We start from the raw sequence: 41,159 nt of genomic DNA on the forward strand, positions 1-41,159 counted from the left end.
GCACCCCTGAACGCCTTCCAGATCGCCTTCGAAGGCCGGCTCACCCCGGCCAACAACTGAACCCCAACAACCAAGATCAGCCGTTAACTGGACACACCCTTCGCCCCGTCTCGCGGGGTGGCGGCTGCAGGCGCCTCTCGAATGCATCCCGCGTAGTCTCGCGGGGTGCATTCTCATCTGAACTTCGAAAACCCTCCTGCGCTGCCTCACGCGGTGGTGGTTGAGACGTTGGAGCGGGCTCTTCGTGACCGCTCCGCAGAGGGCGAGGCGGCGGGAGTTCTGGTCGGCACCGCGTTGAACGACGACGACGCGAACTTCGTCGAGTTCTGGTGCGTGCAGGTCGGGACGCAGGCAGTGCCGGGGAGTCCGCTGCTGGGACTGGCCGGCCTGTGCCTGGGACACACCGCTCGACGCTTCGGCCGTCTCAGCGATGAAGCCCTGGCCCTGGCGGAGTCGCTGGCCGCGCGGGCTGAGGCGGAGCCGACGGACGTAGACGGCCGCGCTGTCGACGGCTATGACGACGTGCGGAGCTTCCTGCACCTGTGGTGATGCCGCCTTCCGTATCGGGTTAGGCGGCGTTCGCCCTGCTCACGAGGGCTTTGAGGTGCTTGTCGGCGGCGTTCTTGTTCCGCCAGATGATGTAGCGGCGGATCATGCTGCCCTGGGCCTTGTGGCTGGGGTGGTCGGTGCCGTCGAGGGCGAAATAGCGAAGGGCGGTGAACTGGGCCTCGATCCGGTTGAGCCAGGAACTGTTGGTCGGGGTGTAAGCGATCTCCACGTTGTTCGCCGCAGCCCAGGTCCCGACCCGCTGGCAGCGTTTGGTGGTCAGGTGCGGGGAGTAGTTGTCGCAGATGATCGCGATGCGTGTGCCGGCCGGGTGGAGGGAGCGCAGGTAGCGGCAGAATTCCAGGAACTTGGAGCGGTTCTTGGTCTTCTTGATGTGACCGTAGAGCTGGTCTTTGCCCAGGTCGTAGGCGGCGAACAGGTGCCGGACGCCGTGGGGGCGGCTGTAGGTCGCGCGGCGACGCCGTCGGGGTCCTTGTGCTTGCCGCTGCGTTCGGCCCACTGACGGCCAGGATGGGGCTGGAGGTTGAGCGGCCCGAACTCGTCGAGGCAGAACACGACATCGGGTTCGCCGGGCTCGGGCAGGACTTCGCCGTCGGCGATGGCGTAGAGGTGCTCGACGCGGGCTTTCTTGACGGCGTAGTCCGGATCCTTCGAGGTCTTCCAGGTCTTCAGGCGTTGAAAGGTGACGCCTTCCTCGCGGAGCAGGATGCGCAGGCCCTCGTGGCTGATGTCGTCGACCACCCCCTCGGCGACCAGGAAGTCGGCCAGCTTGACCAGGCTCCAGGTGGAGAACGGCAGGCCGTGCTCGACCGGCCTGGACTTGGCGATTTTCTTGATCTCCCGCCGCTCGGGCAGGGTGAAGGTCCTGGGCCGGCCGCCCTTGTACTTCGGGTAGAGCGAGGCGAAGCCGTCGGCGTTGAAGTTGTGGATCACGTCTCGGACCCGGTCGGGGCTGGTGAACGTCACCTCGGCGATCTTGGCAACGTCCATTCCCTGGGCTGATAACAGCACCATCTGGGCCCGCCGCCAGGTCACCACCGATCCGGTACCGCGTCGGACGATCCGCAGCAGTCGCTGCCCCTCGTCGTCATCGATCTCGCGGACCCGTACACGCTCAGCCACCCGCACAGCATGCCGCACAACGAGCCGCCCGAATTACCATCCGGACGGCTCGTCACAACAGGGCGAACGTTGCCTGATGCGGCACTAGTGGTCGCGCCTGTTAATTCGTCGGGGATGGCGGGTCGATCCAGGCTGTGGTGTCGCCGAGGTAGAGGCCGCAGGCGCAGTCGAGGGCTTCTTGGGGGCTTCCGGCCGGGTTGCCGCTGGGCAGGATCGATTTCTCGTAGTCGTCGTGGCTGGCGCGGTAGATGGCAAAGCCCCAGGTGATAGCCGATCCGGTGTAGCGCAGGCGCATCAGGGGCAGGGAGGTGCCGCCGGGGAACTGCCCGGCGACGTAGGCGAACTCGCCGTGGTAGCGCACGGTGATGCCCCCGAGCTGGGGCCAGCGCTCGCGTGCCCTGGCAGCCAGCCGCTGACGCAACGAGGTCTTGGTCGACTCCGGTGGCTTGGCCATATGGCCATCGTGCCCTACCCGGCTGCCAGCGACGCGATCCACGTGAAGATCCGCGATGGCGCGGTCGCCAACCGGCCGATCCATGTGGCCCTGGCCGTCACCACCGACGGCCGTCGCGAGATCCTCGGCCTGTGGGCCGGCGACGGCGGCGAGGGCGCCAAGCACTGGCTCCACATCCTCACCGAGATCAAGAACCGTGGCGTGGGCGATATCCTCATGCTGGTCTGCGACGGTCTGAAGGGTCTGCCCGATGCGGTTGAAGCAGTGTGGCCACAAACGATCGTCCAGACCTGCGTGGTCCACCTGCTGCGGAACTCCTTCCGCTATGCCGCCCGCCAGGACTGGGACAAAATCGCCCGTGTGCTGAAGCCTGTCTGCACCGCCGCAACCGAAGAGGCCGCACCGGAACGGTTCGCCGAGTTCGCCGATACCTGGGGCAGGAAGTACCCGGCGATCGTCCGGCTCTGGGAGAACGCGTGGGAGGAGTTCACCCCCTTCCTCCGCTTCGACACCGAGATCCGCCGCATCATCTGCACCACGAACGCGATCGAGTCCGTGAACGCCAGGATCCGCCGGGCGGTCAAGGCGCGTGGCCGCTTCCCCAACGAGCAGGCCGCCCTGAAGTGCGTCTACATGGCCGTCATGTCGCTCGACCCCACCGGCAAGGGCCAGGCCCGCTGGACCATGCGCTGGAAGACCGCGCTGAACGCCTTCGACATCACCTTCGACGGCCGCCTCTCAGAGCGCGTTTGAGATCGGCTCAGAGAGTCCGTCGTAGCGGTTTGGGGCCGGGTCGGGCGGCGGGTCCTCCGCGGGTGAGCCGGCGGAGTATCACGTCGGTCATGGCCCAGCGGATCATGGTCTCGGAGTGTGCCGGGTCTCGTTCGTAGTCGCTGGCGAGGCGGCGGCGCATGGTGATCCAGGCGAAGGTGCGCTCGACCGCCCACCGCTTGGGCTGGACATGGAAGCCGCGTTGTCCGGGCTGTTTGCGGACGATGTCCACCTCGCGGCGCAGGGTGTCGGCGGCCCACTGGACGAGGCGGCCGGCGAAGCCCTGGTCCGCCCAGACCTTCAGTACGGTGGGATGGTCCAAGCGGGTCCACAACAGTGGCCGCCTCCCGCCGTCGCGGTCCTGGACACTGGCCGCGACGACGTGCACGGCCAGGAGCAGGCCGAGGGTGTCGGTAACGATGAACCGCTTGCGGCCCTTGGTCTTCTTGCCCGCGTCGAACCCGCTGGTGGCCTTCGGCACAGTGTCGGCCGCGCGGACGGACTGCGAGTCGATCAGGCCGGCGGACGGTTCCGGGTTGCGGCCGTCGGCCTGGCGGACCTTGCCCCGCAGGGCGTCGTGGACCTTCTCCACCGTGCCGTCGTCGTGCCACCAGGTGATACCAGTACACCGTCGGCCAGGGCGGAAAGTCCTTGGGCAGGTACCGCCACTGGCACCCGGTCCGCGCCAGGTACAAGATCGCGTCCACGATCCGCCGACGCGGATGCTTCTCCCGCCGCCCGCCCTTCCGGCCCGTCCTCGGCGCAGGAAGCAGCGGCTCGATCAACGCCCACTGCTCATCGGTCAGATCAGACGGATAGCCGCCCCTGCCAGCACTCACACACCACCCAACGAGCCACCCGGACGGCCGATACGGCAGATCTCAGACACGCTCTCAGAACTACTCATTTGTGAGAGTCGCGGAGGGCGGTGGTGTACAGCGAGCGCGGGTATCGGCGAAGCGACCCGCCTGGGCGTGGTGACCTGGTAGAAGGACTGGCTTCTACCGCAGGCGGGCCGGACCGCCCGTCGCCTCCCGAGTCTGAGCGCGGGTTGCTTTCAAGCGCGCTCGAAGCTTTAGCGTCGGGGCCATGACCACGACGAACGAGACGAAGACATGGATCATCACGGGCGCGAGTTCGGGCCTCGGCCTGGCGCTCGCCGAGGCGGCACTCGCGGCCGGCGAGCATGTGATCGGGACCGCGCGACGGGCCGACCGGTTCGACGGGCTCAAGGCGCGGTACGGGGATCGGCTCCTCGCCATCGAGCACGATGTGCGCGTCACGGCGGGAGCGGCCGCGGTCGTGCAGCGGGCGCTGGAGGTGTTCGGGCGCGTCGACGTGCTCGTCAACAATGCCGGTGCCGGACAGGTCGGCGCCGCCGAAGAGATCACGGATGCCGCGCTGCGGGCCATGCTCGAGCAGCACCTGTTCGGCCCGGCCGCCTATGTGCGTGCCGTGCTGCCCCACCTGCGGGAGCGTCGCTCGGGTGCGATCGTGCAGATGAGCAGCCAGGGCGGGCGGATGTCGTTCCCCGCCGTCGGCAGCTACTCAGCCGGCAAGTTCGCGCTCGAGGGCTGGTCGGAGGCGCTCGCGGGCGAGGTCGCACCGTTCGGCATCCGCGTCCTCATCGTCGAGCCCAGCCGCTTCCGCACCGCGTTCAACGCCGCCGACGTGCTCAACACAGCGCAGCAGAGCTCGATCTACGACGAGGCCATCGGTGCCGTGCGCGCGAACATAGCCGAGGCCGACGGCATCCAGGAGGGCGACCCGGCACGCGCCGCCCGGGTGATCCGCGACATGCTCGACACCCCCGACGCGCCGCTCCGGCTCCCGCTCGGTGCCGAGGCGGTTCGCAATCTCACCCGCGTCTACCGTGGTGCGCTCGACGACGTCGAGAAATGGGCGTCTGTGAGCGAGTCGGCAGACTTCCCAGGCATGCCGCCCGCGGTGCGCGCGTTCTGATCGCCGTACGCTGTGGGCCATGGCTACTGAAGCGCTGATCGAACGCATCCTCGCTGCCAGCGACGGGCCATCCTCGTCGGCGATCGATGCGCTGCACGAGCTGCTCGACGATGCCACGATCGAGGCCTCGGCGATGCCCAAGAGTGTCGCCGAGGCCGCCCGGCTTGTCGGCCTGTCGACGCACACCCTCCGGTACTACGAGCAGGAGGGACTCGTGCGGCCCGCTCGCAACGCCTCCGGGTACCGCGAATACTCGGCGTTCGACCTGCGCCGCCTCGTCTTCCTCACCCGGATGCGCCTGTCCGGCATGACCATGACCGACCTCAAGCGCTACATCCTGCTCGTCGAGCAGGGCCCGAGCACCATCCCGGAACGCCGCCGCATCATGCTCGACCAGCAAGACCGAATCACGCGGCAGATCCGTGAGCTCGGCCTGGCGCTGGAGACCACCGAGTACAAAATCCGCGTCTACGACGGACACCCGGAAGGCTGACGCCCGCCCGCTGTCCAACGGGCTGATGTGAGCGTGTTTCATAGGTGTCCACCTGCGCGAGCAGGAGAGGAGCCTGCGCGACATCGCCGCCAGGCCCGTCATCGCCACCGACAAGAAGAAGGGCCGGCACTGCGGGTGCCGGTAAATCGTCCGGCCTGGTGGTACTGGTGGAGTGTCCCGCCGAGTCGGTCTCGTCGATGGACTTCGAGACGTCTGATCTGTGCTGGTTCGTTGAGTGGATGGGGGAGTGGTCGGAGTGGAGCGGCTTGGTCCAGTGCCCGGTGGGGTCTGTGCCCGTTGTAGAAGGTCTAGAACTTCCTGAGTGCGTGGAGGAGGTGGCTCTGGTTCCAGATCAGGGTTCTGTCGAGGAGTTCGTGCCGACGGGTTTGTATCCAGCGCTCCATGACGGAGTTCATACGCGGCATCCGGACGCCGGTGGTGACGACCTTCAGTCCGGCGTCCGTCAGTAGCGCGGCGAAGGCGGTCGTGAATTTGGAGTCGCGGTCGCGGATCAGGAAGCTGGCCTTGCTACCTGCCTCTTCGAGGTCCTTGAGGAGGTTGCGCCCGAGCTGTACGACCCATTGTGCGGTGGGGTGTGCGGTGGCGCCCAGGATCCGGATGCGTCGGGTGGAGTGCTCGATGCCGGCGAAGACGTAGAGTCGCGCCCCGGTGAGGGTGCGGGTCTCGGAGAAGTCGCAGGCGAGCAGGGCGCTGGCCTGGCCGCGCAGGAAGTCGGCCCACGTGGTGTTCTGGCGTTCCGGAGCCGGTGGGATGCCGTGGTCCTTGAGGATCTCCCAGACGGTGGACGCGGCGACGCTGATAACCAGGGCGGCGAGCTCGCCGTGGATGCGCCGATACCCCATGAGGAGTTCTCGCGAGCCAGACGGAGGATGAGGGCGCGAATGGAGCGGACGGTGGGTGGTCGTCCGCGCCGCTTGGGTGCGCAGGTCGCGGCGTGGCGCCGTTTGAGTAGGTCGCGGTGCCATCGCATGATCGTGTCGGGACGTACCAGCAGCAAGAAGTTCCTCAGCTTGTCCGTCGGGAGGTGATGGAGCAGGCCGGAGAGGATCACCCGGTCGGTGTCGGTGAAGGTGGGCTTGCCGACCTGACTTGGAGAACCAGCAGTTGGTGCCGGAGGGCGAGGATCTCGATGTCCTTGTCGCGATCGCACACCGGTAGCAGATGAAGGAAGGCGAAGGCGTTGGTCGCGGCGGGACAGGCCAGGCGCAGGAGCACGACAGATCATGATGCCTCGATGCCGTGCGCAGGCGCAGACGTCGAGGGCTGGAAGCAGGTCACCAGCAGACCAGCGATCAAGGCCGTGACCTGGGCGGATGATTTATCGGCACGCGCAGGGCTGACCACCAAAGTCCACCTGGCCGTCGACGGCCGCGGCCTGCCCCTTTCGATCGTGCTCACCCCGGGCAACGCCAACGACGCCGCTACGTTCGGCCAGGTCCTTGACGCCATCCGGATCCCGCGCCCCGGCGCCGGCCGTCCGCGCACGACACCGGACCGAGTGAGGGGCGACAAGGCCTACTCCAGCAAGGCGATCCGCCACCTGCTCCGACGCCGGGGTATCGCCGCAACCATCCCCGAGCGCCGCGACCAAGAGGCCAACCGCCGACGACGTGGAGCCCTTGGCGGCCGACCACCCACCGTCCACAAGGAGACATACCGCGCCCGCAACATGGTCGAACGATGCTTCGCTCGCCTCAAGCAGTTCCGCGCGATCGCCACCCGCTTTGACAAGCCGGCCGACCGCTACCGCGCCGGAGTCGTCCTGGCCTCCCTGATCCTCTGGCTTCGCGAACCAGCCCGATGGTCACTGAGCGTCTCCTGGCTGCCGTTGCTCGGCCGCTCGGCGAACGGCAACGCGGAGTCCTTCGTCGGGCTCATTCCGCCTGAGTACAGCTTCGAGAGAAACCTGCGCTGCCTCCCGCACATCCGGATCCTGGTCGGAGAGCCCGCTGGCGATGATCGGCGCGTGCGCCACGGCGTCGGGGCCGAAGATGGCGAGACCCTCGATCCCTGCGCGCCTGAGCATCGGATCCTGTGCCGCCGTAGCTGCGACAAGTAGTTCCATGGCCTCAACAGGTGCCTCCGCGCACAGCAGTGCCAGGCCAAACAGCGCCTGATCGAACTCTGCGGTGTCGTGGCGCGCGACCGCGGCGAGGCGCTTCAGCGCCTCGCTCAACGACGACGGACAGGCCGCACGAGGGCTGACCTCGTCGGTCCGGGCGGGGGCGGTGTCGTCGTCCATTCGGCCATCCTGCCAGCAGCGGAAACCCGACCAAACCTGGAGGGCACTGGCCCGGCCGCAGCAAGCGATCCCCTGGGTCTGGGCAGCCGACACCGTCTCCCCGCGAGCACGCCAGATGATCATTTATCAGACACGCCCTAGGCTAGGCGCAGCCGCCGTCGGCCAGCACCGTGCGGACGGCGTCGGTGAAGTCGCGGAGGAGCGGGACGCGGGCGCCGGAGAGGCGGACGAGGGCCCACCGCACGGGCAGGGCGTCACGGACGGGCAGGAAGGCGACGCCGGGGAACTGGTTGTACCGGGCCATGTGGGCGCCGAAGCAGAATCCGCCCTTGCCCGCGGCGATGAGCGCCAGCCCCTCGGACACCGAGGAGATGTGCGGGCCGCGCGGGATCGGCCGCCCCTTCGGGGTGAGGGACGGCGAGCGGTCCTCGTTCCAGTACGCGGACATGTAAGGGGCGACCAGCAACGGGGTCCGCGCCAGGTCCTCCAGGCTGACGCCGTCCTGCCGGGCCAGCGGGTGCCGGGTGGAGATCGCCAGTACGCGCGGCTCCTCCAGCAGCACCGGGCCGGCGGTGATCCCCTGCTCCTGGGCCGGCAGGCTCGCGTTCATCACGTCGACTTCGCCGCGGAGCAAGGGCTCGAAGGCGTCACCGGCCGATATCTCGTGGACGAGCAGCTCGATCGGAGACCGGCGGGCCCGCAGCACGTCCGCGACCTCGACGATCACCTTCGCCCACAGCGTGCTGAAGACCCCGATCCGAAGATGGCAGGTGACGCCGTGCGCGGTCGCGGTGGCGCAGGCCAGGGCGTCCTGGATGCCCTGGAAGTGGGGCTGGAGGCGGTCCCGGAACTGGCGGCCGAGATCGGTGAGGGCCACATGCCGGCTGGTGCGCTCGAACAGCGCGTCACCGATGCGCCGTTCCAGTGCCTGAATCAGCTGGCTGACGCGCTGCGGGGACACCTGGCGGCGCTGGGCGGTCCGCCCGAAGTGCAGCTCCTCGGCGAGCACCAGGAACGTCTCGAGCTCGCCGGGTTCGACAACTGCCACTTGATGATCATACAGCAGACGGCGATTGATCCATCTGTGCCTGGTTGAAACCCTTCGAGGCAGATCGCCACGGGCGATCGGAACGGGGACTCGCATGGAAGACGTGGAAACCGCTGCTCACCCTCCCCGCCGGCTGGTGGTCGGCATCAGCGGCGCCACCGGGATCGCCTACGCCGTACGGGCGCTGGAACTGGCCCGCAAGGCGGGGGTGGAGACGCATCTCGTGGTGACGCCCGCGGGGCAGCAGACCCGGGCGTACGAGACGGATCTGGACGCCCGCGACCTGGCCGCGATGGCCGACGTGACGTACCGGCCGTCCGATGTCGGGGCGGCGATCGCCTCCGGCTCGTTCCGTACCGCCGGGATGCTCGTCGCCCCCTGCTCGATGCGGACCCTCTCGGCGATCGCGTACGCCGGCAACGACAACCTGCTCACGCGGGCTGCCGACGTGACGCTCAAGGAGCGACGGCGCCTGGTGCTGCTGGTCCGCGAGACACCGCTGACCCTCGGCCACCTGCGTGCCATGCAGGCCGCCACCGAGTCCGGCGCCGTCGTGATGCCCCCGGTGCCCGCCTTCTACCTGCGCCCCCGGAGCGTGGCCGACATCGTCGACCACACCGTCGGCCGGGCCCTGGACCTGCTGGGTATCGACGTCCCGGAACTGCCGCGCTGGGGCGAGTAGTCCCCAGCGGCCCCGATTCCGCGCGGACCTTCGTACCCGCGCGCATCCCCCCTTCGTACCGCATTTTCACCTCCCCGCTCTTCGAGAGGAACCCCGTTGAAGCACCTACGCAGCCTGCGCGCATTCATCGACGAACTGGAAAAACTCGGCGACGTCCAACGGATCGACGCCGAGGTGGACTGGAATCTGGAGGCCGGCGCGATCATCCGCCGCTGCTACGACCTGCAGGCGCCGGCCCCGCTGTTCACCAGCCTCACCGGCTACACCGGCACGGGATTCCGCCTGTTCGGAGCTCCCGGAGCGCTCAGCTCCTCCCGGCACCGCTTCGCACGGATCGCCCTCGCCGTGGGGCTGGACGCTGACGCCACCGGTCAGCAGATCGTGGAGCACCTCGCGGCGGCCCGCGCCAGGCCGGGCATACCGCCGGTGGAGGTCGCCCGGGAACAGGCCCCCTGCAAGGAGAACGTCATGCTGGGCGACGACGTCGACCTGCTGGCGTTCCCCACGCCGCTGATCCACGCCGGCGACGGTGGCCGCTACATCCAGACCTACGGTATGAACATCGTCAAAACCCCGGACGGGTCGTGGACCAACTGGTCGATCAACCGCATGATGATCCACGACCGGAACACCCTCGCCTGCCTCATCCCCGCCCCGCAGCACCTCGGCGTCATCCGCTCCCAGTGGACCGCGCTCGGCCGACCCATGCCGATCGCGCTCGCCATCGGCGTCGAACCGGCCCTGCCCTGGGTCGGCGGGATGCCGCTGCCGGAGGGCGCCGACGAGAGCCACTACCTGGGAGCACTGTTCGGCGAGGGGATCGAGCTGGTCAGGGCCGAAACAGTGGACCTGCTCGTCCCGGCCACCGCGGAAATCGTCATCGAGGGGCACATCTCCCTCGACGAGACCGTGATGGAGGGGCCGTTCAACGAGTTCCCCGGCTACAACGCCACCGAAGCCTCCCCCAAGGCCGTCTTCCACGTGTCGGCGGTCACCTACCGCGACGGGGCGATCCAGCCCGTGGTCGCCGCGGGACCACCGGTCGAGGAGGACCACACCATCATCGGTACGACCTCGGCCGCCGAGATCCTCCACCTGCTGCGCGAGGCGGGGCTGCCGATCTCCTCGGCCTGGTACAACTTCGAGGCCGCGGTGCACTGGCTGAGCCTGGCCGTCCGCAGCGACTGGCACCGGACGACCGGGCTGGGCTCGCACGAACTCGTCGACCGCATCGCCGCCGTGATCTTCCACGGCAAGCCCTCGGTCAACGCGCCCAAGATCCTGCTGGTCGAGGACGACGTCGACATCACCGATCTCTCCGAACTCGTGTGGGCTTTCGCGACGCGTTCCCACCCCGACGTCGACCGCGGCGAGTTCCACTACCCGCCCGCGGTCAGCGACCAGCTCGCCGTCTACCTGACGCCCGAGGAGGCCCGCAGTTTCATGGCCGGCAAGGTCATCTACAACTGCCTGCTCGCCGACCTCTACCCCGGCGGCAAACGCCCGGTGAAGGGCAGCTTCGAGAACGGCTGGCCCGCCGAGGTTCGCGACCGCGTCCTGGCCAACTGGGCCACCTACGGCTTCACGGAGCAGTGAACGCACCATGTCCACCGGCATCGACACCCACGGGACCGACACCGGCGCCCCCGGCAGGAGGATCTTGCTCCTGGCCTCCAACCCGGCGGTCTCCGGCCGGACCGGCTGGCCGATCGGCTTCCGGTGGTCGGAACTGACACATCCGTACTGGGAGTTCACCCAGGCCGGCTACGAGGTCGACATCGTCAGCCCGGAGGGCGGCCCGTTGCGGGCCGACTCCTGGAGCGACCCGCGGGACGAGTCCCGCTACTCCGCCGACGACCTCCTGTCCCTGGGCTTCGCCACCTCTCCCGAGCACAGCGCACTGCTCGACAAGACCCCTCCCTGGCAGACACCGACACCTCCGGCTACGACGCCCTGCTGGTCATCGGCGGCCAGGCACCGATGTACACGTTCGCCGTCGACGAGCGGGTCCACTCGCTCATCGCCTCCTTCCACGAGACAGGCAGGATCACCGCGGTGCTCTGCCACGGCACGGCCGCCCTCCTCAAGACCCGCCTGGCCGACGGCACGCTGCTGGTGACCGGCAAGACCTGGACGGGCTTCGCCAACTCCGAGGAGGACTACGCCGACGCCTATGTCGGCCGGACCATCCAGCCCTTCCGCATCGAGGACGAGGCGCGCCGCCTGCCGGACACCAACTTCACCGTCGCCGGACGGTTCCGTCCGCACGCCGTACGTGACGGGCTGCTCGTTACCGGGCAGCAGCAGTACTCCGGTACGGCCGTCGCCCAGCTCGTCGTCCAGGCCCTCGGCCGTAGCGCTCCTTGACCTCACCCGACAGGACCTCACATGACCGAGACCGAACGCGCGGACGGCACGATCACCGTCCGCAGCTACCAGCCCCTTCCGTACGAACAGCCTGACGACGGGCCCGCCTTGTTCCGGATCCACGTCGAGGAGACCTTCAGCGGCGACATCGAGGGCGACGGCGTCGCCGAGTTCCTCCAGGCCGCGCACCCGGATGGCACCGCGAGTTTCGTCGGGGTCGAGCGGGTGACCGGGCGACTGGCCGGCCGCGAGGGAACCTTCCTCCTCCAGGACTCCGGCACCGTGGCCGGGGGCGTCGTCAACGGCGAGTGGTTCGTCGTCCCCGGCTCCGGCACCGGCGAACTCACCGGCCTGCGCGGCACCGGCGGATTGCGCGCCAACCTCGGCGAAGGCGCCGCCATCCATCTGGACCACTGGTTCGAGCGGCCGGACACAGCCCTGGGAGGTGGCTCCTGACAGACCCTGTCCCGGCGTGCGGTCACCGCCGCCTTCGCCGTGGCGCGGACCGCGGTCGTCGGCGCGTCGATCACCGCCACACCGGCAGCAGCCGCTCAGGCCGGCGGGGTGGCCAAGTCGGGGCGGCAGAGGCGGACCGGGCCGTCCGGCTCCGCAGGGAACGAGTGGTCCAGGTGCCAGCCGTGCTCGGCGGCGACGGCGAGCACGGCGTGCGCTCCGGCGCCCCGGAAGTGCCAGGACGGCACGCTGACCCGGCGCAGGATGCGGCCCTCCTCGGCCAGGTAGCCCCGGCGCGGGTCCCGCTTGGTCTCGGCGGCGAAGAAGCGCGGCAGCCGGGTCCTCAGGTGGGCGAGGTAGGCGTCGGCGCTGTCGCGCAGTTCGAGTGCGCGCAGCCGCGGCATGAAGACGAGGGTGAGCAGCGGCGTCGCGAACCGCCGCGGCAGCGGCCCCCACGGCTCGCCCCGCCGGGGCGCGGGCCCGTACGGGTCGGGCACACTCGTGTGCTGCGGCGGCGCAATGAGCCGGTAGAGGTGCAGCTCGCTGCGCGGGTCCCGGGTCTTCTGCCAGTCCACCGACCAGCCGCGCCGGCCGGCCAGTTGCTCGACCGCCGCGGAGTCCAGCCCGCGGTAGTGGCGCACCGGGAGCGCGCACTCGGCCCGCCGGACTCCGCTGGGCGGCAGCTTGGCCGCCTCCCAGCCGCTGTTCTTCTCCGCTTTGGGGAAGAGGGCGGCGAAGCGGTCGTCGGTGAAGGGCGCCCACAGGTCCGTGCGCCCGGTCCACTCCACTCGCAGCCGGCGCCAGGAGATGGCGGTCGTCTTGAAGGCGAACATCGCGCCGGGCAGGCCGACGTTGCCGTCGCCGAGGATGTCGATGGCGATCACCACGGCCAGCAGGGCGAAGGCGAGCAGGGCCCACACGGGGATGTAGAGGTACTGCAGCACGTACTGCAGTGCCAGAGCGGTCCGCGAGCGCTGCGGGGCGGCCGTGAACTGCCGCTCGCCCAAGCCCGGTCGGGGCCCCTTCGGCGGCTGCGGCGTGACCCCGGAGGGCACCCAGCCTGCGCCCGACGGTGCCTGGGCCGCGTCCTGGGGGCCGGGCGCCGCGCCCGCCTGCGGGGCGCCGCCGTACCCACCCGGCGCGTAGGGCGAGCTGCCGTACGCGGGATGGTCCCCGGCGGGCGCGCCGTACCCGGACGGGCCGTACCCCGCGGGGCCGTGGCCCGCGGACGGGGGAACGTAAGGGCCGCTCGGGGCCGCGGGGTTGCCGTAGAGATCCTGACCCCGGGACGGTGTGCTCATCACACTCTCCTCGCTGCACGGCGCCGGGCACCCCCGGAGAACCCAGCGCCCGCCGGCCGACGGCGGCTGCGCCAAGTACTTCAGCAGGATTTCGGTGCCTGACCTGGTGTTTTCGCCGGGTGGCGGGATTATAGCGGGACTTCGATCGTGTGGGGGCGGTCTCACGGGGACCGCCCCTCGATCGTGCGACAACGCCGCAGGTAGTGACAGTGGCGGCGACGGCTTGGCATCGTCGGCGCGAGTTCGACCAGTTGAGCGCGTGGTGGCGACCGCGGTGTCCGCTCAGGTGCGGGGGCCTGGCACGACAAGCTGCCAGGAGTCGCCGAACCTCCACCACTGTGAGCCCGATGACCCATTACTGAGGTTGTGTCCGTGATGTCGTCGTGGTGAGGCCGGTGCCGGTGAGGCATCCGTCGGTGAGGTCGCTGCGGTATTGGACTTCTCGTAAGCCCCGAAGTTGATGTTGACCTGGCAGCGGTGGCGGAGCAGTGACCAGATGCCCTCGACCGGGTTGAGTTGGGGCGCGGTTGAACTGCGAAGACGCGTATCCGCCGCACGGCATCATGCGAAGATCACCAGTGACCGAGAGGTACATTGCCAGGAGCGACGGGCAAATCGGTGGCGCTGGCGCCACGAGCGTCGCTAGCGTCGCGCCGTGAAGCACCAGAATCCGCTCGCCTACTTGGTGGGCCTTGAAGGCACTGCCCTGCTGCGATCGTTCACCGGGGAGCACGATCGCGAGTTCGTCGATGCGCGTATCGGCGAGATCCGGAGGCTGCTTGACGACGAGACGCTGGCGGATGCCGCTGTGGACGTTGCCCCGGTGGGCACCGTCGATGGATACCAGATCTGGTCGAGGACCTATGACGGCCCCAACTCGGCGTTCGACTTCGACGAGCCGGTGGTCGGGGAAATCCTCGATGGAATGCCGACTGGTGTCGCCTTGGACGCCGCCTGCGGCACCGGTCGGATGACGGCCCTGCTGGCCGAGCGCGGTCACCGGACAGTCGGCGTCGACAGCTCGGCGGACATGCTGGCGCGGGCACGTGAGCGGGTACCAGCAGGCGAGTTCCTCCTTGGCGACCTGCGCCGGCTGCCCGTGGCCGATGATGCCATGGACTTGGTGGTCTGTTCTCTTGCCCTGACGCACGTCGCCGACCTGAGGCCGGTGATGGCGGAGTTCGCCAGGGTTTTGCGTCCGGGCGGGCACCTCGTGACCTCGGACATCCACCCGGAATGCGTGGCGCGGGGTTCGATTCCCTCGGTGCGCTTGGCGGACGGGAGGCCGGGGCAGGTGGAGACCTATCGTCATCCGGTCGGGGACTATCTACGTGCCGCGCTTACGGTGGGGCTACAAGTCCGGCGCTGTGAGGAACCCGAGGAGCGAGCCGGGGGACGGACCGGGGCACAGGATCCGCCACGGAAGCTCACGATCGACTTGGGTCCGTGGGAGGACTGGCCATGGTGCCTGATGGACCTGGTACCCGAGGCTGCTGTGGCGGCCAACGCCGGGGTTCCGGTGGAGATCATCTGGCACTTTCAACTGGCCGAGACCTGAACTCCCGTACATGATTTCATCTGCCACCGGAACATCGTTTTCCGGCGCAGGATCATCGCCACCCACAGGCAGGGGATCAGGGCGGGTGCTACGGTCCGCTCATCAACTGGTGGGTGATCTTCGCATGATGCCGTGCGGCGGATACGCGTCTTCGCAGTTCAACCAGTAGGGTCCGCGACATCACGCATCGCCGAGGCGGAATGACCGCCGCGCAGTCCAGCCCTGGAGGCCGGCGAGCCCGAGCGGGCGCGGCCTTCGAGCGAATGGCTGCGCGGATCGACTTCGACGGACCGGGTACCCTCCACCGTGCTGCTGGTTGTGGGCCGGGCATTCATCACGTCACCCCGTGGAGACGCCCCCGTGGCCACGAAACATCTCTCCCTGCACACCGAGCCGCACGTCGCCGAAATCGGCAACGACCTGGTGTTCGAGTTCCAGCCCGAGGTGGACGGCGACGCCTTCCTCGACGCCTACGACACGCTCCAGGAGCGGTACTCCGGGCTCCAACTCGATGACGGCGCCAGCCTCGACAGCGTGCAGACCAGCGAGCTGCGCGAAGCGATCGGCGCCTGCCGCGCGTTCCTGGCCGGGCTCACGCTGCAATCTCGTCCACACCTCCGACGACGCCGTCGCGGCCGACGAAGTCGGGTGAGGCGTCAGCCCTGATCGTGCCCTTCGCCGGCAACCGGCCCACAGCGCCCCCTCGCTGTCCGCGCGCGCTCCCCCGACACCGGAGCCCGCAGCCGCCGGCTGTCCGGGCACCGGGAAATCGCGTTCACCGTAGCGGTATCGCAGCTCCGCCCCCCAGCGACAGCGGTACGGCGGCCGGGTCCGGCGCGTCAGGAGAGGGCGTCGCGCAGCTGGGCGCGGGACGTGATGTGCAGCTTGGGGAAGATTTTGTGGAGGTGGTAGCCGACGGTCCTGGGCGAGAGGTGGAGCTGGGCGGCGATGTCGCGGTTGGTCAGGCCCTGCGCGGCCAGTTCCGCGATCTGGCGCTCCTGCGGCGTGAGGTCCGCGGCGGGGCTCGCGGCCGGCAGGGTGGTGGCGGCGCCGGCGGCGCGGAGTTCGGCGGCCGCGCGCTCGCCCCACGGCAGCGCGCCGAGGCGCCGGAAGGTCTCGAGAGCCCCGTTCAGGTGCGGGCGGGCGTCCGCGGCACGGCGCCTGCGGCGCAGCCATTCACCGAAGTCCAGGCGGGCGAGGGCGAGTTCGAAGGCCAGCGGGCGGCGGCCGGATCAGCTACCGCGGCGAGGAAGTGCTCCTCGGCGCCGTCGGGGTCGCCGAGCAGGGCGGTGGCCCGCCGGAGCACGGCGCGGACCCGGGGGGACTGCTCGGCGCCGAGGATCTCCAGGGACGAGTCGAGGACCGCCCGGGCTTCGTCGGCGCGTCCGGCCCTGACCGCCGCGGCCGCGAGGTCGCCCAGCCCGTAGACGGACGAGTGGTAGTGCACGGGAAGGGGCCGGAAGTCCTGGGTGAACATGCTGCGCAGCTGGTCGTACGCGCGGCCGTGGTCGCTCTCCCACATCCTGGCCAAGCTCCGTACCGGGATGCTCAGCGAGAGCTGAGGGGGCAGTACGGCCCGGGCCAGGATTTGCCGACATCTTTCGAGCCGTGAGGCGAGCGGCGGGGGCTGACGACACGGACGCGGTAGTAATAAACGGGGCCTTGGCATGGATGGGCGCGCTGCTCGCCGGCGTGGCCGTGATCGGCGACGGACTGATGGGCCCGGTGCTGACGTCGGGGGGTATCGCCGCCTTCATCGTGATGGCGATCTGCGTGACGGTCGTGCCTCGCCGACTGCGTTGGCAAGGGGACGTCCGGCCACGCGGCACCAGTCGTCCTGCCGAACCCGGGTATGGGTTGAAGCTCGAGCAGATCGCGGCCGAGGAACGCTGGGGCGGTGCGCAGCAGATCGCGGACAGGGGGTGGGTGAGGGAGGTCGGACGGCTGAGCTGGCGTCAGGCCACGGTGTTCCTGGTGGGTGACGAGACGGGGTTGGTCGTCGACCCGTGGTTCTTGTCGCGCCGGGCCTACATCTTCGACAGCAGCTGCCACGCCGGCTTCGGCGCAGGCGCGCGTGGCGAGGCCGGCGGCGGAGCGCGGGGGCGCCGTAATTGAGGGGGACCATCGCGTGCCGGGCCGACGCCCAGACGAGCGTCTGCCTCGGTGTCATCACCGGTTCGGCCTGTGGGGGTGGGGCAAGCCCTACCCCCGGTGGCCGGGTAGCAGGTTGGACGCCGGCCGCGCGTAACCGCGATCGTAGTGCCCATGACTGAGACCGCCTCGCTCACCGTGCCGCATGCGTCCACCGAGACCGGGCCCGTTGGCCACCGATTCCGCCGGGAGTTGGGCTATCTCCTGTCCGGACTGCCCCTCGGGGCAGCGGCGTTCACCGTCGCGGTCACCGGATTCACCCTGGGGGTGTCCACCCTCTTGGTCTATGTCGGACTGCCGGTCCTGGCCGGGACCCTGCGCGCGGCACGGGCCCTGGCCAACACGGAACGCCGACGGGTGACGGCCGTCACGGGCCGTCCGCTGCCGTTGCAGCACCCCCGGCAGGCCGGCACGGGATGGGCGGGGTGGCTGCGCGCGGTGCGCGAACCACAGCCCTGGCGCGACCTGGCCCATCTGGTCGTCGCCTTCCCCCTCCAGGTCATCACGTTCAGCGTGGCGCTGACGTGGACCCTCGGCGGTGTGGGCGAGCTGCTCTACGGCACATGGTCGTGGTCCCTGCCGCAAGGGCCGGACGACCAGGGACTGGCGGAGCTGATATTCGACACCAGCTCGCGGGCGGTCGACATCGGCTTCAACACCGCCGTAGGGGTGGTCATGTTGGCCACCGCGGTTCCGGTGGTCCGCGGGCTGGCCGCGATGCAGACCCGGTTGGCCCGCTCCCTGCTGACTGACCGGGCCGCGTAGCCATGGGCCGGGCCCGCCAACAGCGGCTCGCGGTGGACTGCCCGGCGCGAGGGGCTGCCGATCCCCTCGCGGAGTGCTTGGGAGCTGTAGGTGCCGACGGCGCTCCTGCCGCAGCGCTGGACGCCCGACTGGACTGCTCATTCATTGACCGTGAATCAGCTGCCGATGTATAGGTACTGGTCCCATCCCATATGGACCGCGAAAGTGCCTTCCTCTTCCAATCGGCACCAGGCGCCGTTGTCGCGCAACATGGCTCGTACCAGCTCCAGCCCGACATCGAGCGGCACCTCTGCCCCGTCGTCAAAGCCGGTTGGGCCAGCAGGGAAGAGTCCGTCCAGCCCAAAGCCGTCCACCGGGGGCCCTACGCCGAAGTGTGCCAGGGACAGGATCTGCGGTTCCCGTACGACCAGATGATCGACGCCGGTGTCCCTGGCGAAGGCCGCGACCGCCTGAAGACAGGACGCCTCAACCTCATTGTGGTCGCTGAAGACGTCCTCGGAGCCGGTGTAGTGACCGTGTTCGTCGCGGTCGGCGGGGTTGTACTTGGTTACGCGGTAGACGTAGGGGAGCTGCACCTCAACCATCATCCAGCACGCTCCTGCCACCCCGGCGAGGAAATGCCATGGGAGCTGAGACAGAGGCGTGGGACATCGGCCTGAGACAGATGAGAAACCCGCTGGTCAGGGCGGTTCCCTCTCCCACGAGCCGCGAGATCCTACAGACCTTGTAGGGTCTCAGAGGACGTTCCGGTTGAAGACCTGCTAGTTCATGGGTTGTGCCAGGTTATGGGTGTTTCGCCGGTTGCTCGTTTCGCGAGGTTGGAGATCATCGCGAGGCGGATCATGCTCTCGGAGTGGGCGGGTTTGGTCTCGTAGTCGCGGGCGAGGCGGCGATGCATCATGATCCATCCAAAACTCCGCTCCACCACCCACCGCCGTGGGATCACGGAGAAGCCTTTGACCTGCTCGTTTCGCGGGACGACGTCGACGTCGATGCCGAGCGTGGCACCGTGCTCGATCGCCTTCTTCTTGTAGCCGGTGTCGACCCATGCCTTGCTGATGGTGGGGTGGTCGGTGGCGATCTGGGTGAGGAGTTGGATGCCGGCTTCGTTGTCCGAGACGCTGGCGGCGGTGACCATGACCAGCAGTAACAGGCCGAGGGTGTCGACGGCGATGCTGCGTTTGCGTCCGACGATTTTCTTGCCGGCGTCGGTGCCCTGGGTGTCGGTGGGCACGCTGGTGGCGGTCTTGACGCTCTGGGCGTCGATGACGCAGGCGGTGGGTTCGGCGGTGCGTCCTGCCTGCTCGCGGACCATCCGGTGCAGGTGGAGGCCGAGTTTCTCGATGGTGCCGTCGGCGGTTCAGGAGCTGAAGTAGCCGAACACGGTGGTGTGGGGCGGGAAGTCGTGGGGCAGGTAGCGCCAGGGGACGCCGGTCCGGTTGAGGAAGAGGATCGCGTTCATGACTTCTCGAAGGTCAGTGACCTTTCCGCCGAGGTTGAGCGAGGTCTTCTGCCGCTCGGCCCGCAAGGCCGTCAAGGTAGGTTCCATCAACGCCCAGCGGGCATCGGAGAGATCACTCAAATACGGCTCACGCTGCTTCGAAGAGGTCATGAGACCACTCATGCACGAGGCCCCCAACCGGGCATATCGCTCGATCGGGCGAGGCAAAAGCCAACTTCAGGGATGTATTCGAACCGGACAGAAGCTATCGGTAGCAACCGGGGTGAAACGCTAGTCCGGCATGGTTCAGCCGAAGAGACATATCGCCTATTCTGCCTGCACAAGGCAAATCCCGGCGCGACCCAACTATCGCAAACCGATGCATTAACGACGCGAACGTCCTCTCAGAGGGAGGCTCCCCGTGGCCCCTCCGGCGGAGGGGCCACAGGCGGGGTTATGCGTGTGTGTCGGCTCTGTGCGAGGGGGATGGCAAGCGGGGGCCGGGGTCCGGGACGGGGTGGGCCTGGTGGCGGTGGGTGCGTGTGGCTTCTTCGGACCAAGCGGCGAAGGCGGGGTCGCACAGCCGGTCACGGAACCGGCCGTTTCCCATCCAGCGGAGTACCGCTCCGGCCCGGTCCAGTCGGAAGTAGGTCTCGCCGGGCCCGGTGGTGCCGGGGTCCGGCTCACTGGGTGGTTCGGGCGACCATCCCAGAGCGGTGACGGTGTCCAGGGAGCGAAGGGTGCCGAGGACGCCGGGCATGCCACGGGCATGCCTGGTCAGGTCGAGGTGCTCCACCTGGACCGGTCCGGTGTCGTCCGTCGCGTTCAGTGACGTGGTGAGGTCCCCGCCGGTCTGGCCGGCGCGGCCCAGGACGATCTTCTCCTGTATCAGGACCCTGCCGGTGCCGTGCAGCCGGATACGGGTGTTCCGGTGGGTGGCGATCCCGTCCGAGACCACGAAGGGCCTGCCCGCCCAGGTCAGGACCGCTTCGTCGCCCACCGTGGCGTCGATCGTCCACGAGGACGGTGAGTCGCCCTCGTACGCCACGGTGCCGGTCGTCTCCACGACGTCGAGCCACGCGCCGGGAGCGATGTCCACCTCGATGCGGACGTCGTCGCCGGACAGCAGCAGTGCCTGGGTGGCGAGCAGGCCCACCCGGGCACCGTCGGCGTCCTGGTCCATGATCCGTGCCGTCAGGTGGCCGGTCGTGCGCCGGACGCGGCTGCGGCCCCCTGTACGCTGGACGCTCAGTCGGGTCGGTCCGGTCACGTGGGCTGTCCCGCATGCTCGGGCTCCTGGCCGTGCGCGTGGTTGTGCGGGTGGGCTTCCTCGCCGTGTGGGTCGGGGTGGAAGTGCGGGGCCATGGGGCCTGGGTCGACCGGGGTGTGCTCGCCGGTGCGGTAGCGCGCGAGGGTGTCGCGGACCCAGCCGGTCAGCGACCGGACGGACGCCTCGTCGTGCCGGGACAGCGCGATCACCGGGGAACCCCCGCGGGCTTCGCGCCCCTCGCGCGTCATGCGTTCGACGTCCACGCCTACGTGCTCGCCCAGGTCGGTCTTGTTGATCACGAGCAGGTCGGCGCGGGCGATGCCGGGACCGCCCTTGCGGACGACGTCCCCGCCGCCGGCGACGTCCAGGACGAACAGCTGGGCGTCCACCAGGGCCGGGGAGAAGGTCGCGGTGAGGTTGTCGCCGCCGGATTCGATGACGACCAGGTCCAGCGGGCCGAAGTCGGCCTCCATGTCCTCGACCGCCAGCAGGTTGGCCGTCACGTCGTCGCGGATCGCCGTGTGGGGGCACGCGCCCGTCTCGACCGGGCGGATTCGTTCGGGGTCCAGCACCCCGGCGCTCTTGAGGAAGCGCGCATCCTCGTCGGTGTAGATGTCGTTCGTGATGACGCCGAGGCGCAGTTCGCCGGAGAGTGCCCGGCACAACGTCGCGATGAGCGAACTCTTGCCGGTGCCGACGGGGCCGGCTACGCCCAGGCGCATGGCACGGGCGGGGGCAGTGGGCTTGTCAGGCACTGAAGAGCCTCTCTGTGGTCGTGTCGTGGGTTTCGGCCCAGCGCTCGATGAGGGGAGCGCTGTGGGCGGGGATCTGTTCGGGGTGGTGGAGGTGCGCGACGTCGGCGGCCAGTGCGTCGATGTCGGGCAGGAGTTCGTTCACCCATGTGGTGATGAGCAGCGGGTCCTGCGGTTCGAGTTTGAGGAGGGCCGCTGTCACGGTCTGGACGTCGTCGTACCCGACCAGGCGGGCGAGGTCGACGGGGTCCATCCCGGCCCGGTGGGCGAGCAGGCCGAGCACGACCGGGCGCGACCAGGTGCGTGCGCGGGCGTCGGCGGGGCCTGGCCAGAGCGTTTGCAGGACGCGGAGATACCCGCGTCCCAGGCGTCGGCCGTTGGCCCTCAGCGCCTGGCTGGGCGTACGGGCGGCCCAGGCGGCCTCGACGTCGGCCAGGTCGCCGCCGCGTACCGCCACTGCGCGGGCGACGACGGCGGTGCCCGCCTCCACGCGGGTGACGGTGTGCAGGCGGGCCCGCAGATACGTGGGTACCTGGGCCGATGTCGTGCCGGCCCGCAGCGCCGGCTCCAGACCGGCGGACTGCGTGTGTCCCCCGGACGGGAGCCGGGCGTCGCCCAGCAGGGCGAGCAGGAGCGGGGAGGTGCTCACCGGGCGCTTCAGAAGAGCAGGTAGCGCTGGGTGAGCGGGAGGCTCTTCGGCGGGTTCGGCTGGTCGAGGTACCAGAAACCGTTCCGGCTGCTGTGCCTGGTGAGGCTGTGCTTGGACGGGTCGACTCCCGGGATCTCCACCGCGATCTTGAACGTGCTCGGGTCGATGTCGATGCCGAACCGCTCGCCGTTGAAGACCATGTCCGCCTTCTCGACGTCCTTGACGGGCTTCGCGCCCCTCAACTCCCGCCGCAGGCCGAGCGTCTCCTCCAACGAGTCCTTGAACACGCCCTTGCCTCGTACCCTGCTGTACGGGTCGGTGCCGGAGGGCGGGTTGAGCACCTTCTCGGAGACGAACGAGTAGGACAGCCGGCAGGCGATCGCGTGGGCCAACGCGGGCCGCAGGAAGCTCGGCTGCGGGGTCGACACCGAACCGTTGGGGTCACCCAGGTTGCCGATCACCATGGCGCCGGCCTTGATGACCATCTCGGGCCGCACGGCGAAGAACCGCGGGTCCCACAGCACGAGGTCCGCGAGTTTGCCCTCCTGCACGGAACCGACGTATTCGTCGATGCCGTGGGCGAGGGCGGGGTTGATGGTGTATTTGGCCACGTAGCGCAGCGCGCGGGCGTTGTCGCCCGGCCCTTGAACGGCGCCGTAGAAGAAGTTCGCGTCCTCAAAGGTCTTGTGGGACCACTCCTTCATGACGTGGGCAACCTGCCAGGTACGGGTCACGACCTCGCCGATGCGGCCCATGGCCTGGGCGTCGGAGGAGGTGAGGGACATCGCACCCATGTCGTGCAGTACGTCCTCGGCGAACATGGTCGTGGAGCGGATGCGGGAGTCGGCGAACGCCTGGTCGTTCCTGTTGCTGAGATCGAGATGGTGGGCGGAGGCCAGCATGTCGATGTGCTCGGCCACCGTGTTCGCGGTGTACGGGAGGGTCGGGTTCGTCGAGGCGGGCAGGACGTTTCGTTCCGCGGCAACCTTCAGGATGTCGGGGGCGTGCCCACCGCCGGCGCCCTCGGCATGGAAGACGTGGATTCCGCGCCCGCCGATGGCCTTGAGGGTGGACTCCACGAAGCCCGACTCGTTGAGGGAGTCGGCGTGCAGGGTGACTTGCAGACCCCACTCCTCCCCGGCCGTCAGCGCGGCGTCCAGCGCTGCCGGAGTGGCCCCCCAGTCCTCGTGGATCTTGTAGCCGCCGGCGCCCGCGAGTGCCTGCTCGTCCAGGCCCTCCTTGCTGACGGTGTTGCCCTTGCCCAGCAGCATGACGTTGACCGGCAGGTCGTCGAAACTGCGGTGCAGGTTCACCAGGTGCTGCGGACCGGGCGTCACGGTGGTCGCCTTCGATCCCTCGGAGGGGCCCACGCCACCGCCGATCAGCGTGGTGGTCCCGGTGGACAGCGCTTCGTGGACAGCCGAGGAGGAGATGAAGTGTACGTGGGTGTCGATGGTGCCCGCGGTGAGGATCTTGCCCTCGCCGGAGATCACGTCCGTGGACGGACCGATCTCCAGGCCCGGGGTGACCCCGCCCATGACGTCGCTGTTGCCGGCCTTGCCGATCGCGACGACCTTGCCCCCCTTGATCCCCACGTCGGCACGCACGATGGAAGTGCCGCTCGCCCGTTCCAGAGCGGGGCCGACGTCCAGAATGATCACGTTGGTGATCACGGTGTCAGGGGCGTCCTCCAGGCTGGTGTTCATCCCCTGCAGCATCGACTCACGGACGGTCTTGCCACCGCCGAAGATCGCCTCGTCACCGCCGAACGTCAGGTCCTCGGTGACCTCGATCCAGAGATTGGTGTCACCCAGGCGTACCTGGTCGCCCACGGTCGGCCCGTAGGACTTCGCGTACTGCTTGCGGGTGATGTTCGCCATTGCATTCCTCCAGCTAGGTATACGAAGGCCCTGTCAGTCGAGAGCGACGTCGTCATCCGGCTTGTCCTTGCGCAGGCCCGGAACACGTCGCCGCCCGCCGATCGGCACGACCGCGATCGCCTCGCTGGGAGCGTTCTCGGGGCTGAACCGCACGGAATCCCCGGGAGCGATGTCGAGGCGGTATCCCCAGGGGGCCTTCCCCGGCGTCTTCGACCAGTCGTACGCCAAGTTGCGGGCCGCAGCGATCTGCTCGGACCGAACGCGCCGGGAGTCGGTCAGAACGGCCTCTGCCTCGGTGGCGGTGTCCAGGTCGGTGAAGAACAACAGGTCCCTGTTGACGTCGGCCAGATGGAAGTGCGAACCGACCTGGATGTCGCGGTCACCGACGTTGACCACATAGACAGTGGCTCTGCCGCCCTGCGAATTGAGCACGTGCATCGCGTCCGGGTCTTTGACCCACACTCCCCCCACCTCGTACCGGGAGAAGTCGGGGGACAGGCTCGGGTCCAGAGCGGAGGGCGGTCCGGGTTCCGGCCTCTGGCAGGGGCCGTCCCCATGGCAGCAGGCGCAGGTGTCCGGACACGTGACCGGTGCCGTCACCGGAGGCTTCGTCAGTTGCTGGAAATAGGGCATCGAGTTCGACCTCAGCGGATAGGAGCGGGCAGCGGTGCGGCTTCGGGCGGCCGGATCGGGTCGTAGAGGGTGACGAGCTTGCGCCCGTCGGGGAAGGTCGCCTCGATCTGGAGGATGTCGAGCATCTCGGGCACGCCCTCCATGACATCGTCGGTCGTCAGGACGCTCTCGCCCCGGCCCTGTGTGTCTCCCTTCCGCTGTTCCAGAGGAACGTCGGCATCGCTCATCATCTGGTCGACGGTGTAGGTGCCCGCCCGTGCTTCCTCGATGACCCAACAGCTGATGTAAGCCACGGCCTCGGGGTAGTTCAGCTTGATGCCGCGCTCCTTGCGATAGCTGGCCAGCATCCCGGCCACGCTCAGCAGCAACTTCTCCTGCTCTGACGGAATCAGATGCATCCGTGCTCCTCTCTGTTCTCCGCAGTGGTGAGGGTGCCCCGGCCCTGAGAGGGACGACAGCACCGTGAGTCCCCACGCCCGATCGCCCCGGACGCATCCGACGAACTCGGCAGGTGCGTCCGGTCGGCAATTCCCCAGAGGACAGCCGGCGTCCTGCGGCGGGCGCCCCGCGATGCCGTGCACCGACCTGTGCCAGACACCCGTCACGCGGAAGAGCAGATGCACCCGCTAACGAAAATGGGATTGGCGACGCGATGCGGCCCCACCGGCCCCTTCAGCCGAACCGCCCCCCGCCTCAGACGATCATGACGCCAAAGAGCAGCATGCTCCCGCATAACCACACGGCCCGCCTCGAACGGACGTAGATGCGATCGCATGACCGAATTCAAGAGGTCGAAGCGGTCGTTGGGCGGCCATCAAGCTCACCTGAACGTCCAGATCTCGCGGCCCGCCGACCTCTCCCAGGTCACCCGCGCACTCACACGCAAGCTGAAGCAGCTCCAGTGCCGCCCCGGCATAGCCGACGGCCGCTTCGCAAGCACCGGCCCCACTCAACAGTTGACCGAAATCGCCAATTCAAGTTCAGTACCGGCGGCTTGCCGAATTCGAGGCGAGTGTGTGAACGGATCGACCGCTTACTCAAATACGCCAAGATGCTTCAATGCTTTAAGAGCCGCCTTGGCGAGAAGGTGGATGTCATATCGGCACCCCTCTTCTCGGCACGTGAAATCTAAGCGTGTCTATTTGGATGGTAGTGATCGCCCGCGCCCCGCTCGCAATGTTCTGCAAGTTTCTTCTACTGATCGGACGGCTATTCGATTGACCTTGAAACGACTGCCGAATCCGAGAGGGCCTGCCGGAGGATGTTCTCCGCGATTACATTGTCGCCATTGTGGGTGCCGGTTAATCATCCGGCCTGGTCAGGTCGCGTGGTGGTACTCGTGGAGGGTTCCTCCGGGTCGATCTCGCCGACGGACCTCGAGGCGTCCGATCTGGGCTGGCTCACTGTTTGGGTGGGGGAGTGCTCGGAGTGGAGCGGCTTGGCCGAGAGCCCGGTGCGGCCGATGCCCGTTGTATTGATCAGAAACTCATGGGGTTCTCGTCCAGGACGTAGCGGACGTGTGGGCCGCCGAAGTAGCCGCGGACGATGTGCGGCTGACGCTGGCGTCTGTGGAAGAAGCGGCGGGTCTCGGCGGCGAGTTCGGCCTGGTTCCGGGCCCGGTGCTGTTTGGGCAGGCTGTGCTTGAGGTCCGCGTTGACCAGCTCGTCGGGATTCAGCTCGGGTGAGTACGGCGGCAGGAAGTGCAGTTCGACTTGGTGGTCGGTGAGGGTCTTGACGGCCGAGCGGGCGTTGGCCCACGGGTGATCGGGGGGTCCCGCGCAGGGGCGGGGCAGCGGCTGCTCGGCCGCCTCCGACGCCGGCCTGCCGCAGGTCAGGAGAGGGACCGCTCCCGGTCAGCGGCGGCAGTTGCCGCGTCGACGGTGGCAGGTGCGTCGACGACTCCCAGCCGAAGGTGCTCGATGTGGTGGACGGCTTGGTCGAGCAGGGCCGCGACGTGGTTGTCGTGCAGGGCGTAGATCACCGAGCGGCCCTGGCGGGTGCCGGTGACCAGTCCGAGGTTGCGCAGCAGGCGCAACTGGTGGGAGCAGGCCGACTGCTCCATCCCCACGGCCGTGGCCAACTCCGTTGCCGCACACGGCCCTTCACGCAGCCGAGCCAGGATCAGCAGCCGCGACGGCGTCGACAGCGCCTGCAGCGTGGTGGCCACCTGCGCGGCATTGGCCGTCGTCAGGCGGGTGCGCGGCGGCTCATTGTCGGCGGTGTTCGCTCCGTGGCCCATGGCACTATTCTACGAAACGGATCCATGAACGACTCTTCAAGTATTCCTGTTACGATGGGAGGATCGCCCGCTCCTTGCGAGAAGGACCGCCACGCCCATGACCACTGCTCTCGACCAGCGCCCCGTCCAGGCCTCACCCCGGCACACGCCTGACGCCGCCCCGCGGCGGCGCACCCGCGTGCTCGCTTTGGCCGAGGCCCGCTGGGCCGCGGCCGCCCTGCTGCTGTTCCTGGTCGCGCTTCCGCTGCAGCTCACCGGCGCCCCGGCATGGGCGTGGGGCCCGCTGTATGCGCTGACCTACGCCACCGGCGGGTGGGAGCCGGGCTGGGCCGGGCTGCGGGCCCTGAAGGAAAAGACGCTGGACGTCGACCTGCTGATGATCGTCGCCGCCCTCGGCGCCGCGGCGATCGGGCAGGTCATGGACGGCGCCCTGCTGATCGTCATCTTCGCCACCTCCGGCGCCCTGGAGGCGCTGGCCACCGCACGCACCCAGGACTCGGTGCGCGGCCTGCTCGACCTCGCCCCCACCACCGCCACCCTGCTCGCCGACGACGGCACCGAGACGACCGTGGAGACCAGCCGCCTGGCGGTCGGCGACACCGTCCTGGTCCGCCCCGGTGAGCGCATCGGCGCGGACTGCCGCGTGCTGGACGGTGCGAGCGACGTCGATCAGGCGACGATCACCGGCGAGCCGCTGCCGGTGGCCAAGCAGGCCGGGGACGAGGTCTTCGCCGGCACTTTGAACGGGACCGGGGCGCTGCGGATCAAGGTCGAGCGCGACCCGTCGGACTCGGTGATCGCCCGGATCGTGGCCATGGTCGAGGAAGCCGCCGAGACCAAGGCGCCCACGCAGTTGTTCATCGAGAAGGTCGAACAGCGGTACAGCCTGGGCATGATCGCCGCGACCCTGGCGGTCTTCCTCGTCCCGCTGGCGTTCGGGGCGGCGCTGACCGCCTCGCTGCTGCGGGCGATGACCTTCATGATCGTCGCCTCGCCGTGCGCGGTGGTGCTGGCGACCATGCCGCCGCTGCTGTCCGCGATCGCCAACGCCGGCCGCCACGGCGTGCTCATCAAGTCCGCAGTGGTGATGGAACGCCTTGGGCAGGTCGACGCCGTCGCGATGGACAAGACCGGCACCCTGACCGAAGGCACCCCCCGCGTGGCCGCGATCCGCCCCCTGGCCGGCTCCGGCCCGGACGAGAACGGACTGCTCGCGCTGGCCGCGGCGGCCGAGTATCCCAGCGAGCACCCGCTGGCCCGCGCTGTCGTCGACGCCTCACGCGACCGCGGCCTGGACCTGCCGGCCGTGAGCAACTTCGCCTCCACCCCCGGCGTCGGTGTCACCGCCGTCCTGGACGGCTCCACCATCGGTGTCGGCGCCCCGGCCCGGCTGCTGAGGGAGCCGGGACAGGACAGTGCGGCGGCGCGGGCCGTGGTCGTCGCCGGTGACCTGGAGGACAGCGGCCACACCGCCGTCCTCGTGCAGCGCGACGGCCGCCCCGTCGGTATTCTCGGCATCGCCGACCGGCTGCGGGACGATGCTGCTGCCACCGTCACCGCCCTCGGCCGGCTCACCGGCACCGGCCCGCTGCTGCTGACCGGTGACAACCCGCGTGCCGCCGCCCGCCTGGCCGCCGAGGTCGGCATCACCGACGTGCGCGCCGGCCTGCTGCCACAGGACAAGGTCACCGCGGTCAAGGAGCTGGAGCAGGCCGGCCGCCGGGTGCTGGTGGTCGGCGACGGCGTCAACGACGCACCCGCGCTCGCGGCCGCCCACACCGGCATCGCCATGGGACGGGCCGGATCCGACCTCGCGCTGGAGACCGCCGACGCCGTCATCGTCCGCGACGAACTGGCCACCGTGCCCACCGCCGTGGCCCTGTCACGGCGGGCACGCCGGCTGGTGGTGCAGAACCTGGTCATCGCCTTGGTGTTCATCACCGGCCTGGTCATCTGGGACCTCGCCGGCCACCTGCCGATGCCGCTCGGCGTCGCAGGCCACGAAGGCTCCACCGTGATCGTCGGCCTCAACGGACTGCGCCTGCTCGCCGACGGCGCCTGGCGCCGCGCCCGCACCGGGACCCTCCAGTGAGCCGCCGCACCCCCCAAGCCGCCCCCGCTCGCGGCAGGACGGGGGCGGCCCGCTGCACCGTCACCGTGTGCCGCGGCACCGCCAAGGTGCCCGGCCTCGACCACGCCGCCCAACTCGCCGACCTGCGAACGACCCTGCGAGATGTGGCCACCGTGCGTCCGGTCACCTGCCTGGTCACCTGTGAGCACGCCGACGTCATCGTCGTCCAGCCCTCCGCCGAAGGCCGCCGCGCTGGCGGCCGTCCGGTCTGGCTCGGCCTGGTCAACGACCCCGACGCCACCGCCGACGTCGCCGCCTGGGTCCTCACCGGAGGCCCCGGACTGGCCGACCCGCCCGACATCCTCGACCTCTACGCTTTCAGCCCCTCGCGCCGCATCCGACAGGCACTCGACGACTGAGCCAGGACGGACAGGCAGAACCACGAGGTGCACGAACGCGGCGCCACCGGAATGCGGTGGTCAGTGCTCGCCGGAGAAGATCACTTTGACCTCGCGCAGCGCGTAGTGGACCAGTACGTACCCTGCGGCCGGGTCGGCCCACCACAGGCCCGCCAGAGCGTTCAGCACGAGACCGGCCAGGACAGCGGCGGCCAGGAGACCGTCGATCAAGGTGACGCGGCCCTCCGTCTGCAGCACCGGATTGTCCAGAGCCGCACCGGTACGGGCCTTGCCCGCGGCGAGCGCGAACATCACCGCCGCTGTCACCGCCGTCCAGCCGATACCCAACAGCGAGTGGCGCGGACGAAAGCCCACCGCCAGGACCCAGGTGGACTGCACGAGCAGATACAGCGCCAGCAGCGTGAAACCGACACCGATCAGCTTCAGCGCACGACGCTGACGCTCCTCCCCTACGCCCGACAACTCCCAGATCACCACGGTGGAAGCACCGATCTCGATCAGGGAGTCCAAGCCAAAACCCGCGAGTGCAACAGACCTCGCCGAAACGGCAGCGAAAGCCAGCACGACGATGCCAACCACATTCCAGCCGAGAGTGACGTACTCCAAGGCAAAGCCCCGGCGGGTGAGCGCCCGACGAGCGGATTCATCGTTGCTGGCCACCGCACGAGCCTCCCAGACCCGCCTACCGGCCTGACAGACACCACCGCCCGCTCCCCGCTGAAATGGGCACGCCATCGCCCGCCTGGCACATCACCCCCTTGGCCACGCCGCCCTGCGGTCGGCGGACGTCGGTGTTTTCTTCCGGACTGCGGGGGCTGCCAGGCCGGAACAGGTCGCGGACAAGGGGAGGTCGGTCACCTGACCGGGGCGTCGGCGATGGGCGTCGACGAGCGGAGGGGAGTCGCGGGTGGCAGGCACATCCAAGGAGGGCGACGCCGTCCGGCATCGCCCTCGGCGCCTTCCCGTCACAGGAAGCGGCACGGTGCATGAATGCCACGTCACAGGTCTACGAGCACGGCGGAGACCCTCATGACTCACTGCCCAACAAGGATTGGGAGACACGGCCCGACCGGAGGCGCCTCCTGACTGTGCCAGTGGGAGCTGAGGGCTGGTGGGGAGTGGGGGGCCATCAGCGGGGGTGGTTGAGGAGGTACTGGAAGGTGCGGGCGTGTGCGGCTTCGTCTTCGGCGTTGCGGCGGAAGACGCGGGCGGCCTGGTGGTCGCCTGCGGCGTCGGCGCGGGCGGCGAAGGTGGGGTACATGACGGTGGCTTCGTGGGTCTCGCCGGCGATGGCGGCTCGCAGGTTGTCCGCGTCGCTGCGTACGACGCCGGCCAGGGCGGGCCGGTGCGTCCGACGCCGTGGACATGGCGCTCCTGGGGCGCTGCTACGAGGGCTGTGCCTGGCACTCCGTGGCTGCCGTCAGACATCTCGTTCTGCTGGCGCCCTGACCTTCGCGTTCGGGAGTCCGGCGCGCGCGCTCACGGCAGTCCGGCGACCTCCGTCAGCCGGAAGAGGTCACGCTGCACGTCACGCCGCAGCAGGTCGCCGTGGTGCGTGACCACCAGTGCGGCGTGCAGGGGATCCCCCAGGTCGATCGTGAACCGGCCGTTCGCGGCGAAGCGGCCCAGCAGCGCCGCGGCCCTCTCCGCGTAGCCCGCCGAGGCCTCGTGTGCCAGGTCCGGGACCAGGCTGCCGGCGCCGACGACGGTGACACCGGGCGGTACCGTCACCGCCGTGCCCCAGCGGACCCCTGCGACGCTTCCGCCGTCGGGTTCGGCGGTGGTGTCCACGACGACGGAGCCGGGTGCCATGGAGGTGAGCGCGTCCCTGCCCATCAGCACCTCGGGCATCCCGGGTGAGGTGTCCCGGGCGGTGACGACGGCGATGTCGGAGCCGGTCAGTGCTGCCAGCAGGGCGCGCGGCGTGCCGTCCTGCAGTCGCGGGCCGCAGGTGTCGCAGACCGTAGCCGCAGCACCCAGCGTGCGGGCGGTGTGCGCGGCCTGCAGCCCCGCCGGGCCATCGCCGGCCACCAGGACCCGCACGGTACGGTCCCTTCCCCCGGTGCCGGATCCGGGCAGGTCCCGCCCGCTGTGCAGAAGGCCCGTCAGTACGGCCTGACGTCCGGCGATGCGGGCCTGCTGGGCGGCGGCGTCCATGTCGGCGAGGTCGCCGGGCGCCTCGGCGAGGAGGTCGAAGCTCACGGCGGTGATCCCGTGGTCCGCCCAGTACCGTACGGTCAGTGCGTTCCGCAGGGGGCGGAGCAGGCCCGCCACCACCTGCCCGCGACGCGTCCCCGGCCCTGTCGAAGCGGCTGGGAGCCCGACCCCGAGGAGTACGTCCGCTCGGCCCACCACCGCCGCGCGGCCGAGCACCTCCGCCCCCGCACGCACGTACGCGCTGTCACCGTAGCCTGCCCGACGCCCGGCACCGGCCTCGACGGCCACCTGGGCCCCGAGCGCCCGCAGCGCGCCGACCGCGGCCGGCACGACGGCCACGCGCCGCTCCCCCGGGCCGGACTCCGCACACACGCCGACCGTGAAGGACACCACCTCGACCGCCTCTCCGGAGAGGAATACCCGGTATCTGAGAGTATGCGTGAGTATTTTCGGTTTTGCGGCAGTATCCACCTCTCCTCGATACTGAGGCCATGACGGATCGGCGCTGGCAGTTCTGGGTCGACCGGGGCGGCACCTTCACCGACATCGTGGCCCGCCGCCCGGACGGTCGGCTGCAGACGCAGAAGCTCCTGTCGGACGATCCCGCCCGCTACCGCGACGCGGCGGTGGCCGGCATCCGGCGTTCGCTCGGACTGGGCGGGGACGAACCCGTACCCGACTCGCTCGTGGACACGGTACGCATGGGCACGACGGTGGCGACCAACGCCCTGCTGGAGCGCACCGGTGAGCGGGTCCTCCTCGTGGTCACCCGGGGGTTCCGGGACGCACTGCGGATCGGGTACCAGAACCGGCCGCGCATCTTCGCGCGCCGCATCCGCACCGCCGAGCAGCTCTACGAGCGGGTCGTCGAGGTCGACGAGCGGATCGCCGCCGACGGGACGGTGGTGCGCCGCGCCGACCTCGCACGGCTGGAGGACGACTTGCGGGCCGCCTACGACGCGGGCATCCGGTCCGTCGCTGTGGCCTGCCTGCACAGCCACCGGAACCCCGACCACGAGCGCGCCGTCGGCGACCTGGCGCGCAGGGTGGGCTTTCCCCAGGTGTCCCTCTCCAGCGAGATCAGTCCACTGACGAAACTGGTGCCGCGCGGCGACACGGCAGTGGTCGACGCCTACCTGTCACCGGTGCTCCGCCACTACGTGGGAGAGGTCGCACGGCAGATGCCCGGGGTCCGGCTGATGTTCATGCAGTCCAACGGCGGACTCGCGGAAGCCGGGCACTTCCGCGGGAAGGACGCGGTGCTCTCCGGCCCCGCGGGCGGCATCGTGGGCATGGCCCGCATGTCGGAGCGCGCGGGGTTCGGCAAGGTGGTCGGCTTCGACATGGGGGGCACCTCCACCGACGTGTCGCACTACGCGGGGGCTTACGAACGCGTCCAGACCGCGGAGATTGCCGGGGTGCGGCTGCGCGCTCCCATGCTCGACATCCACACGGTCGCCGCCGGCGGAGGCTCCGTGCTGCACTTCGCCGGCGGGCGCTACCGCGTGGGCCCGGACTCCGCCGGGGCCGTACCCGGGCCGGTCTGCTACCGCCTCGACGGGCCCCTGACCGTCACCGACGCCAACGTCATGCTCGGCCGTGTCCAGCCCGACCACTTCCCGAAGGTGTTCGGGCCCGACGGGGACCTGCCGCTGGACGCGGACGCGGTCCGCCTGCGGTTCGCCGAACTGGCCCGACGGATCCGCCACGACAGCGGTGACGACCGCTCCCCGGAGCAGGTTGCCGAGGGCTACCTGCGCGTGGCGGTCACGAACATCGCCAACGCCGTCAAGCGGATCTCGGTGCAGAAGGGACGTGACGTCACCGAATACGTGCTGACGACCTTCGGTGGCGCCGGCGGACAGCACGCCTGCGCCGTCGCGGACGCGCTGGGAATCCGCACGGTCCTGGTGCCACCCCACGCGGGAGTGCTCTCTGCGCTGGGCATCGGCCTGGCCGACGTGACGGCCATGCGGGAGAGGTCGGTCGAGCTGCCGCTCGCCGACGGATCGATGTCCCTGATCCGTTCGGTTGCCGGCTCGCTGGAGGCCGCCGCCCGTGACGAGCTGCGCGACGAGGGTGTCGACACCGAGCAGATCCTCGTCGTGCACCGCGCGATGCTGCGCTACGAAGGGACCGACACCGCCCACCCGGTGGAGCTCGCCGACGCCGACAGTATGCGGAGAGCCTTCGAGGCGGAGCACCGCGCCAGGTACTCGTTCCTCCTGGACCGGCCGCTCGCGGTCGAGTCCTTGTCGGTGGAGGCACGATGCCGGACACCGTGGACGGCCCCCGATCCGGAGCCGCCGACGGCCGCGACGGTGGAGCAGGGCACCGCGCCGATGTACTGCCGCGGCTCCTGGCAGGACGTGCCGCTGCTGAAACGGGAGGAGATGGGCGTCGGCACCGTCGTCACCGGACCCGCGATCGTCGTCGAGGCCAATGCCACCACGGTGGTGGACGACGGCTGGCAGGCGGAGACGACCGAACACGGCGACCTGCTCGCCCGGCGGGTGGCGACCGGGGCCGAGGACCGGACAAGGACCGAGGCGGATCCCGTCATGCTGGAGGTCTTCAACAACCTGTTCATGTCGATCGCCGAGCAGATGGGCGCCCGGCTGGAGTCCACTGCCCACTCGGTCAACATCAAGGAGCGGCTGGACTTCTCCTGCGCCCTCTTCGACCCGGACGGCAACCTCGTCGCGAACGCCCCGCACATCCCCGTACACCTGGGATCGATGGGTACCAGTGTCAAGGAGGTCGTCCGCCGCCGGGGCGCGACGATACGGCCCGGCGACAGCTACGCGGTCAACGACCCCTACCACGGGGGCACCCACCTGCCCGACGTCACCGTCATCACCCCCGTCTTCGACGGCGACGGCGACCGGATCCTCTTCCACGTCGCGTCCCGCGGCCACCACGCCGACATCGGCGGTCTGAGCCCCGGATCGATGCCCGCGGACAGCCGGCGCATCGAGGACGAGGGCATCCTGTTCGACAACTGGCTGCTCGTCCAGGACGGCCGGCTCCGCGAGTCCGAGACACGGGAGCTGCTCGCGAGCGGCCACCACCCCTCGCGCAACGCGGACACCAACCTGGCGGACCTCAGCGCGCAGATCGCCGCCAACCGCAAGGGCGCCGAGGAGGTCGGCGCGATGATCGACCACTTCGGCCTCGACGTCGTGCAGGCCTACATGCGGCACGTGCAGGACAACGCCGAGGAGGCCGTCCGGCGCGTCATCGACCGGCTCGGCGACGGTTCGTGCCGCTACGAGACCGACTCGGGCGCGGTGATCGCCGTACGGGTCGGCGTGGACCGCGCCGAACGCACGGCCACCATCGACTTCACCGGCACCTCACCGCAGCTCTCCAGCAACTTCAACGCCCCCACCGCCGTGGTCACCGCGGCCGTCCTGTACGTCTTCCGGACCCTGGTGGACGACGACATCCCGCTCAACGACGGCAGCCTGCGCCCGCTGCGCATCGAGGTGCCGGACACGTCGATGCTGGCACCCACCTACCCCGCCGCCGTGGTGGCCGGGAACGTCGAGACCTCGCAGGCGCTGGTCGGGGCCCTATACCGGGCCATGGGCGTGCAGGCGGAGGGCTCCGGGACGATGAACAACGTCTCCTTCGGCAACGACAGGCACCAGTACTACGAGACCGTCGCGTCCGGAGCCGGAGCGGGTGACGGCTTTGACGGCGCCTCGGTCGTCCAGACGCACATGACGAACTCCCGGCTCACCGATCCCGAGGTCCTCGAATGGCGCCACCCGGTCAGGGTGGAGGAGTTCGCCGTCCGCGAGGGCAGCGGAGGAGCCGGCCGCTGGCGCGGGGGTGACGGGGCGGTCCGGCGGATCCGCTTCCTGGAGCCCATGACGGTGAGCACCCTGGCCTCGCACCGCCGGGTGCCCCCCTACGGAATGGCGGGCGGCCTTCCCGGCGCGCCGGGAGCCGGGCGGGTGGAGCGCGCGGACGGCACCGTGTCCGCTCTGAGGGGGAGCGAGGTGGTGCGCATGGAGCCCGGCGACGTCCTGGTGATCGAGACCCCCGGCGGTGGCGGGTACGGCCCACCTGAGGGGGAGGCCGAGCGGATGCGGGGACGAGGACGGAACGCGGAGCGGTCATGAGCCCCTGGCCGGAGCGGGCGGGAGGCAGCCGGCCCGGTGGCAACGGCCCGGCGGGCATCTGGCAACCGCTCGGAATGGCGGAGACCACTTTCGGCCCCCTCACCCCCGAGATGGCGACCCGCTGCGCCCCGACGGAGCTGGACGACGAGACCGGCCGCCAACTGAAGGGCACGCCCACGACTTCTCGGCTCGCCTCCTCGGCGGCGTCTTCTCCACCGCCACCGACCTCACCACCTTCGCGCGCCAGATGCTCACGCCCGGCCAGGCCGCCTTCGACCCGACGTGGATCGCCCAGCCGCGGTGGGATGCGCGGTCGCGCCGAGGATCCGGATCCGCCGGTTGGCGTGCTCGATCACCGCGAACACGTACAACCGTGCCCCGGACAAGGTGACGGTCTCGAAGGAAGTCACAGGCGGGAAGCACGTCCGCTTGAGAACGCGGGAAGTCCGCCCAGGTGCTCGACGCCCGTTCGGGTGCCGGTGGGAGACCCGCGTCCTGGAGGATTTCCCCGACGGTGGACGCGGCTGCTTTCACTCCGAGGACGAGCAGCTCGCCGTGCAGTCGCCGGTAGCCCCAGGTCGGGTTCTCTCGGACCAAGCGCAGTACCAGGGCACGGATGGAGCCGACGGTGCGGGGCCGGTCCCCGCGGTTGGGCCGGGATCGGGCGGCGTGTCGGCGGGCGACCAGGTCGCGGTGCCGGCGCAGGACGGTGTCGGGTCGCATGAGCAGCCGCATACGGCGCAGCGCGTCCTTGGGGAGGTGGTGCAGCAACGCTGCCAGGAATGCCCGACCGGCCGCCGTGAAGCTGACTCGCTGCCCGTTCAGCTGCCGTTTCAGCACGGTGATCTGATGACGTAACGCCAGGGTCTCCGCGCCCTTGTCCCGGTCGCCCATTGGCAGGAGGCGCAGAGCCGCGAACACCTTCGTCACGCTCAAGTACGCGAGTTTCAACAGCACGAGTGATCATCATGCCGAGGTGATCGTCGTAGCCGCCAGTGTGCTACAGCAGCCTCTTCACCCAGAACACGGCGGAACCGGTACACCGCTCTGACTGAGTGGATGACGTTGTCGGCAAGGACACCGTCAACTGCTCGCCCGTGTAAGGGCGTTCGATGAGCCCCGACCCGGGGGCATCGGCCCGGACGTCGCGCGCGTCGCCGGTTACGGCCGCCGTCGGTGGCGCAGCCAGGCTCGCCAGAGTTCGAGGCGGTCGTGGCTGTTTTGGGGGATCAGGGCGTTGAGGACGGCGGCCGCCGCCCCGGGCAGGGACGTCGCCAGGAGAACCCACCAGGGGGCGCCGCCGTAGGCGAGGGCGGCCGGCGGGATGGCCGCGCTGAGAAGGGGAAACGCGGTGCCACGGTCGGGCATATCGGCCAGCACGCTTATGGGACCCGACGGCGGGCTGACCCTCCTTCACCATTGGAAGCAGACTGAAAGCCGATGCGGTCTACGCATTCGGCGCCGCAGGTCCTCGGCGCCGGTCTGGGGGTACTCGACACTCTGGTCCATTGCCTCGGGGGGTGGTGAGACGCGGGGACTCGGAGCCGACAGGTGCGTGGCGTCATTTCATCACAGGATCGGGCGCGGAGGTGAGCGGTTTGGTGAACCCTGTGGGGCTCAAATCTAGGATTCGGCCGCTGATCTGCGGGTTTGGCGCAGGTGCTGTTCGTTGCGGATGAGTGTTTGGTCGAGAAGTTCGCGGCGTAGGGTGCCGATGAACCGTTCGCAGTGTGCGTTCGCTTTCGGGGCCTGTGGTGCGCTCTTCAGGATCCCGATGTTGTCTGCGGTGAAGACAGCATCGAACGCCTGGGTGTATTTGCTGTCGCGGTCGCGCAGGAGGTAGCGGAAGCCGGCTGTGCGTCGGCCGAGGTCGGTGAGCAGGTTCCGGGCGAGCTGGGTGGTCCGAGCTGCGGTTGGGTGGGCGGTGACGCCGAGGATGTGAACGGTGCGGCTGCCTACTTCGAGGACGTAGAAGACGTAGAGCCGTCGCAGGGTCCGGGCCGGTTTCTGCTTCCATTTCCATCGGAGCAGTCGTCGGTGCCAGGACAGGAGGGTACCGGGGTGACGAGGCGGTGGCGTCGCAGCCTGCTCGGTAGGTGGCGGGCGAGGGCGGACAGCACCGCGCGGTCCGGCCACGCCAGGCGCGGCCGGGTCCCGAGCTGGCGCCGCAGCACTGCGACCTCTTTGCGTAGCACGAGGAGTTCAACGTTCTTGGCCTTCTCCGACCGCGGTAGCAGCAGGAGCAGATCGAGCAGCCGGACGAAGATCAGATAGAGCGCGCGCAACGCCATGCAGCCGGAGCATGCCATGATCGCCCGGTCCCGCACAGTGCCTGATCAGTGGCTGCGCGGCAGTTTTGGCACCCTACAGGATCCAGGCTCAGACGAGCGGTGTGAAGAAGAATGTGTCCCGTCGGCAGAACGTCAGGTTCTGCGTCAGGCGGAAAAAGTCCGCGAAACGAAGCACCACCTTTTCGCCGGAGCGCAGGATTCCGTGGAAGTCGCCGTGCACGGCTACGCTCAATCCATCCGCGATAACGTCACTGAGTGTGTGTTCACCTCGGTCGATTACCCGGGTCTCCGCATAGAAACGCAAGAGCTCCGCGCGCCCGACTATCGGGCTGTAGCCCGGTCGGTAATAGCTCGCGTCCGGGGCGAATAGTTCGACAATTCCGGAAACTTCACCGGAGTCCACAAGCTTGTAATAATCGCGAACTCGGGCGATGGCGGCCGGCTCGGAATCCATGCTTCACCTCAGGCGTGTCAACTGTATGTGCATTCCATTCGCTTGATCCGGTCGCAGGGAATTGCGGCAGACCTACAGCTTCAACACTTGACTCAAGAAGGCTAGTTCGGCTTCCAGCCCAGCGATGATGTTCTCCTGCCGAGCGAAACCGTGACCCTCGTCGTCGAAAAGAACGGTTCGGCATTCTATGCCGCGCGCCACGAGACGTTCCGCCATCCAGATGGACTGTTCGACAGGAACGACTTTGTCCCGGTGGCCGTGCAGAAAGAGGACGGGTACGGATATGGATTCACAGCTCTCGACGGGAGAGCGTCGCCGGTATTCTTCCTCCGCCCCCGGCCACGGTCCGACGAGTCGATCAAGCAGGTGCGCCTCGAAATGGTGTGTCGTGTGGCGAAGCAGCCGCAGGTCGCTGATGCCGAAATAACTGATCCCGGCAGCGAAGTCGTCCGACGCGGCGAGGGTCGCGAGCGCGGTGAAGCCGCCCGCGCTGCCGCCCCTGATGACCATCCGGGCGGGGTCTACCTTGCCCAGAGCGGCTAATCGCCGCGCTGCCTGGACGCAGTCGTCGACGTCTCTCAGACCCCAATGCCCATCGAGTGCCATGCGATAGTCGCGTCCCCATCCTGAGCTGCCGCTGTAATTGAGTTCCAGCACCGCGAAGCCACGGCTGGTCCAGAAGTGCGTTCCGGGCCGGTACTCGGGCAGGAACTGGGTCGTCGGGCCACCGTGGCAGACCAGGATCAGCGGGGGCCTGGTACCGGTCGGGCCGCAGTATCGGGGATGCGCGGGCGGATAGAAGAGCCCGTGGACGGTGCGGCCGTCCTGGGCAGTCAGCGCGATGTTTTCCGGCTGCGACATCATCCGCTCGTCGACAGGAACGCTCGGGCTGTGCACGACCTCGTGGTGGCCGGACCGCAAATCGGTCCGGATGACCGCCAGCGGGCGGTCAGGCGCGGCAGCAAGGGCGTAGAGCTGATCCTTCTCTCCGGCGACGGCGAGATAGGTCTTGTACGGCAGTCGCAGCTCCTGGACCTCCCGCACCTCTCCTGCTTCCCGCTCCCCTCGCCTCCTGCTGGCTGTCCCGAGATCGATCACGCCCACCCGCTGGCTGCCCCCGCTGTTGTAGATGCATGCCAGGCGGCCTTCGGAAAGGAAGCAGTACGCGGCCGGGTCGAGGGTCCACTGCGGCCAACCGAACTCCGCGTTGACCCTTACCACCGGCTCCACACCGCTCTCGACCAGGCGGTGGAGGTTCCACCAGCCGGAGCGGTCCGTGACGAAATGGAGCAGTCCGTCCGGGCTCCACTCCGGCTGGAACACCGACTCTCCGTTGCCTCCTGTCACACGTCGCGGCCGGGTGACTCCGGTCTCGGTGAGCCGCCCCAGCCACAGTTCGGTGCCGGTCCAGGGCATCTCAGGCCGTCGCCAGGCGAGCCACGCGAGCATGGTGCCGTCCGGACTGGGCCGGGGGGAGGCGTAGAAGTGGTGTCCTGACACAAGGACCGCCGGTGGTTCCGCCGGAGTGCGGCCGATCCGGACAATGTCGTGAACGACGCCGTCGCGTCGGTGTCGTGCGCGTACCCCGACCAGGCGACCGCCGGATGCCGGGAGTACCCGCATATCTGCGTATCGGTGATCGGTCCCGGGGCGAGTCCGGGGCGTGACGGGGACGGCGGTTCCCATCACCCCACCGGAGATGTCTTGACGATATATGCGCTGATCCGAGGCTTCGACGTAGGAGAGGACCCGCTCCCGTACGAGCATGGCGCCACCGCCGTACTCGTGGACGCGGGACCGGACGTCGGTGCTGTCGGCGGTGAGGTCCACGGTGCCACCGTCGAGGGTGTGCCGTACGGCGACGGTGCGACCCGAATCCGGGCGACCCTCCAGCCAGTGGATCTCGCCGCCGTCCCACTGAAGGGAGCTGAGCTGCGGCAGCGCGGCAGAGACCGCGGTCGCTGTGATCGTGGACGGCCAGTTACCGTAAGGGAGAGCAACCTTGCCCGGCCTGGCCTCAGCGGACATCGTCTTCCATGGCCTGGCGCAAGGTCAGGGGCCGCATGTCGGTCCATGTCGTGTCGATGTGAGCCAGGCACTCCTGCTTCGTCCCGCGCGTCCCCTCGGCCCTCCACCCAGGCGGCAGGTCGCGGTCGGCGAACCAGACGGAATACTGCTCCTCGTGGTTCAGTACCACCACGAACTGCTGGTCCTCACTGTCGATCATGCTCGGCCTCCAGGATGAGTGTGTCGATGATCTTTGACTGTGCGCGCACCGTCGGCGCGTCGAAGAACGCGGGGATGGAGAGCCGCACGGAGAACGCACGGCGGATGCGGGAGACGATCTGGGTGGCGCGGAGGGAGTGACCACCCAGTGCGAAGAAGTCGTCGTCGAGGCCTATCACCTCCTGCTTCATGACCTCGGACCAGATTGCGGCCAGCCGCTCCTCGGTGGCGGTCTGCGGCGCCGTGGCGGGGGTCTCCGCTTGCTCAGGGCGGGGCACTAGCGCCCCTCGGTCGAGCTTGCCGTTGGCGGTGAGTGGCAAAGTGTCGCGGATCTCCACATGGGAGGGCCGCAGATAGTCCGGCAGCCGGGCGGTGAGGAAATTCTTCACGTCCGCCGCTGAACAGGCGTGACCGGTCCGCGCGACGACATAGGCGGCCAGGTGCTGATCGCCGGCCGGGTCGTCGTACGGAACGACGGCGGCATTGTCGATGTCGGGGTGCTGGAGGAGGGTGTGCTCGATCTCGCCGGGCTCGATGCGGTGGCCCCGGATCTTGACCTGTTGGTCGGCACGCCCGTCAAAGCACAAGAC

37 protein-coding genes and 8 pseudogenes are annotated in these 41,159 nt (G+C 69.2%); 16 read left to right on the forward strand and 29 right to left on the reverse strand.

Going from position 1 to position 41,159, the window contains the following annotated elements:
• Positions 1 to 165 precede the first annotated feature (165 nt).
• Positions 166 to 549 carry a hypothetical protein gene (locus IH54_RS0135215; RefSeq protein ID WP_234344185.1) on the forward strand — a complete coding sequence of 128 codons (384 nt, stop codon included), beginning with the start codon at positions 166 to 168 and terminating at the stop codon, positions 547 to 549.
• A gap of 19 nt (positions 550 to 568) precedes the next feature.
• Here the strand turns inward: IH54_RS0135215 and IH54_RS47995 are convergent.
• Together IH54_RS47995 and IH54_RS0135225 are read right to left on the reverse strand one after the other, a co-directional pair.
• Positions 569 to 1,689 (reverse strand): annotated as a pseudogene (locus IH54_RS47995) (IS630 family transposase).
• A 100-nt stretch (positions 1,690 to 1,789) separates the two neighbouring features.
• Entirely contained in the window at positions 1,790 to 2,143 is a 354-nt protein-coding gene (locus IH54_RS0135225) for a hypothetical protein (RefSeq protein ID WP_031524971.1), read from the reverse strand.
• A 30-nt stretch (positions 2,144 to 2,173) separates the two neighbouring features.
• On the opposite strand from IH54_RS0135225, the pseudogene IH54_RS0135230 reads away from it, so the two are divergent.
• A pseudogene (locus IH54_RS0135230) lies at positions 2,174 to 2,896 on the forward strand (IS256 family transposase); the annotation flags it as partial.
• A gap of 7 nt (positions 2,897 to 2,903) precedes the next feature.
• Here the strand turns inward: IH54_RS0135230 and IH54_RS40655 are convergent.
• A pseudogene (locus IH54_RS40655) lies at positions 2,904 to 3,792 on the reverse strand (IS5 family transposase).
• A 211-nt stretch (positions 3,793 to 4,003) separates the two neighbouring features.
• Here IH54_RS40655 and IH54_RS0135240 point away from each other — a divergent pair.
• Together IH54_RS0135240 and IH54_RS0135245 are read left to right on the forward strand one after the other, a co-directional pair.
• Positions 4,004 to 4,876, forward strand: a complete 873-nt coding sequence (locus tag IH54_RS0135240) for an SDR family NAD(P)-dependent oxidoreductase (protein ID WP_031524975.1) — start codon at positions 4,004 to 4,006, stop codon at positions 4,874 to 4,876.
• A 19-nt stretch (positions 4,877 to 4,895) separates the two neighbouring features.
• Positions 4,896 to 5,369, forward strand: a complete 474-nt coding sequence (locus tag IH54_RS0135245; RefSeq protein ID WP_031524979.1) for a MerR family transcriptional regulator — start codon at positions 4,896 to 4,898, stop codon at positions 5,367 to 5,369.
• Between the two features lie 98 nt (positions 5,370 to 5,467).
• Here the strand turns inward: IH54_RS0135245 and IH54_RS40660 are convergent.
• Positions 5,468 to 6,605: pseudogene (locus IH54_RS40660) on the reverse strand (integrase core domain-containing protein).
• Between the two features lie 109 nt (positions 6,606 to 6,714).
• Between IH54_RS40660 and IH54_RS43920 the strand changes: the two are divergent.
• A pseudogene (locus tag IH54_RS43920) lies at positions 6,715 to 7,203 on the forward strand (IS5 family transposase); the annotation flags it as partial.
• Positions 7,204 to 7,774: 571 nt separating this feature from the next.
• Here the strand turns inward: IH54_RS43920 and IH54_RS0135260 are convergent.
• Complete coding sequence (locus tag IH54_RS0135260; protein ID WP_031524983.1) at positions 7,775 to 8,680, reverse strand: LysR family transcriptional regulator; 906 nt, start codon at positions 8,678 to 8,680, stop codon at positions 7,775 to 7,777.
• Positions 8,681 to 8,774: 94 nt separating this feature from the next.
• On the opposite strand from IH54_RS0135260, the gene IH54_RS0135265 reads away from it, so the two are divergent.
• From IH54_RS0135265 to IH54_RS0135280, 4 genes are all read left to right on the forward strand, one after another.
• Positions 8,775 to 9,362, forward strand: a complete 588-nt coding sequence (locus IH54_RS0135265) for a UbiX family flavin prenyltransferase (protein ID WP_031524985.1) — start codon at positions 8,775 to 8,777, stop codon at positions 9,360 to 9,362.
• Positions 9,363 to 9,458: 96 nt separating this feature from the next.
• A complete protein-coding gene (locus IH54_RS0135270; protein WP_031524987.1) occupies positions 9,459 to 10,958 on the forward strand; it encodes a UbiD family decarboxylase in 1,500 nt (499 codons plus the stop codon).
• A 123-nt stretch (positions 10,959 to 11,081) separates the two neighbouring features.
• Positions 11,082 to 11,729, forward strand: a complete 648-nt coding sequence (locus tag IH54_RS40665) for a type 1 glutamine amidotransferase domain-containing protein (protein ID WP_199923516.1) — start codon at positions 11,082 to 11,084, stop codon at positions 11,727 to 11,729.
• Between the two features lie 21 nt (positions 11,730 to 11,750).
• A complete protein-coding gene (locus tag IH54_RS0135280; protein WP_052398215.1) occupies positions 11,751 to 12,185 on the forward strand; it encodes a DUF3224 domain-containing protein in 435 nt (144 codons plus the stop codon).
• Between the two features lie 95 nt (positions 12,186 to 12,280).
• On the opposite strand, the gene IH54_RS46380 is transcribed toward IH54_RS0135280, so the two are convergent.
• The gene (locus tag IH54_RS46380) at positions 12,281 to 13,483 is read right to left on the reverse strand and encodes a hypothetical protein (RefSeq protein WP_031524992.1); all 1,203 of its coding nucleotides are present in this window, start codon (positions 13,481 to 13,483) and stop codon (positions 12,281 to 12,283) included.
• A 355-nt stretch (positions 13,484 to 13,838) separates the two neighbouring features.
• A pseudogene (locus tag IH54_RS48185) lies at positions 13,839 to 14,008 on the reverse strand (IS630 family transposase); the annotation flags it as partial.
• Between the two features lie 130 nt (positions 14,009 to 14,138).
• On the opposite strand from IH54_RS48185, the gene IH54_RS0135290 reads away from it, so the two are divergent.
• Together IH54_RS0135290 and IH54_RS0135295 are read left to right on the forward strand one after the other, a co-directional pair.
• Positions 14,139 to 15,041, forward strand: a complete 903-nt coding sequence (locus IH54_RS0135290) for a class I SAM-dependent methyltransferase (protein WP_031524994.1) — start codon at positions 14,139 to 14,141, stop codon at positions 15,039 to 15,041.
• A 360-nt stretch (positions 15,042 to 15,401) separates the two neighbouring features.
• A complete protein-coding gene (locus IH54_RS0135295; RefSeq protein WP_052398216.1) occupies positions 15,402 to 15,707 on the forward strand; it encodes a hypothetical protein in 306 nt (101 codons plus the stop codon).
• Between the two features lie 173 nt (positions 15,708 to 15,880).
• On the opposite strand, the gene IH54_RS48000 is transcribed toward IH54_RS0135295, so the two are convergent.
• Entirely contained in the window at positions 15,881 to 16,258 is a 378-nt protein-coding gene (locus IH54_RS48000; RefSeq protein ID WP_324607849.1) for a helix-turn-helix transcriptional regulator, read from the reverse strand.
• Positions 16,171 to 16,563: a hypothetical protein gene (locus IH54_RS47330; RefSeq protein ID WP_031524998.1), complete on the reverse strand. Its 393-nt coding sequence runs from the start codon at positions 16,561 to 16,563 to the stop codon at positions 16,171 to 16,173. Before IH54_RS47330 ends, IH54_RS48000 begins: the two co-directional genes overlap by 88 nt.
• 149 nt (positions 16,564 to 16,712) lie before the next feature.
• Here IH54_RS47330 and IH54_RS0135305 point away from each other — a divergent pair, with 149 nt between their 5' ends.
• Complete coding sequence (locus IH54_RS0135305) at positions 16,713 to 17,156, forward strand: hypothetical protein (protein WP_078862764.1); 444 nt, start codon at positions 16,713 to 16,715, stop codon at positions 17,154 to 17,156.
• A gap of 150 nt (positions 17,157 to 17,306) precedes the next feature.
• The gene (locus IH54_RS0135310) at positions 17,307 to 17,957 is read left to right on the forward strand and encodes a sensor domain-containing protein (RefSeq protein ID WP_078862765.1); all 651 of its coding nucleotides are present in this window, start codon (positions 17,307 to 17,309) and stop codon (positions 17,955 to 17,957) included.
• Between the two features lie 155 nt (positions 17,958 to 18,112).
• On the opposite strand, the gene IH54_RS0135315 is transcribed toward IH54_RS0135310, so the two are convergent.
• The 10 genes and pseudogenes from IH54_RS0135315 to IH54_RS0135365 all read right to left on the reverse strand — a co-directional run bounded on the left by IH54_RS0135315 (position 18,113) and on the right by IH54_RS0135365 (position 26,821).
• Positions 18,113 to 18,544, reverse strand: coding sequence for a hypothetical protein (locus tag IH54_RS0135315; protein ID WP_324607848.1), 432 nt, complete (start codon positions 18,542 to 18,544; stop codon positions 18,113 to 18,115).
• Between the two features lie 179 nt (positions 18,545 to 18,723).
• Positions 18,724 to 19,569: pseudogene (locus IH54_RS40670) on the reverse strand (IS5 family transposase).
• A gap of 283 nt (positions 19,570 to 19,852) precedes the next feature.
• Complete coding sequence (locus tag IH54_RS40675) at positions 19,853 to 20,581, reverse strand: urease accessory protein UreD (protein ID WP_234344188.1); 729 nt, start codon at positions 20,579 to 20,581, stop codon at positions 19,853 to 19,855.
• Positions 20,582 to 20,664: 83 nt separating this feature from the next.
• Positions 20,665 to 21,390, reverse strand: coding sequence for an urease accessory protein UreG (ureG, locus tag IH54_RS0135335; protein WP_107060345.1), 726 nt, complete (start codon positions 21,388 to 21,390; stop codon positions 20,665 to 20,667).
• Between the two features lie 25 nt (positions 21,391 to 21,415).
• A complete protein-coding gene (locus tag IH54_RS0135340; RefSeq protein WP_031525011.1) occupies positions 21,416 to 22,069 on the reverse strand; it encodes an urease accessory protein UreF in 654 nt (217 codons plus the stop codon).
• Positions 22,070 to 22,077: 8 nt separating this feature from the next.
• A complete protein-coding gene (gene ureC / locus IH54_RS0135345; RefSeq protein WP_031525013.1) occupies positions 22,078 to 23,949 on the reverse strand; it encodes an urease subunit alpha in 1,872 nt (623 codons plus the stop codon).
• Between the two features lie 33 nt (positions 23,950 to 23,982).
• Positions 23,983 to 24,411, reverse strand: coding sequence for an urease subunit beta (locus IH54_RS0135350; RefSeq protein ID WP_234344189.1), 429 nt, complete (start codon positions 24,409 to 24,411; stop codon positions 23,983 to 23,985).
• A 182-nt stretch (positions 24,412 to 24,593) separates the two neighbouring features.
• Entirely contained in the window at positions 24,594 to 24,980 is a 387-nt protein-coding gene (ureA, locus tag IH54_RS0135355; protein WP_031525017.1) for an urease subunit gamma, read from the reverse strand.
• Positions 24,981 to 26,060: 1,080 nt separating this feature from the next.
• Entirely contained in the window at positions 26,061 to 26,417 is a 357-nt protein-coding gene (locus IH54_RS43935) for a transposase (RefSeq protein WP_420711821.1), read from the reverse strand.
• The gene (locus IH54_RS0135365) at positions 26,414 to 26,821 is read right to left on the reverse strand and encodes an ArsR/SmtB family transcription factor (RefSeq protein WP_031525019.1); all 408 of its coding nucleotides are present in this window, start codon (positions 26,819 to 26,821) and stop codon (positions 26,414 to 26,416) included. Before IH54_RS0135365 ends, IH54_RS43935 begins: the two co-directional genes overlap by 4 nt.
• Positions 26,822 to 26,918: 97 nt before the next feature.
• On the opposite strand from IH54_RS0135365, the gene IH54_RS0135370 reads away from it, so the two are divergent.
• Together IH54_RS0135370 and IH54_RS0135375 are read left to right on the forward strand one after the other, a co-directional pair.
• Positions 26,919 to 28,913 carry a heavy metal translocating P-type ATPase gene (locus IH54_RS0135370; RefSeq protein ID WP_031525021.1) on the forward strand — a complete coding sequence of 665 codons (1,995 nt, stop codon included), beginning with the start codon at positions 26,919 to 26,921 and terminating at the stop codon, positions 28,911 to 28,913.
• Positions 28,910 to 29,311 carry a hypothetical protein gene (locus IH54_RS0135375; protein ID WP_031525023.1) on the forward strand — a complete coding sequence of 134 codons (402 nt, stop codon included), beginning with the start codon at positions 28,910 to 28,912 and terminating at the stop codon, positions 29,309 to 29,311. The genes IH54_RS0135370 and IH54_RS0135375 overlap by 4 nt, the downstream gene beginning before the upstream one ends.
• Positions 29,312 to 29,371: 60 nt before the next feature.
• On the opposite strand, the gene IH54_RS0135380 is transcribed toward IH54_RS0135375, so the two are convergent.
• The 3 genes from IH54_RS0135380 to IH54_RS0135390 all read right to left on the reverse strand — a co-directional run bounded on the left by IH54_RS0135380 (position 29,372) and on the right by IH54_RS0135390 (position 31,939).
• Complete coding sequence (locus IH54_RS0135380; RefSeq protein WP_031525025.1) at positions 29,372 to 29,971, reverse strand: cation transporter; 600 nt, start codon at positions 29,969 to 29,971, stop codon at positions 29,372 to 29,374.
• Positions 29,972 to 30,440: 469 nt separating this feature from the next.
• Positions 30,441 to 30,647 carry a ferritin family protein gene (locus IH54_RS43940; protein WP_078862767.1) on the reverse strand — a complete coding sequence of 69 codons (207 nt, stop codon included), beginning with the start codon at positions 30,645 to 30,647 and terminating at the stop codon, positions 30,441 to 30,443.
• A gap of 143 nt (positions 30,648 to 30,790) precedes the next feature.
• Complete coding sequence (locus IH54_RS0135390) at positions 30,791 to 31,939, reverse strand: hypothetical protein (RefSeq protein WP_078862768.1); 1,149 nt, start codon at positions 31,937 to 31,939, stop codon at positions 30,791 to 30,793.
• Between the two features lie 20 nt (positions 31,940 to 31,959).
• On the opposite strand from IH54_RS0135390, the gene IH54_RS0135395 reads away from it, so the two are divergent.
• A complete protein-coding gene (locus tag IH54_RS0135395) occupies positions 31,960 to 35,598 on the forward strand; it encodes a hydantoinase B/oxoprolinase family protein (RefSeq protein ID WP_031525033.1) in 3,639 nt (1,212 codons plus the stop codon).
• Between the two features lie 293 nt (positions 35,599 to 35,891).
• On the opposite strand, the pseudogene IH54_RS47345 reads toward IH54_RS0135395, so the two are convergent.
• The 7 genes and pseudogenes from IH54_RS47345 to IH54_RS0135425 all read right to left on the reverse strand — a co-directional run.
• A pseudogene (locus IH54_RS47345) lies at positions 35,892 to 36,555 on the reverse strand (integrase); the annotation flags it as partial.
• Positions 36,556 to 36,759: 204 nt separating this feature from the next.
• Complete coding sequence (locus tag IH54_RS0135405; RefSeq protein ID WP_159012255.1) at positions 36,760 to 36,966, reverse strand: hypothetical protein; 207 nt, start codon at positions 36,964 to 36,966, stop codon at positions 36,760 to 36,762.
• A gap of 255 nt (positions 36,967 to 37,221) precedes the next feature.
• Entirely contained in the window at positions 37,222 to 37,734 is a 513-nt protein-coding gene (locus IH54_RS43950) for an integrase core domain-containing protein (protein WP_234344191.1), read from the reverse strand.
• Between the two features lie 243 nt (positions 37,735 to 37,977).
• Positions 37,978 to 38,343 (reverse strand): nuclear transport factor 2 family protein, encoded by a 366-nt coding sequence (locus IH54_RS0135410; RefSeq protein ID WP_031525040.1) that lies wholly within the window; start codon positions 38,341 to 38,343, stop codon positions 37,978 to 37,980.
• A gap of 72 nt (positions 38,344 to 38,415) precedes the next feature.
• Positions 38,416 to 40,371 (reverse strand): S9 family peptidase, encoded by a 1,956-nt coding sequence (locus IH54_RS0135415; protein ID WP_052398217.1) that lies wholly within the window; start codon positions 40,369 to 40,371, stop codon positions 38,416 to 38,418.
• On the reverse strand, positions 40,361 to 40,570 hold the full coding sequence (locus IH54_RS0135420; RefSeq protein WP_031525044.1) for an MbtH family protein: 210 nt from the start codon (positions 40,568 to 40,570) through the stop codon (positions 40,361 to 40,363). Before IH54_RS0135420 ends, IH54_RS0135415 begins: the two co-directional genes overlap by 11 nt.
• Positions 40,557 to 41,159, reverse strand: a 603-nt coding sequence (locus tag IH54_RS0135425; protein ID WP_199923517.1) for a phosphopantetheine-binding protein, incomplete at its 5' end; no start/stop codon positions are given. The genes IH54_RS0135425 and IH54_RS0135420, both read right to left, overlap by 14 nt.

This window comes from Streptomyces sp. NRRL F-5123 (assembly GCF_000721495.1).
In the GTDB taxonomy this organism is placed as follows: domain Bacteria; phylum Actinomycetota; class Actinomycetes; order Streptomycetales; family Streptomycetaceae; genus Actinacidiphila.

Excerpts from the sequence above, each read along its gene's own strand:
- IH54_RS0135225 (WP_031524971.1), bottom strand. The coding sequence starts at position 2,143 with ATGGCCAAGCCACCGGAGTCGACCAAGACCTCGTTGCGTCAGCGGCTG.
- IH54_RS0135240 (WP_031524975.1), top strand. The coding sequence starts at position 4,004 with ATGACCACGACGAACGAGACGAAGACATGGATCATCACGGGCGCGAGT.
- IH54_RS0135245 (WP_031524979.1), top strand. The coding sequence starts at position 4,896 with ATGGCTACTGAAGCGCTGATCGAACGCATCCTCGCTGCCAGCGACGGG.
- IH54_RS0135265 (WP_031524985.1), top strand. The coding sequence starts at position 8,775 with ATGGAAGACGTGGAAACCGCTGCTCACCCTCCCCGCCGGCTGGTGGTC.
- IH54_RS0135280 (WP_052398215.1), top strand. The coding sequence starts at position 11,751 with ATGACCGAGACCGAACGCGCGGACGGCACGATCACCGTCCGCAGCTAC.
- IH54_RS46380 (WP_031524992.1), bottom strand. The coding sequence starts at position 13,483 with ATGAGCACACCGTCCCGGGGTCAGGATCTCTACGGCAACCCCGCGGCC.
- IH54_RS47330 (WP_031524998.1), bottom strand. The coding sequence starts at position 16,563 with ATGTGGGAGAGCGACCACGGCCGCGCGTACGACCAGCTGCGCAGCATG.
- IH54_RS0135305 (WP_078862764.1), top strand. The coding sequence starts at position 16,713 with ATGGGCGCGCTGCTCGCCGGCGTGGCCGTGATCGGCGACGGACTGATG.
- IH54_RS0135310 (WP_078862765.1), top strand. The coding sequence starts at position 17,307 with ATGACTGAGACCGCCTCGCTCACCGTGCCGCATGCGTCCACCGAGACC.
- IH54_RS0135315 (WP_324607848.1), bottom strand. The coding sequence starts at position 18,544 with ATGATGGTTGAGGTGCAGCTCCCCTACGTCTACCGCGTAACCAAGTAC.
- IH54_RS40675 (WP_234344188.1), bottom strand. The coding sequence starts at position 20,581 with ATGGACCAGGACGCCGACGGTGCCCGGGTGGGCCTGCTCGCCACCCAG.
- ureG (WP_107060345.1), bottom strand. The coding sequence starts at position 21,390 with ATGCGCCTGGGCGTAGCCGGCCCCGTCGGCACCGGCAAGAGTTCGCTC.
- ureC (WP_031525013.1), bottom strand. The coding sequence starts at position 23,949 with ATGGCGAACATCACCCGCAAGCAGTACGCGAAGTCCTACGGGCCGACC.
- ureA (WP_031525017.1), bottom strand. The coding sequence starts at position 24,980 with ATGCATCTGATTCCGTCAGAGCAGGAGAAGTTGCTGCTGAGCGTGGCC.
- IH54_RS0135365 (WP_031525019.1), bottom strand. The coding sequence starts at position 26,821 with ATGGGCCACGGAGCGAACACCGCCGACAATGAGCCGCCGCGCACCCGC.
- IH54_RS0135370 (WP_031525021.1), top strand. The coding sequence starts at position 26,919 with ATGACCACTGCTCTCGACCAGCGCCCCGTCCAGGCCTCACCCCGGCAC.
- IH54_RS0135395 (WP_031525033.1), top strand. The coding sequence starts at position 31,960 with ATGACGGATCGGCGCTGGCAGTTCTGGGTCGACCGGGGCGGCACCTTC.
- IH54_RS0135405 (WP_159012255.1), bottom strand. The coding sequence starts at position 36,966 with ATGCCCGACCGTGGCACCGCGTTTCCCCTTCTCAGCGCGGCCATCCCG.
- IH54_RS0135410 (WP_031525040.1), bottom strand. The coding sequence starts at position 38,343 with ATGGATTCCGAGCCGGCCGCCATCGCCCGAGTTCGCGATTATTACAAG.
- IH54_RS0135415 (WP_052398217.1), bottom strand. The coding sequence starts at position 40,371 with ATGTCCGCTGAGGCCAGGCCGGGCAAGGTTGCTCTCCCTTACGGTAAC.
- IH54_RS0135420 (WP_031525044.1), bottom strand. The coding sequence starts at position 40,570 with ATGATCGACAGTGAGGACCAGCAGTTCGTGGTGGTACTGAACCACGAG.